The organism is Streptomyces sp. NPDC005566 (genome assembly GCF_040605575.1).
Classification (GTDB): domain Bacteria; phylum Actinomycetota; class Actinomycetes; order Streptomycetales; family Streptomycetaceae; genus Streptomyces.
Genome location: NZ_JBEXDB010000002.1, coordinates 1 through 57,671 on the forward strand (window position 1 = coordinate 1; position 57,671 = coordinate 57,671).

Consider the following 57,671-nt stretch of genomic DNA (forward strand, 5'->3'; position numbering starts at 1 on the left):
GTCCCGTTTCACCGGGGCCCTCCGGGCGCTTCCCTTCGTTCTTGCGTTTCCGACTCTATCAGACTCTTTCGTGTCCGATTCCCGGTCGAAGCGGGGCCGCTTTCCAGTTCTTCGCTTTCGCGCTTTCCCTTTCCGGCGATTCCGACTCTATCAGCCCTTTTCCTTTTCCTTGACCAGCTCCTGCAAACAAGCAGAATGAGGCTCAGGTTGAAAGTTCGGTACTGGGGAGTCGCCGCCGACCCCCGACTCAAAGTCGTGTTGGGGCCAGGCAGGAGTACGACAGTACAGGCCGCTGTGAGGCGAGGCAAATCGTTCGCGGTGTACCCCTAGGTCTGCCAACCGGTAGCTCTCGGGCGGAACCGTGACTTCATATGACTTACGCTGCTGATCAGTACGCCGTCCCCATCAGTCGGTACGGCGACAACAGACGAAGCTCCACCCCCTGGGAGGCTCCCCATGACCACAGTGACGTCCCCGCTTGTCGGCCGCGCCATCGGACTCACCGCGGTTCCCGACCCGGTCTTCTCCGGCGCCATGGTTGGTCCCGGTACCGCCATCGACCCCGTGCGCGAGCCCTCCGAGGCCGTCTCTCCGGTCGACGGCATCGTCGTTTCCCTGCACCCCCACGCCTTTGTCGTCGTGGACGCCGAGGGACACGGGGTGCTGACCCACCTCGGGATCGACACCGTACAGCTCAACGGCGAGGGCTTCGAGCTCCTCGTGAACAAGGGGGACACCGTGACCCGCGGTCAGGGCATCGTGCGGTGGGACCCGGCCGCCGTCGAGGCAGCCGGCAAGTCGGCGATCTGCCCGATCGTGGCGCTCGAGGCCACCGCCGATTCTCTTACCGAAGTGCGCGAGGACGGCGACGTGAAGGTCGGAGACGCACTGTTCGGCTGGCAGTAACACCATTGGTGCAGAAACTGTCAGTGGGCAATCACCGCGGTGGCACAGCCGCCGCACAACCGGAGACGGGTGAAATGGAGACAACGCTGCGAGGCGTCGGCGTCAGCCACGGTGTGGCGATCGGCGAAGTTCGGCACATGGGTACGGCGGTGCTGGAGCCGCCCGCCAAACAGATTCCTACGGAGGAGGCAGAGCGCGAGCAGGGGCGCGCCCGCCAGGCCGTGGAAGCTGTCGCGGCCGACCTGATCGCGCGAGGCAATCTGGCCGGCGGCGAGGCCCAGCACGTGCTCGAGGCCCAGGCCATGATGGCGCAGGACCCGGAGCTCATGGCCGATGTGGATCGCCGCATCGCAGTCGGCAGCACCGCGGAGCGTGGGGTCTACGACGCGTTCGCCTCGTACCGGGCTCTGCTGGCCAATGCCGGGGAGTATCTGGCCGGCCGCGTCGCGGACCTCGACGATGTGCGGAACCGGATCGTTGCGCGGTTGCTCGGCGTTCCGATGCCGGGTGTTCCTGACAGCGACGAGCCGTACGTACTGATTGCGCGCGACCTGGCCCCGGCCGACACCGCCCTGCTGGACCCGGCTCTGGTGCTCGGGTTCGTCACCGAGGAGGGCGGTCCGACGAGTCACAGTGCCATTCTGGCGCGCGCGCTCGGCGTTCCGGCCGTCGTCGCTCTCCCGGGAGCCGGGGAGATCGCCGAGGGCACCGTCGTCGCGGTGGACGGAAGTACCGGTGAGGTCTTCGTCGAGCCGAGCGACGAGAAGCGCACGGCGATGGAGAGCGCTGCGGCGGCCCGCAAGGCCGCGTTGTCCGCCACGACCGGTCCCGGTGCCACGTCCGACGGCCACAAGGTCCCGTTGCTCGCCAATGTCGGCGGTCCCGCCGACGTGCCGGCGGCGCTGGAGGCCGGCGCCGAAGGCGTCGGGCTGTTCCGTACCGAGTTCCTGTTCCTGGACGACAGCAAGCAGGCGCCCACCGAGGCGAAGCAGATCGCGGCCTACCGCGCCGTGCTGGAGGCGTTCCCCGAGGGGCGCGTTGTCGTGCGGGTGCTCGACGCCGGTGCGGACAAGCCGTTGGACTTCCTGACTCCGGCGGACGAGCCGAACCCGGCGCTCGGTGTCCGTGGGCTGCGCAGTCTGCTGGACCACCCCGATGTGCTGCGCACGCAGCTGACCGCCCTGTCCAAGGCGGTCGAGGGGCTGCCCGTCTACCTCGAGGTCATGGCCCCGATGGTGGCCGACCGTGCGGACGCGAAGGCGTTCGCGGACGCGTGCCGTGAGGCCGGACTGCAGGCGAAGTTCGGTGCGATGGTGGAGATTCCCTCCGCCGCACTGCGGGCTCGCTCGATCCTGCAGGAGGTGGAGTTCCTGTCGCTGGGTACCAACGACCTGGCGCAGTACACCTTCGCAGCCGACCGGCAGGTGGGCGCCGTCTCCCGGTTGCAGGACCCGTGGCAGCCGGCGCTCCTGGATCTGGTCGCTCTGTCGGCCGACGCGGCCCGGGCGGAGGGCAAGAGCTGTGGCGTCTGCGGAGAGGCTGCCGCGGATCCGCTGCTTGCCTGTGTGCTGACCGGTCTGGGTGTCACCTCGCTGTCCATGGGTGCCGCTTCCATTCCCTATGTGCGCGCCACGCTGGCGAAGTACACGCTCGCGCAGTGCGAGCGTGCCGCTTCCGCCGCTCGTGCGACGGACTCCGCCGAAGAGGCGCGGGTCGCGGCCCAGGCGGTGCTGTCGGGCGAGTGACGCCGCCCGACTTGCCTGGTCGGTTGTGAAGGGGGTTCCCGCCTGCAGGCGGGAACCCCCTTCGTTCTTTTCGTCAGTGGTGCTCCTCCGGCTCGTCGGCGCCGAGGTCGAAGCCTGCGCAGTACTCCACGTTCGACTCCGGCGAGACCGGTTCGCCCGTGTCGGCGTCGGTGCAGTAGGCGCTGAAGACCTCGCCCGCGGTGAGTGGGACGAGTCCGCCGCGGATCAGACGCCAGCCGTAGACCCGGTCCGGAGCATCCGTGGTGCTGGTGCGCAGCACCACACCTCCCCGCGCCTCGCGTGCGATGCCGACGGCGAGAACGGTGGCGAACTCCGCCCCTTCCGACGATGCGAGCTGCACCGGACCGTCGGCGCGCCTCGTCGTGTGGAGCACGGCGAGGAGTTGTTCGTCCTCCGTGGGTGTGCTGCAGACCGCGTGGTGGGTACCCGGACCTGCTGTCTCCAGCAGGCGCGTCAACAGGTGGGAGGCCCGGTCGAAGGCTGCCCTGCCGATGTCCTGCCCGCAGTCTGCGCAGTCGCCGAGGTCTGCCAGGAGCACGGTGGCGTACTCCCAGGTCGCCCGGCGGACGGCGCGCGACACGAGGAGCGGGATCAGGGCGTCGATGGGCTGGCCCGTATAGGCCACGGTTGCACCGGCTGCGGCGATTTCGGCGGTGAAGCGGCTGCGGTTCGTGCGGTCGTCCGGATCGAGGTCCGCGTCGGTGCAGAACTCGGCGTAGTCCTCCGGGTCGAAGAGGGCGACCGTGGTGTGCATTCCCTGCGCTGCGAGGGTTTTGAGCAGGCCTTCGACCTCCTGGAGATAGATGGAGTGATCGTCGAAGGTGAAGCTCCGGTAGTGACGCATCGCCGCGAAGTCCTCGGCGTCGACCAGGAGGCCGACGGTATTAGGTGCTTCGCGGCGTAGCGCGCGTCGCATGGATGTGCCGGAGCGGTGGTGGGTGCGTTTCGTCTGCTTGATGTGCGCCATGAGTCCCCCTGTGCGCTGTCGATCGATGCTCACTCAGCGTAATCAGGGGGACTGACAACGGTGCCCTCGGTGACCGGGTCAGCGGCGTTCGCGGGCGAGGTTCTCGTAGAAGTGGAGGAGTTCGAGGTTGTCGATCGAGCCGGGGTTGACCGCCTTGGACAGGGCCGTGCCTTGGAGGAGTCGCTTGACCGGAACCTCGATGCGTTTGCCGGTGAGGGTGTGCGGGATGCCGGGGACCTCGATGACCTCGTCCGGTACGTGGCGTGGGGAGAGGTTCTCGCGGATCGTCTGCTTGATGCTGTTGCGGAGGTCGTCGTCGAGCGCGGCACCTTCGGCGAGGTGGACGAAGAGCGGCATCCAGTAGCCCCCGTCCGGCTCCTCGATGCCGATGACGAGGGACTCGCGGATCTCGGGGAGCCGTTCGACGGCTTCGTAGATGTCTGCGGATCCCATCCGCACCCCCTGCCTGTTGAGGGTGGAGTCGGAGCGTCCGTGGATGATGACCGAGCCGTGGCCGGTGAGGGTGATCCAGTCGCCGTGACGCCAGACGCCGGGGTACATGTCGAAGTAACTGTCGTGGTAGCGGCTGCCGTCGGGGTCGTTCCAGAAGTGGATCGGCATGGAGGGCATGGGGCGGGTGACGACGAGCTCGCCGACCTCGCCGGTCAGCGGCTTCCCTGCGGGGTCCCAGGCCTGGAGGTCCGTGCCGAGGCAGGGGGCCTGCAGTTCGCCGATGTGGACCGGCAGGGTGGGGACCGCGCCCGCGAAGCAGCTGCAGACGTCCGTGCCGCCGCTGACGGAGGCGATCCACAGGTCCTCGGCCACCTCGTCGTGGAGCCACCGGAAACCGTCGGGCGGAAGCGGGGAACCGGTGGTGGCGACGCATTGGACGCGGCTGAGGTCGTGGTCGCGGCCCGGATGGATGCCGACCTTGGCGCAGGCCATGACGTAGGCCGCGGAGGTTCCGAAGAGGGTCGCTCCGGTCTGTTCGGCGACCCGCCACTGGGCACTGACGTCCGGGTATCCGGGGCTTCCGTCGTACAGCACGACCGTGGTGCCGGTGAGCAGGCCGGAGACGAGGAAGTTCCACATCATCCAGCCGGTGGAGGTGTACCAGAAGAAGCGGTCCTCGGGGCCGAGGTCGCAGTGCAGCCCGATCTGCTTGAGGTGTTCGACGAGGATGCCGCCCTGCGACTGGACGATCGCCTTGGGGAGTCCGGTTGTCCCGGAGGAGTACAGCACCCAGAGCGGGTGCTCGAAGGGGACCTGTTCGAAGACCGGTTCGACGTCAGCGGCGGTGAGCGCGGACCACTCGAGGGCTCCGTCGGGCGCGTCCGTGCCGAGGAGCGGGATGTGGACGACGGCGCGCAGGGTGGGGAGTTCGCGTCGGAGCTCCGCCACGGTCTCGGTGCGGTCGTGCTCCTTGCCGCCGTAGCGGTAGCCGTCGACGGTGAACAGGACGACGGGTTCGACCTGCTGGAAGCGGTCGAGGACGCTGCGGGCACCGAAGTCGGGGGCGCACGAGGTCCAGACTCCGCCGACGGCAGCCGTGGCGAGGAAGGCGACGACGGCCTGCGGAATGTTGGGGAGGTACCCGCTCACGCGGTCGCCGGGGGTGACGCCGAGTGCGCGCAGCTCGGCCGCGAGGGAGCCGACCTGGCTGCGGAGCGACGACCAGCTGGTGGGGATCTGCGTGTGGGTCTCGTCGACGTGGAGCAGTGCCGGGGCGTCTGCGCGCAGGGGGTCGTCGGCGGTACGCAGTGCGTGTTCGGCGTAATTGAGGGTGGCCCCGGGGAACCACTGGGCGCCGGGCATGGAACGGTCGCCGATGACCGTCTCGTACGGGGTGGAGAAGCGAACGTCGAACCAGTCGGTGACGGCCTGCCAGAAGGTGTCGAGCTCGTCGACCGACCAGCGGTGCAGTGCCTCGTAGCCGCCGTCGGCCGGCGCTCCGTACCGCTCTGCCGCCCAGCGCTGGAAGCGGGTGACGGCCGCGGCCTCGATGCGTTCGGGGTCGGGCTGCCAGAGGGGGGCTTCGCCGGCTTCTGAGGTCATGGGGTGGCTCCCTGGCCTTTCTCGGGTACGCGGGGTGTGCGTGCGTCGCGCGCACGGGCTGGGGTGTGCGCGTGAGCGGCATTCACGGACGATGCCATGTGATCGTCTTTCGCACCAGGGTCCCCCGGCCATGGTTGGCGGCCCGGCAGTGTGGTCCGGCCACAGGTGAACGGAAGCTGAACGGCCCCCGTTCGCCGTCGGCCGGGTGGCAGGGTGGCCTGCATGGATGGTCGTGACCTGGTGCGCTCGATGAGGATGGTCGGTTCTGTGCAGGGAATGCGCGCGGTGCGCTCCGCCTGGCGGCGACGGCGGGCGGACGCGCGGGCGTTGCCGCCGCGGGGGCCCGAGCGGGCTCGGGTTCCCGGTCTTCTGGTGGCGGCCGAGCCCGGACCGGGCGGGGGCGTCGTGAGATTCGCCCGTTCGGAGTTGCGCATCCGTGTGGCTGTCGGTGGTGCGGTGTTCTGGTCCTGGGACGGTGCGGAGTCGATGCCGTCCTACGCGCTGCCGGGAGCGGCGCCGGAACCGGATCCGCGGGCGGGTCTGGAGCCGGACAAGGACGGCGGCTGGCAGGTGGTGTCGGAGCGGCTGACGGTGGCGGTGTCGCGCCACGGGGCGGTGGAGCTGCGTACGCCGGGCGGTGTGGTGCTGCGCCGGGAGCTGCCGCCGCGGTGGTGGGAACCGGTGGGCGGGGGTGCGGCGCGTTGGGTCCAGCGCTCCGAGGTGCCGGCCGACGCGCGCTTCTTCGGACTCGGTGGGCGGGCGGGCGGTCCACGGCTGCGCGGGGGGACGTACCGGCTGTGGAACACCGATCCGGGCGGTCGGTTCGGTCCCGGGGACGATCCGTTGTACCTGACGATGCCGGTGCAGTTGGTGGTGTCGGACGCGGGGACGCATCTGGCCTTCCACGACAACACCTGGTCGGGCCGCGTGACGCTCCGGGAGGGTGAGGAGGGTGCCGGGTCCGGGCACGACCGGCCGGGTACCTGTGAGGTGCGGATGGAGGGCGGTCCGCTGCGCTGCTGGGTGGTGGCGGGTACGCCGTCGAGGGTGCTGCAGGGATGGACGGCACTGACCGGTGCGCCCGCGCTGCCGCCTTCGTGGGCCTTGGGTCCGCAGCACGCCAGGTGGGGGTTCGGCAGCGAGGACGAGGTGCGGCGGATGGTGGCGGGGTACCGGGAGCGGGGGCTCGCCCTGTCGGCGGTGCACCTGGACATCGATCACTACGACGCGCATCAGGTGTTCACGGTCGACCGTGAGCGGTTCCCCGATCTGCCGCGGCTGGCCAAGGAGTTGCGCGCGGACGGGGTGCGCCTGGTGTCGATCGTCGACCCGGCGGTGAAGGCGTCACCGGGCAACGGGGTTTTCGACAGCGGCCGGGAGGTGGGCACCGCTGGTGCGTTCGTCCGGGATCCGCAGGGTCGCGAGGTGCTCGGTGAGGTGTGGCCGGGTGAGTGCGTCTATCCGGACTTCACCGATCCGCAGGTGAGGCAGTGGTGGGGGACGCTGTACGAGGAGCGGCTCGCCCAGGGGTTCTCCGGGGTGTGGCACGACATGAACGAGCCGGTGGCGTTCACGGCTTTCGGGGACCCGTCGCTGCCGCGTTCGTCCCGGCACGCGCTGGAGGGCCGTGGTGGTGACCATCGCGAGGCGCACAACGTGTACGGCCTCACGATGGCGCAGGCCGGGTACGAGGGGCTGCGCCGGCTGCGGCCCGATGAGCGGCCGTTCCTGTTCTCCCGTTCCGGCTGGGCGGGGATGCAGCGTTACGGGGGCACCTGGTCCGGTGACGTGGCCACGGGGTGGCCCGGGCTGCGTGCCTCGCTGGCTCTGGTTCTGGGTCTCGGACTCTGCGGCGTGCCGTACTCGGGGCCGGATGTGGGCGGGTTCGACGGGTCGCCGTCGCCGGAGCTGTATCTGCGCTGGTTCCAGCTGGGCGCGTACCTGCCGTTGTTCCGCACCCACGCGGCCGTCGATGCGGGGCGGCGGGAGCCGTGGGAGTTCGGGCCCGAGGTGCTCGGTGGCGCGAGGGCCGTCCTGGAGGAACGGGAGCGGCTGCGCCCGTACTTCGTGACGCTGGCGGAGCTGGCCCGGCTGACGGGTGCGCCGTATGTGCGGCCGCTGTGGTGGGGGGACTCCGGGGACCGGGCGCTGCGGGAGTGTGAGGACGCGTTCCTGCTGGGCGATGCGCTGCTCGTGGCGCCGGTACTGGAGTGCGGGTCGGATCGCCGGGCGGTTCGGCTGCCGCGGGGCCGCTGGTACGACACGGCGACCGGAGAGGCGTACGAGGGGCCGGGACAGGTTCTGCTGGACGCGCCGCTGTCGCGGATTCCGGTTCTGGCGCGGGCCGGGGCGGTGCTGCCGGTGCGGGGTGCGGACGGAAGCACTGAGCTGGAGGTGTGGGCCCCGGCGGCGGGGCGCACGGGTGGCGGGCTGGTGGCCCGCGATGTGGGCGACGGGTGGACGCGGTCCGAGGTGGAGCGGTTCACGTCCCGGCTCGCGGGCGGGCGCGTCGTGGTCGAGCGCGACGGTGAGGAGGACCTGGTGACGTATCCGGTACGGGTGCGGGGGTTGCGGGCCCCCACGGGCCCGGGTCAGTTGTAGTCGCCGGCGAACCAGGAGCGTACGGCCTGGGTGTGCAGGGGGAAGGCGAGCTCCGCGGGGGTGTGCAGGATCTTGAAACCCGAGGTCTCGTCCGTCGGTACGGAAGGCGGGAGGTCCGCGGCGGGGCGGGGCGGGAGCAGGCCGAAGAGGAGCAGATGGCCGTCCGGAGAGCTCAGCGCGTCGGCGAGCCGTACGTCCGTCCCGTCGGCCTTGATCCCGGTTTCCTCGCGCAGTTCCCGTACCACCGCCTCGCGCCAGTCCTCGGTGTGGTCGATGTAGCCGCCGGGCAGGGCGATGCCGCCCAGTTGCGGCGGGATGGTGCGGGTGATGACGACGAGTCCGGTGCCGTGCGGGCCGGTGACCGGCAGGAGGGTGACGGCGACGGGCAGCGGGTTGCGGTAGGCGGTGGCGCCGCACGCGGGGCAGGTGCGTGGCCAGGCGGTGGGCACCGACGGGTCCGCGGAGTACGTGGCTCCGCAGGTGCTGCAGTGGGAGTCCTTCACGGGCGGACTGTATCCGATCGCTCTTCTCCTTCACCCCCGAGCTGATGGACGATGTGCCCATGACAGGAATTGCTCACGCCCTCCGCGCTTCGGCCGCCGCTGCCGCCGCCCTGCTCGCCGTGACCGCTGCCGCTCCGGTGGCCCGGGCCGAACCCGAACCCAAGGCTCCCCCGGAGTTCGTCGACCTGCGCTCCGTCGATCCCACGATCATCACAGAGATGCGGTACACCACCGCGCACACCTTCATGGGCGAGCGGGTGGAGGGTTACCGGCAGCCCGTCTGCATACTGACCCGGCCCGCGGCACGGGCACTGCGCACGGCTCAGCGGAGCCTCCTGCGCCAGGGCTATTCGCTCAAGGTGTACGACTGCTACCGGCCGCAGCGGGCGGTGGACCACTTCGTTCGCTGGGCGAAGGATCTCGACGACCAGACCATGAAGGGGGAGTTCTATCCGCTCGTCGACAAGACCCGCCTGTTCGAGGACGGTTACATCGCGGAGAAGTCCGGTCACAGCCGGGGCAGCACGGTCGACCTGACGCTGGTGAAGCTGCCCGCCCTGCCGACCAGGCCCTACGTGCCGGGCGAGCGACTGGCGCCGTGCTACGCGCCGGCGGACGAGCGATTCCCCGACAACTCGGTGGACATGGGCACGGGGTATGACTGTTTCGACACCTTGTCGCACACGGACGACCCGAGGGTGCAGGGGATCCAGCGTACGAACCGGCAGTTCCTGAAGACGACGCTCACCGGCCTCGGTTTCGTGAACCTGGCCGAGGAGTGGTGGCACTACACCTACAAGCCCGAGGTCTTCCCGGACACGTACTTCGACTTCCCGGTGAGCAGGCGGTCCGTCGCCGGCCACTGAGAGCGGCGCCGGCGCGAAGAACGGGCGACCGGGACCACCCCCGTGGGCTCCGGCCGCCCGTTCTCCTTATCGGACGCGGAACTGCCGTATCCGGTTGCCACCTGAGCCATTACGGTGCCCTTATGTCACAGCAGACGTTCAATTCGTACGAAGAGTTCTGGCCCTACTACGTCGCGATGCACTCCAGGGCGGCGACGAGGTGGGTCCATCTGACAGGAACGCTGACCGGTCTCGCCGTCACCGCTTACGGACTGGCGCGCGGCCGGAAGCGGTACGCCGCGGCGTTGCCCCTGATCGGGTACGGCACCGCCTGGCCGGCGCACTACCTCATAGAGAAGAACAATCCCGCCACGTTCGGGCACCCCGCGTGGTCGCTGCGCGGCGATGTGCAGATGATCCGCATGATGCTCGCCGGACGCGACGGGGAGCTGGCCGAGACAGCCGCCAAGTGGCTCGCCGAGAACCCCTGACCGGAGGGTGCGCACGGGGGGTTGACGGTCCGTCACGGCAGGTGAAGACTCCTCCCACGGCCACTGCCGGTCCGCACCGTACGCGCGGCCCGTACCCCGGTCGGCGGGGGTACGGGCCGCGTTCAGTGCTGTCGCCGGGCCGTCAGGTCGTGACAGGTTCCCGGAGCCGGTCGGCCCGAGCCATCGCGTGTTCGACGACGGCTACCAGCACGTCCCGTACCGATGCCCGGTCACGCGCGTCGCACAGGAGAACCGGCACCTCGGGGTCGAGGTCGAGTGCTGTTCGTACCGCTTCGTCGGGGAACTGCTCGGCCCCTTCGAAAAGGTTGACCGCGACGGTGAAGGGGATCCCGCGGCGCTCGAAGTAGTCGACCGCCGCGAAGCAGTCCTCCAGCCGGCGGGTGTCCGCGAGGACGACCGCCCCCAGCGCACCCTGGGCCAGTTCGTCCCACAGGAACCAGAACCGGTCCTGTCCGGGCGTCCCGAACAGATAGAGGACCAGGTCCTCGCGCAAGGTGATCCGCCCGAAGTCCATGGCCACCGTGGTGGTGTTCTTGCCCTCGACACCGGCGAGGTCGTCGACGGGGCGGCCCGCCTCGCTCAGCCTCTCCTCCGTACGCAGCGGTCTGATCTCGCTGACCGCCCCCACCAGGGTCGTCTTGCCCACGCCGAATCCGCCCGCCACCAGGATTTTCAGGGTAACGGGCTCGACGGGCCGCTTTCTGCGGCTAGAGCGCCCGAAGGCCATTGATCACCTCGCGAAGAATGTTCACGTCCGGCAGCTCGGCCGGCGGAACGGGGCGGGTGACATGCACCAGTTCGTCCTCGACGAGGTCGCCGACCAGGACCCGGACCACCCCGACGGGGAGGTCCAGTCCGGAGGCGAGCTCAGCGATGGACTGGGGCATGTCGCTGCACAGTTCAACGATCTCCACGTGTTCCGGGGAGAGCGTCTGGTCACGGCCCGGATCGTCGGCCGCGGGTTCGGGGACGACGATCGCGATCAGGTCGAGACGGTGACGGGACGCGCTGCTGGTACGCCCCCGGGTCATCGCGTAGGGACGGACGACCGGGCCTGCTTCGGCGTCGTACCAGCGCGAGGAGCCCGCATCGGTGGGTGATGATCCGGAGGCGGTGCCCCGGTCGGAGTCGGCGCTCATGCCGTCCGCTCACCCGCCGGCGGGGAGACCGGTCGTCCGGGGGGCGTTGGCCAGGTGGACCCCCACGCGCTTGACCATGAGTGTCATCTCGTACGCCACCTGCCCGACGTCCGAGTCCGAGTCGGAGAGGACGGCGAGACAGCTGCCGTCACCGGCCGCGGTGACGAAGAGGAAGGCGTCGTCGAGTTCGACGACGGTCTGCCGGACCCGGCCCGCGTCGAAGTGGCGTCCCACTCCCTTGGCGAGGCTGTGGAATCCGGAGGCCACGGCTGCCAGGTGTTCGCTGTCCTCGCGGGTCAGGTCCTTGGACGTGCCGGTGGCCAGGCCGTCGCTGGAGAGCACCAGCGCCTTACGGATGCTCGCGACGCGCTCGACCAGTTCGTCGAGCAGCCAGTTGAGTTCGCCGGAGCCCTGGCGTGAGGCGTTGTGTGCTGCGGCGTTCGGTGCGGTCATCGACCGTCCCCTCCCGGAGTGGTTCCTGGTGCTGTCTCGCCGTGGCCGGTCACGTCCTCGGCGTTCTGCCGACGGCCGCGCTGCCAGCCGCGTTGAAGCGAAGCCATGCGATTGCGTACTTCGTCCGCGTCACGTTCGAGGTCGTCGGCGGTGTCTGCGGGGGCGTGCCCGGAAGTCCGGCCCGCGGCGTCCTCCCGGAGCTGGGGGGCGAGGCTGGCCTGCCGGACCCTGCGCGGCAGGCCACCCACGGTGTCCGGTGCGGACGGCCGCGCGCTGGAGCTGCGCTGCGACGGGAAAGGCGTCGGCCGGCCGGCCCCGGAGAGGGTGCCCGCGTCGGGTGCGGCGTCCGGCGCGGCCGGGAAGTCGTCCGGGGCCGTGGAGTGGGAACGGTCCGGTTCGCCGACCCGGCGGCCGTGGTCGGTGACCAGGGTCGGCGGCTTGCGGCGCGGCAGCGGTACGGGCCCCGCGGGGCGCATCGGGCGGACGTCTCCGGCGCGTACGTCGGACGGGTCGAACGCCTGCTGGTGCTGTTCACGGTCGGTGTCCCGGCGCAGATCGCGGGCGCGGAAGATGCCGCCGCGCTCGCTCTCCGTGTCCTCGAGGTCGGAGACGCCGTCGAGGACGGGCGCGAGCGCCGGGTCGAGTGCCTGGTCGTCGGTGAACTCCAATGCCCCGACAGGGCTTTCGAGCTCCACGGGGCCGTCGAGCACGGACGGGTCGCTGAGGCCGGTGGGGACCGGGGAGAGCCCGGCCGGCCTGACCGTGGTGGTCACGTCCGCCAGTCCGTCCCTGCGGGCCTTGTCGCTGCCGGGCACGGTACTCCCCGGGCGGCCGCTGCCGATCGCCTTCTCGGCCCTGCGGTCGAGGCGGAAACCCGTGCCATGGGTGTCGGGTGCGTCGGTGAGCAGTTGGGCCGGGATGAAGACGATCGCGGTCGTCCCCCCGTACGGCGATGTCTGCAGCGACACCCGCACGTTCTGCCGCTGGGCGAGCCGGCTGACCACGAAGAGGCCGAGCCGGTCGGTGTCGGAGAGTTCGAAGTCGGGGGTTTCGGCGAGCCGCAGGTTGGCGTCGAGGAGGACTTCGGGCGCCATGCCGAGGCCACGGTCGTGGATCTCGAGCGTGAAGCCGTTGGCCACGCGTTCGCCGTGCACCTGGACGGCGGTGTGCGGGGGCGAGAACACGGTCGCGTTCTCGAGGAGTTCGGCGATCAGGTGGGTGAGGTCGGCCACGGCGGGGCCGCCCACACCGATACGGGCGAGGCGCCGCACCTCGATGCGTTCGTAGTCCTCGACCTCGGCGACCGCCGCCCGTACGACGTCCATCAACTGGATGGGCTTGCGCCACTGCCGGGAAGGGGCTGCCCCGGAGAGGATCACGAGCCCTTCCGCGTGGCGCCGCATGCGGGTGGTGAGGTGGTCGAGGCGGAAGAGGTCGGCAAGTTCGTCGCTGTTCTCGGTACGGCGCTCCATGGTGTCCAGGAGCGTCAGCTGGCGGTGCAGGAGCACCTGGTTGCGCCGTGCGAGATTGACGAAGACCTCGGAGACGCCGCGGCGCATGTCCGCCTGCTTGACCGCGGCCTCGACGGCGGCCCGCTGGAGCGTGTTGAGCGCCTGGCCGACCTGGCCGATCTCGTCCCGCTCGTACTGGAGGTGCGGGGCCTCGGTCTCGACATCGACGTGTTCGCCCGCGGCCAGCCGCCGCATCACACTGGGCAGGCGTACGCCGGACACCTCGTGGGCGTCCTTGCGCAGCCGGGAGAGGTCGCGGACGAGCTCGCGTCCGATGCGTACCGAGACGAAGACGGAGACGAGCAGGGCGACGAATCCGAGGACACCGGCGACGCCTGCCTGTATGAGGACCCGGTATCCGGCCGGTTCGGCGCGGTCCTGGAAGCGGTTGGCCATCTCCGTGCTGTCGTTGGCCAGGTGCTCGAGGACCGGTGGGGCCACTTCCTGCCAGCGCTCCGCATCAATGGCGCCGGGCTTCTTGAACGGTCCTGCCGCGATGAGTCGCTGCTCGGCCGTGCGCAGCGGTTCGGTGTCCGGACTTCCCCAGTACTGCTCCATGCGCCGGCTCTCGGACCCGGGCAGCAGTTCGAGGTTGACCTCGTACAGAAGGGTGCGGCTGGCGGCGAGGTCGGAGATGGCGCGCAGCTCGGGGGCGCCCAGGCGTCCCGCGATGAGACCCGAGGCGACCAGCGCGTCCTCGCGGGAGAGCATCTCGCGCGCCCGGGAGATTCCGACCAGCGCCCGGACCTGCTTGTCCATCGACACGTTCTCCATGGTGTGGAGTCCGTTGAGGAAGCGGTAGCACGGATCGACGAGGCCGTTGTAGAAGTCGAGAGCCCGGGTCCGGTCGATCGTGCGCTTCTCGACGGACGCACGCAGCGCGTCCAGGCCGTCGACCTCGCTGAGGATCGAGTCGAGCTGCGCCTCGGCGTCCTGACTCAGCGCGTCGCGGACGCCGTCCTGCTGCGCGCTCCTCCTGACGTCCGCCACGACCCGGTCGGTCACGGCACGTTGACGGCGCAGGATCGGCAGGGCGTCGGAAGCCCGGGGGTCGGCGAGGAAGACCAGCGTCTGACGGCGTTCGCCCTGGACGGCACGGACGGTGTCCTCCAGGGGGTGGCCGACCTTCTCCACGATGGCGCTCGCACCCATCAGTTCGCCGGCTTCGCGGCCGGTGACGTAGGTGGCGAAGACCCAGAGACCCGTGAGAGAGACGAGCGGCACCAGGAGCAACGCCACGATCTTCCTGCGGATGGACTTCCCGCGAAAGCGCATGGCCTCCCCCAGCTCGACCCCGCTCGGCGGGGGTGGTTGTGTCGGTGTCGTTCCGGTGTTCCGGCGGTGGTCCGCCGGAGGTACGTCGGTGTTCCGTCAACAAACGGCGCGAGCCTACTACTGACAAGCAGACAACTCGAAGGCGTGTCCGGACGATTTTCGGCCGCCCTCCTCTTCGTTGATCACGAGTTGTCCGGGTATTCCCCGAGATGAAATTCGCGAAAGCGACAGGGAAAGTCCACCGACCAGCCACGGAGCCACTTCCGGCAGTTGGCTGGAATCCTTCGTTCCGCGACCTTACGGGGCCGATTGAGGATGTTCGGCGGGAATCTTCGCGGCCGTGCGTTCGTCCAGTTGTACGGGGCAGGAGAACATTACGGGGCAGGTGCGGCAGAGCGGCAGGGTCCGCCCGCGTAGAACGGGCGCAAGCCGGGCAGCCACCCTGAAGTCGGACAGCGGTGGGGAGTTGAAGGTCCTTGGACACGGAAGAACGTCGGATCACGGTGTCGGCTGCGGAGGCGACCGGGCCGGCAAGGGTTCCGCGGCAGCAGCTGTGGGTCGAGGAACCCGCGCTGCGGCGGCGGATGCCTGATCCGGTGCGGACGGCCGCTGTGCGTGCCGTCCTCATAGCGTCGCTGACGATCATTCAGGCCATGGTGGCCTTCCTGTGCACCCTCTCCGGATCGTGGTTCGCCTTCCCGATGGTGCTCAGCAGTGTGGGGAGCACGGTCGTCGCGACATGGTCGGTGCTGGATGTGTGGGTGACCCGGCAGGTGTGGAACCAGCGCAACGGTGTGGTGTCCGTGCCGAGCAGCACCGCGCGTCGCATGCGGCGTGAGCGGCGCCGCGCCCGGCGGACGGCCAGGGCTCAGACGCGCAAGGCCACCCGGATACGACGCCGGGGCGCAGGCGGGCTCTCCAGGGCCTGACCACCTGTGCTCCGGCGCGCCGACCCGTGCGATCCAGGGCCTGTGCTCCGGCGCGCCGACCCGTGCGATCCGGTGACGCCCGGACGGTGGAGGGGCCCGGGGCGGGACAGCCCCTAGCGAAGGGTCGACTCCGACCTCATCTCCGGAACCGGTGCCCCGGCCGGGGCGTTCGGCGTCTGCTCGCTGCGCTTGAACATGCGGGTCGCTGTGATCTCTCCGTGGACGGTCTCCCCCGCCGGGTCCTGCTGCGGCAGCCCCGGCCTCAGGTGCTCCTCCACACTGATGTACTTCAGGCCCGCACGCAGGTCCGCGTCGTTGCGGAGCCGGATGACCAGCGGGAATTCGGCCAGCGCCGTGGTGTCGAACAAGCCGGTCGTGTACAGGAGCTGAACCCCCAGGGCGTCGGAGACGGCCCGCTGGAGTTCCAGCAGATAGGTGGCGTTGGCCCGACCGATGGGATTGTCGAGGAAGAGGGTGCCCGCGTGGCGATGGCGGTCGCGGCCCCGGTCGTTGCTGCGCAGGGCCGCCATCGTGCAGTACAGGGCGATCGCCGCGGTCAGCAGCTGACCACCTGAGAAGACATCGCCCATCTGCCCGACCGGGACCCGCTCGGCGCGCAGCACCGCGTCCGGCTTGAGGATCTCCACGGCGATGCCCTTGGGCCGCAGCGCCGCCTGGACTCCCCGCAGCAGCAGGGACATGCCGTCCCGGCGCAGGTCGGAGTTCTTCTTGAGCGCGGCGTGCGTGGCTTCGTCGATGACCTCTCCGAGCCGTTCGCTGAGGGTGGCCTGGTCGGGTTCCTCGAAGCGGATCCGGAGGAACTCCTGGCCGGACCACTCCCCGAGCCCCTCGGGAAGCTGGGAGAGACGCTGTGCGGAGCGAAGGGTCGTGAGGGCGGAGTCCACGAGACCGCGGAGCCGGTCGACGATGGAGTCGCGGTTGCGTTCCAGTTGGGCGAGCTCGTCGGTGAGCACCCGCAGCCGGGGGGCGAAGGCGGCGGCCCACTTCTCCGCGTGGTCGGGAAGGGCGACGGCCGGTAGCTCACGGATCTGCTGCCGGGCGGGCGTGCGGACCTGTTCGTAGCGGGTGGAGTTGGCATGCCGGACGAGCACGTCGCTCGCTTCCCGTACGGAACTCTCGGCCGCCGACAGGTCGGTGGCGCAACCGCGCAGTGAGCGCCGGGCCTCGGCGGCGGACTGTCTGGCCTCCTCGAGGGTGCCGGGGTACGGGCCGGGGGCGTCGCCCTCGTCGTCCGCGCCGTGGTCCCTGAGCAGGTCGCGCAGGAGCGCCGCCGTCTCGTCGAAGCCGCTCGCCGAGTCCTCCGCGCTGCGGTGGGCGCGCAGCAGTTCGGCATGGGCAGCTCGGGCGGTGTCCAGAGCCGCGGTGGCGGAGGCCAGTTCGGCCGTTGCCGTGCGGAACAGGCCCTGGGCCTGTTCCGCGTCGACCGGGGAAAGGTCCGCGGAGAGCTCGGTGTGGCGTGCCTCGTCGTCGGCCGGGGCGAGCCGTTCCGCCTCGCCCCGCAGCCTGCCGAGTTGCTCGCTGGCCGTGGATGCCCTGGTCTCCAGGATCTGGACGAGGGACTCGGCACGGGCGGCCGCTGCCTGCCGCGAGGGCCCGTCGGCGCCGTCGGTGCCTTCGAGGAGCTGGGCGGCACGGGTACGGACCTTGTTCGACAGGCGGTCGAGCTCTGCGACGGCGGCACTCTCGTCGCTCTCGGCGCGGGCCTGTTCGGCGCGCAGGTCGGCGCCGACGCCCACCTTCTCGTACAGCTGGGAGGCGGCCCGGTACGCCTCGCGCAGGGCGGGGAGCGAGGTGCGGGCGGTGCCGGCGGCCTGCTCGGGGAGGGTTTCGGGGGCGCCGGCGATCTCGGCGCGTTCGGCGCGCAGGGCGCGGGCGGTGCGCCGGGCGTCGTCCGCGGCGCGCTGGGCGGCCCTGCGGTCCTCGTCAGCGGCGCGCGCCCGCTCCAGGCAGACGGTGGCCCGCGCTTCGGATTCGGCTGCTTCGTCGGTCAGTTCACGGAGCCGTGCCTGCCAGGCCGACCGCTCGCGCAGACGGTGGGCCAGGCCGGCGAGCGCGTCGGCAGCACGGCGGGCGCGCTGGGCGGTCTCCTGCCGCTCGTCGCGGACACGCGCGGCGTCGGCCGCGGCTTCGTCGGCCTCGGCGCGGACGGTGCGGGCCTCGGTGCGTACGGCCTCGGCCGTCTCGGCGGCGGTGCGCGCGGTGCGGGCCGCTTCGCCGAGCTCGCCGAGCATGCCGGGCGGGCAGTCGGAGCGCCACGAGCCGATACGGGCGGCGAGGGAGCGGTCGGCGGTGAGCCGCGCCGCCAGGATCCTGATGTCCTCGTCGCGGGCTGCGGCCCGGGTCCTGAGTGCCTGCCGTTCCTCGTCCGCCGCGTGCTCGTCGTGCATGGCCGGGTTCGGCGGGACGAGGAAGACCTCGTCCGTGCCGCCCGCGCCGGGCGCCGGCACGGGTGCGAGAAGTGCCGCGGTGGTACCGACCGCAACGGCCGAGCGGGGCAGCAGGGCCGCTGTGCCGAGCACTTCCCGGGCGCGGGCGTGGGCGTCCGGGTCGGTGATGACGACGCCGTCGACGAGCTCGGGGCGGGCGGAGAGCACCGCTGCATGATCGGCGGGGTCGACGGCCTGGGCGAGGTAGCGCCAGCCGGGCAGGGCGGGAATGCCGTGTTCACCGAGGTACTCGACGGTGGCCAGGACGTCGGGGCCGGGCGGGAGCAGTCCTCCGTCGCCCAGCGCGCTCAGGATGCGCGCGTCGTCGGCTGCGGCGGTGCGCAGGTCGAAGAGCCTGCGCTCGGCGGAGGCGACGCCCTGGTCGAGGAGCTCGCGCAGTTCGTCGGCGCTGCTGTCGAACTCCTCGGCGCTGAGGGACTGCGCGTCCCGGGGTCCGTCGGCCCCGGGGGCGCCCTCCCCCTCCGGTTCTGCGGCGCCCCGGCGGGGGCGGGGCACGCCGGTGCCGCTCGTCGTCTGCAGTCCCAGCAGGTCGGCGAGGCGGGGGTCCGCCGCGATCGACTCGGCGGCCCTGCGCTCGGCCTCGTACGACTGTTCGGCGGCCTGTGCGCCGTCCGCGGCCCGGGCCGCGGCGAGTTCGGCGCGGCTCTCGGCCGCCGCCGCCTCCCTGGCGTGGTCGGCCGTGGCCCGGGCTGCCTCCCTGGCGGTGTCCCAGGCGGCGACGGCGGACTGTTCGGCATCGCTCGCGGCGAGCGCGGCGCGGGCCGGGTCGGCATCCGGGGCGGTGTTGTCGAGCCAGCCCGCCCGTACGGCTTCGGCCGTCTCCTGTTCGACCTCCGCGAGACGCTGGCGCAGGTGCCCGGCCTCACTGCGGGCGCGCTGCGCCTCCGTGGCGGCCGTGGTGGCATCGCGGTGAGCCGTCTCGCCGGTGGCCTGGAGGGTGGCGGAGCGCTCCTCCTCCTCGTTGGCGACGCTCTCGCCCGCCTCGGCTGCCGTGTGCAGGGCGCGCACCAGGTCGGCGGCAGCTGTGGCGCGTGCGGCGAGGGCCGGGGCGGCGTCCCGTTCCGCCTCCCGGATGGCCACGGCGACACGGGCGGAGCGGTCGGCGGCCGCGCGATGGCGCAGGACCGCCTCGGCTGCCTGCCAGGCGGCGTGCAGCGTACGCGCGTCGCCCAGCTCGCGGCGCTGGGCCGCCGCACCCTTCTCCGCTGCTGCCAGGGCCAGTGAGGCGTGCCGGTAGGCCAGCTCCGCCGCGATCAGATCCCGGTTGTCGCGGGTGGCTTCCGCCGCTGTGACGGTGTGGGCGGCTGCGGTGACCTGCTCGGCGAGCTCCGTGGTGCGGCCCCGCTCCTCGGCGGCGCGGGTGGACAGCCTGCGGGCGAGGGTGCGGGTGCGGCGCTCGGCACCGGCGTGGATGTCGCGGCTGCGGGCCCTGGTCGCGGTGGCCTCGACGATCCGGCCCAGCAGGTCGACGGATCCTGCGGTGAAGTCGCGCTCGGCGGTGAGTTCGGCGCGGCGGCCCAGCTTGTTGCCGAAGCCGCTGACAAGGTCGGCGAGCCCGTCCGTGTCGCGGGTGTCGGTGACGGCCCGCAGCAGCAGGTCGATGAAGTCGGAGTCCTTCTTGACGGCGAACAGACCGGCTGCCTCGCCCTCGTCCGAGTTCATCTCGCGCTGGTAGCGGAAGAGTTCGGGGTCGAGTCCGAGATCACCGAGGTGCTCGTTCCACCGGTCGTGGATCTCCTCCCAGTGCACATCGAGGTGCTGGTAGAACTTTCCCGCGTCCGTGAGGGCGTCCCGGAAGCCCTTCATGGTGCGGCGCCTGCCCCGGGCGCCCGAGACGCCTTCGGCGGGGCGGCCCACGGAGGTGGCCTCGGCGACGGGGAGGCTGTCGAGGCTCAGTCCCGGCCCTGGGCGGAAGGAGTACCAGGCCTCGGCGAACTTGCGCGGGTCGTTGGACACCTGGCGCCCGCGCCACTCGCTGACCTTGCCGACGACCACGCATTCGCCGGTGAGCGTGTGCTGCCACTCCAGGGCGACATGCCCGCAGTCGTCGGCGAGCAGGAACTTGCGCAGCACACCCGAGCTCGCGCCGCCCAGGGTGTTGCGGTGCCCCGGCAGCATGACCGAGAAGATCAGCTTGAGCAGGACGGACTTTCCGCCGCCGTTCTCCAGGAAGAGCACGCCTGCGGGTGCGGGGCGGCGCGGCGGGCCCACCGGCTCGTCCTCGAAGAACTCCGCCTGGGCCGGCGCGGGGGTGGGCACGGGCTGACCGACACCTCGCAGGTCGAGCACGGTGTCGGCGTAGCGCGCACCGGCAGGCCCGATGGAGTAGAGGCGGACCCGGGACAACTCGTACATGGCGGCGGACTCTCGTCGTTCAGGCAGCGGGAGGGGCAACGGAAGAGGCTGGGCCCGACGGGTGCCGGGCGCGGCGGGTGGGGCGTGGCCGGGTCAGGAGTGGAAGGGCAGACCCGCGTCGGCGACCAGTTCGGGATTGTCGGCGTCGGGCGGGGGCAGGAGGGTCGCCGAGCCGTCCGTGACCGGGACGACGCCGAGCTCCAGCAGCTCGGTCATGGCCGCGTTGCCCGCCATGTCGCGTACCTGCAGCTGATAGCGGGCGGTGGTGCGGTACGTGCCGCCCGCGTCGTCCCCGGTGCGCTGGAGGAAGCCCGAGTCGGTGAGGAAGGCGACGGCCTTGCCGATGATGCCCGTGGTGGATCCTGCGAGCCGCCGTGCGTCCTTCGTCGCTCCGGTGGCGCTGCGGCGGGCGTAGACCCGCCACCCGGATTCCAGCCCCGGGGCGTCGGATGCCGGGTCGGTGTTGTCGCCCCGTTCCTCGGCCAGCTCCTCCAGGCGGTGGCAGGCCTGGCGGACGAAGGCGTCGACCCCGTTGACCGTGATGCGGCCGATGTAGGCGTCGTCCGCGAGGTCCTCGGGCCGGGGAAAGGCCATGGCGGCGACGGCGAGGTGAGCGAGGCCGTGGAGGAAGCGGTCTGCGGCATCGGAGGACGCGCGCCGGGCGTAGTCCCCCATGCGCACGGCGAACACCGAGTCCTCGTCGGCGGTCACGGCCATGCCCGCCCGGGTGGAGACCTCCAGGACGACGAGTCCGAGCCCGGTGGCGACCGCGTCGGCGAGCCGGGCGAAGGCCGGCTCCTCCCGGTAGCGGCGCAGTAGTTCCGCGTACTCGGCGTCGCGTGCGGGCATCAGCTTGGGCTGAAGTCCGAAGGAGACGAGCCGTGCGGCGTCGGCCGCGTCGGCAGGGGTGACGGCGGCGGGAGCGGCGGGCGGTGCGGTGTCGGCCGTGTGCGTGGTGGAGGGGTCGCCCCACCCGTCGGTGTACTCGGCGTGCTGCTCGCTCACTGCTGTGGCTCCTCGGTGCGGGTACTGCGCTCACGTTCCGGCAGGGTGGTGCGGGTCCTCGCCCGCCGGCCCGGTCCGGGGACCTTCGTTCCTGGTGTCCTCGCCCCGGGGGCTTTCGTTCCGGGGGCCCTCATGAGGCTTCCTTCCGGTCGGCGGCCATGCCGGCGGCATCGAGGAGCGCCATGCCCACTATCAGGTCCGCACCGCCGAATTCCGGGTCGTCGAGCCGGGTGCCGTCGTCGACGGCGAACAGCAGCCGCCGCTCGCCCTGGCGGTAGGCGGTGCCGACCGGCGGACTCGCCGCATGGACCGACAGCAGGGCGACCAGGTAGGGCAGGTCCGGGTCACGGAGGCGGGCCTCGGCGAGGAGCCCGGAGAGCCGGCGGGGGGCGTCGTGCTCGAGGTCGAGCAGCTCCATGGCGCTCGCGAGCTGCTCCTCGCTGAACCGGCTGTCGTCAGGGGTGGCGATGAGGTCGGGTTCGGGCATTTCCACGCCCAGGTGCTCACGCTCCACCGGTGGTGTGAACAGCATGTCGACGAGATCGCCGATGCGGACCGAGGTGGGGGTGCGCAGTCCGGTCCCGTGCGTGAAGAACGCGTCGGTGGCCCTGGTGGCCTGTTCGACGGGGAGCGGCAGAAGGGGGACGACGAGCTGTCCGTACAGGTCGAGTCCCACCCGGGCCGTGGGGGCGGCGAAGGCCTGGCGGTCCTGCTCGGCGCGGAAGAGCGGTCCGGCCTCCAGGAGCCTGGACTGCAGCTGGGTGTGGCGGCGGATGCAGTCCTTCACGATGTCGACGAGTTCCGCGGCGCGCCGCTTGTGTTCGGGGTCCTCCGCCTCGTCCCTGGCCTTGCGGATGTTGGTGAGAATCGCGTTCTCGTGGCGGTAGCGGTCGGCGACGTGGTCCAGCGCTTCGGTGATCATGTCCGGAACGGCGTTGAGCCAGTCGACGGCCCGGACGTTGCGCCGGGTCGCCTCCAGTGTCCTGCGGAGTGTCTGCGCGTACTGCACGGTGCGGTAGCGGGCCTGCTCGGCGGCGAGCTGCGCGTCGGCCAGGCGGCCCCGGCTGATGAGGACCTCCAGCTTCACCTCGGCGGCGATCTGGGCGCTGGTGACGTCCGTGTCCAGGGCACCGACCAGTACGTTGACCGCTTCGTCGGTGGCACGGAGGTAGAGGCTGCCGCCGTGGCCCGGGACCTCTTCGATGAGCTTGAAGTCGTAGTCCCTGCGGACGTAGACGCCGTCGGGGCCGAAGGTGCCGTACACCGCGCGGAAGCCACGGTCCACACTGCCGACGTTGATCAGGTTCTCCAGCACCCAGCGGGCGACCCGCTCGTGCTCGGCGACGGCGCGGCCGGGTGCCTGGGCACCGACCCGCGGAAGGAGTCTGGCCACTATCTGGTCGTGGTCGGCGCCCGTGTCGAAGTCCATGTTCAGGGTGACCAGGTCGATCGCGGCGAGGGCGACCTCCGCCATCGCGTAGACCGTGTACTCGCCGGCGAGATTCGCCTTGCGCACATCGAGGTCGTGCAGCGGAGCGGTGCAGGCCAGCGCGCGCAGCCGACGCGAGAGCCCCTCGTCGGCGGCGGGGCCCGCGGCGGGCCGCGGTCCGGCGCTGAGCTGGGGCGCAGCGGTGTCGGTGTAGGCAGGCGAAGTCACGCTGAACAGATTAGGTCCTCACACCGACAACGGTCGAAACGGCGCAGAAGCGACCGGTTGCCCTGGCCCGTAGCCGCCTCCGCCCGGTGTGCGCAGGACCAGCACGTCCCCGGTGTCCAGCTCGGCGGTGTCGCAGCCGTCCAGCGGTGTGACGGTCGTGCCGTCGGCCCGTTCGACGTGCTGGGTGCCCAGTGCCCCCGGCCCGCCTCCCGCCATTCCGTACGGGGCCACGCGGCGGTGTCCGGACAGCAGGGCCACGGTCACGGGCTCGAGGAAGCGGATTCTGCGTTCCACCCCGGAACCCCCGTGCCACCGGCCCTCGCCGCCGCTGCCCTCCCGTACGCCGAAGCTCTCCAGCAGCACGGGGTAGCGCCACTCGAGGATCTCGGGGTCGGTGAGCCGGGAGTTGGTCATGTGGGTCTGTACGGCGTCGGTGCCGTCGAAGCCGTCACCCGCGCCCGACCCGCTGGCGACCGTCTCGTAGTACTGGACGCGGTCGTTGCCGAAGGTGAGGTTGTTCATCGTGCCCGACCCCTCGGCCTGGACGCCCAGTGCCGCGTAGAGGGCACCGGTCACGGCCTGGGAGGTCTCCACGTTGCCCGCGACGGTCGCCGCCGGGTGGACCGGCGCCAGCATGGACCCCTCCGGGACGCGTACCTCCAGGGGTTCGAGGCAGCCGGCGTTGAGGGGGATGTCGTCCTCGATCAGGGTCCTGAAGACGTACAGGACGGCGGCCATGACCACGGACGTCGGGGCGTTGAAGTTTCCGGGCTGCTGCGGGGAGGTGCCGGTGAAGTCGAGGACGGCGGTGCGGGCCTCGCGGTCCACCGTCACGGCCACCTCGATGACGGCACCGTTGTCGGTCTCGTAGCGGCAGGAGCCGTCGTGCAGCCCGGCGACGATCCGGCGCACGGACTCCTCCGCGTTGTCCTGGACATGGCCCATGTACGCCGAGACGACGTCGTGCCCGAACTGGTGGGTCATGCGGCGCAGTTCCGCGATGCCCTTCTCGTTGGCCGCGATCTGGGCACGCAGGTCGGCGAGGTTGGTGTCCGGGTCCCGAGAGGGGTAGGCGGCGGTCGTGAGCAGCTCCCGGGTCTCCGCCTCCCGGAGCCTTCCGTCGCGCACGAGCAGCCAGTTGTCGAACAGGACGCCCTCCTCGTGGATCGTACGGCTGAAGGCGGGCATGGACCCGGGGGTGATGCCGCCGATCTCGGCGTGGTGTCCGCGTGACGCCACCAGGAAGCGCAGCCGGGGCTCCGGGCCGTCCTCCTCGTCGAACACGGGCGTCACGACGGTGACGTCGGGCAGGTGCGTACCGCCGTGGTACGGATCGTTGATGGCGTACACGTCACCGGGGCGCAAGGAGTTCCGGTTGCGCCGCAGTACCTCCTTGATGGACTCCCCCATCGAGCCCAGGTGCACCGGGATGTGCGGTGCGTTGGCCACGAGGTTGCCGTCCTCGTCGAACAGCGCGCACGAGAAGTCCAGACGCTCCTTGATGTTGACGGAGTGGGCGGTGTTCTCCAGCCTTACGCCCATCTGTTCGGCGATCGACATGAAGAGGTTGTTGAACACCTCCAGCATCACCGGGTCCACCCGGGTGCCGACGGCAGTCCTCTCGGGCCTGGGGCGTGACCGGGTCAGTACGAGGTGCCCGGCCGCGTCCGCCGTGGCCTGCCAGCCCGGGTCGACGACGGTGGTGGAGTCGTCCTCGGCGACGATGGCCGGACCGGTCACGGTGTCCGACAGGTGCAGGTCGGCCCGGCGGTACAGCGCGGTGTCCTGCCATCGGCCTTCGGTGAACATCCTCACGTTCTCGAGCGGTTGCAGCGCGTGCTCGCGAGCGGCCGAGGAGAGACGGTGGGGGACGTGCGGTCCGGCTGCCGCGGTCGCCTCCACCGAGACGGCCTCGACGACCAGGGGCTTGTCCATGGTGAATCCGTAGCGGGTCCGGTGGGCGGCTGTGAACTCCTCCGTCATGGCGGGCACCGTGCCGAGGGCGACGGGCAGGCTCGCGTCCGTGCCGGAGTAGCGCAGGAGGACCCGCGCCCGGGTGCCGATGGCCCGGTCGGGGATGGCTTCCGCCCGGAGCTCGGCGCGGGTGCGCTCGGCAAGCTCTTCGCAGATGTCGTCCACCCCGGCCCCGGTCTCCTCGTCCAGTTCGGCTTCGACCGACTGTTCGCGCATCGCGGTGGCATCGGCCAGACCGATGCCGTATGCGGAGAGGACCCCGGCGAGCGGCGGCACGAGGACGGTGTCGATCCCCAGGGCGTCGGCGACGGCGCAGGCGTGCTGGCCGCCGGCTCCGCCGAACGTCGTGAGCGCGTACCGGGTGATGTCGTGGCCCCGCTGGACGGAGATCTTCTTGACGGCGTTCGCCATGTTCAGTACGGCGATCTCCAGGAAGCCCGAGGCGGCCTCCGCCGCGCTCCGGGGCCGCCCCGTGACGGATGCGGCCCTCTCGGCGAGCGCGTCGAAGCGCTCACGCACAACGGTCTCGTCGAGCGGCTGGTCGCCGGCCGGTCCGAAGACGGCCGGGAAGTACGCTCCCTGGACCCGGCCGAGCATCACGTTGGCGTCGGTGACGGTGAGCGGCCCGCCCCTGCGGTAGCAGGCGGGGCCGGGGTCGGCGCCCGCGGAGTCGGGGCCGACCCGGTAGCGCCGCCCGTCGAAGTGCAGCACCGATCCGCCGCCCGCGGCGACGGTGTTGATGCTCATCATGGGTGCGCGCATCCGCACCCCTGCCACCTGGGTGCCGAACTCCCGCTCGAACTCGCCCGCGTAGTGCGAGACGTCGGTGGAGGTGCCTCCCATGTCGAATCCGATGACCCGGTCGTGTCCCGCCTGCTCGGACGTGCGGACCATGCCGACGACGCCGCCGGCGGGGCCGGAGAGCACGGCGTCCTTGCCCCGGAAGTGCTCGGCCTCACGCAGTCCGCCGTTGGACTGCATGAACATGAGGCGGATCCCCCTCAGTTCGCCGGCGACCTCGTCGACGTACCGGCGCAGGATCGGCGAGAGGTAGGCGTCGACGACGGTGGTGTCGCCCCGTGGCACCAGCTTGATCAGCGGGCTGACTTCGTGCGAGCAGCTGATCTGGGTGAAGCCCGCTTCCCGGGCTGCCGCCGCGACGGCGGTCTCGTGGTCCGGGTGGCGATAGCCGTGCATGAGTACGACCGCCGCGCTCAGGATTCCGTCGTCCCGGGCCGCCTTCAGCTGCTCGGCCACCGCGGGGCGGTCGAGGGGTCTCACGATCCTGCCCCCGGCGTCGATCCGCTCGGGGACCTCGATCACCCGGTCGTACACGGCCTCGGGAAGCACGATGTGCCGGTCGAAGAGGCGCGGCCGGTTCTGGTACGCGATCCGCAGGGCGTCCCGGAAGCCTTCCGTGATGACCAGGACGGTCGGCTCGCCCCGGCGTTCCAGGAGCGCGTTCGTGGCGACGGTGGTGCCCATCTTGACGCCCGCGACCCGGTCGGCGGGAACCGGGTCGCGGGGGCCGAGACCGAGCAGCTGCCTGATTCCGGCCACGGCCGCGTCGCGGTAGCGGTCCGGATCGTGCGAGAGGAGTTTGCGGGAGACGAGCCGTCCGTCGGGGTCACGTCCCACCACGTCGGTGAAGGTGCCTCCACGGTCGATCCAGAACTCCCAGCGTCCGGTCATCCCTCCATTCTGGCGCGGGGGACGACCACACGCAGGGACGGCGCGTGCGTGATGTCGGCGGAGACTGCGGAGGACGTTGTTCCGGCTGCTGCCTGGGCGATGACGAGCGGTTCGTGGCCGCGGGCTGCGAGATGCCGTGCGGTCTGCAGGGTGCGGTGGGTCACACCGTTGACGTCGGGCGGGAAGGGCTTGTTGACGATGACGACACCCATACCCGTGTTGTCGCCGCGCCGGGCGTGGCTCCGCCGACTTGGATCTTTCCGCCCGGGGAACGTCCTACGAGCTTGTGCGCCGCGTGCCCCCGGCACGCGGCATCCCGGGTTCGGCGCGGTACCCCGCGCCCCGGGTCAGACCGCGGGAGCGTCCGGTCCGATCCGGCTGCGTACCGCCGTCTGTACCTCGGCTTCCTCGGCCGGGTCGGCGGCCAGCCGCCGCAGGCGTTCGGCGACCCTGATGTCCCCGGTCTCCGCGTGGAGTGCGGCGAGTTCCCGGGTCGTCTCCTCGCAGTCCCAGAGGCATTCGACCGCGAAGCCGGTGGCGAAGGAGGGGTCGGTGGCGGCCAGGGCGCGGGCTGCCCGTCCTCGTAGGTGCGAGGAGGACGTCTCCCGGTAGACGTGGCGCAGTACCGGGGCGGCGCAGGCGATGCCGAGGCGGCCCGTACCGTCGACGAGGGTCCACAGGCGCTGGGCATCGGGGCCGTCTCCCCGGACGGCCTCGCGCAGCGCGGCGAGGACGAGCGGGGCGTCCTCGCCGCCGCCGCGGCAGGCGAGCACTCCGGCCGCCGACGATCCGAGGGCGTCGGGCCGGTGCGCCCAGCGCCGGGCACGGTTCACCGCCGCGTCGCCGCACATGCGCTCGAACGCGGCCACGGCGGCTTCGGCGACGACGGATGAGGGGCTGAGGGCTGCCTGCTCGATCAGGTCGAGCACGGCCGGGTCCTGGGCCTCGACGAGGTAGTGCAGGGCCGCACAGCGTGCGCCGTCGGAGCCGCTGCGGGCGGCCTCGACGATCAGCGGCCGGTCCTCGGGGCCCGCGACGGCGGAGAGGCAGCGGGCTGCGGGCACGTGGAGCACGCTGCCGCGCTCCAGCCCCTCCTGGGCCCAGTCGAAGACGGCCTGGACACTCCAGCCGGGGCGGGGGCCGCCGGGCCGCATCTGCCGCTGCCACCGGTCGAACGAGCCCTGTTCGGTCGCGGCCCGGACGCGGGCTCCGACGGCTTCGCGGGGGTCGTCGGCCCACAGCCGCCAGGGCCGCGGCTCGAAGGCGTCCCGTACGGCGGCGGCCAGCTCGGCGGTACCTTCCGGGGTGGCGGGGAACCGGCCGAGTACGGGTGCGGCGAGTGAGCGCAGTCCGGCGTCGTCGTCGCGCAGGGCGAGCTCGTCGAGTGCCCAGGCCCAGTTGGCGCCGGTGGCCGCGTAGCGCCGGAGCAGCGCGAGGGCGTCGTCGCGTCCGTAGGAGGCGAGGTGGCCGAGTACGGAGAGCGCCAGGCCCGTGCGTGAGTCCTCGGTGTCGAGCTGGTCCTCGGGGTCCCACAGGTGCCGCTCGATCTCCTCGATGCCGCCGTCGAGATCGAGGTACAGGCGTGCGTAGTAGAGGGAGCGGTTCTCGACCTGCCAGTCGTGACGCGGATCGCTCAGGACACAGTGGTTGAGGGCCGCGAGAGCCTCGGGGCGTGGTGCGGCGAGTGCGTGGAGCGTGCCGTCGCCGCGGCCCCTCTGCAACAGGCCGAGCAGGGTGCCGCTCGGCGCTATGAATGGATCGAACATAGGGGAAAGCCTCACATCAAGCTGTCGACGCAACCGGGACTGTGCTGTTCCAAGTGCCTGGGAGGCACTAGGCCGCGCAGCAACATGATCGGCCGACCGCCGTCTTCTGCCTGGTGCTCATCTTCCTCTGCCTCTCGTCGGTGGTCCTGAGCGGACCCGCGACGTCATGATGACCCAGCCATTTCGCCGACGCGACCACATTTACGACGCACCGGTCAGCCGGCGGTCCGGGCGGTGTCTCAGCGAGCACCGAAGAGTTCCAGCAGGTCGCCCTTGCCGAACATGCGTGCGGTGTCCACCGCGGACGGCGTCCCGGCGGCCGGATCGGCTCCCGCGGCGAGCAGTGCGTCGATCACGGTGCGCTCCCCCTTGAAGACCGCTCCGGCGAGCGGGGTCTGCCCCCGGTCGTTGGCGCGGTCCGGGTCGGCGCCACGGCCGGCGAGGGCCGTGACGGCCGCGGCGTGCCCGTGGTACGCGGCGAGCATCAGCAAGGAGTCGCCCCGGTCGTTGGTGAGGTTCGCGGGGACACCGGCATCGACGTAGGCGGCGAGCGAGTCGGCCTCCCCCTGGCGAGCGAGAGCGAAGACCTTGGTGGCCAGCTCGACCACCTCGGGATCGGGGGTTTCGCTCATCGGACGGACCGCCTTCCATAGCCGTTGGTCGCCGTTGCCGACCTGGTGGGGGAGTACGGCGGGGGGCCGTACGAGTGAATCGACAGGGTACTGCTCCGGTGCCGACATGAGCGTGCCCGGATGCGGCAAAAGATCACAACGAGTGGCGACCTTTTCGGCGCGATCTCCGGACCGTCCCGCTCGGACAACCACTTTTCGCCCGCCGATCGAGTGAAAACCTTACCCTTTCACCCAATTGCACCTTTTATCGTATAGATACATCTTGTGATCCTGGAAGTACTCATGGTGACTGTCCCCTTCAACCAGGAGAACTGCTCATGATCCTCTCCATCTCGGGCGTGGTACTGCTCGGCATCATCGTCTTCCTGTTCTTCAAGAAGGACGGGCTCAAGGCATCCCACGCCCTCATCTGCGCCCTGTTCGGCTTCTACCTGGCCGGCACCGCCATCGCGCCCAGCATCACAGCAGGCGGCGCGAGCCTCGCCAGCATGCTGGGCGGGATCAAGTTCTGACGCTCCCCTCCCGCTCCCACCTCTTCAGGAGACCGACGTGGCCCGGCGACCACTCCCCCGCATTCTGAGCAGCGGCAGCGCTTCGATCACTCGCAGTCGCGAGTTCGCGCGCACGGCCGCCGACAACGCCACCGACGTCCTCCATCCGCTGATCACGGTCACCCGTGGTCTGCGGCTGCTGGCCGGAGCAGGACGGCAGAAGTGGGCCGCGACGCCCAAGGACAGGCGCGGGCAAGGCCTGTTCCTCGTCGCGGCCTGCGTCCTGGTGGTGGCGCTCATTCCGTACGGGCCCCTGCTGGCCCTGATCTCGGTGATGGGCGCCGCCGCGTGGAAGGGACGGGACCGCAATCCGGTGAAGACCGGTCCCGACGACACGGAGACGGCACGGCTGCAGGCGCTGTACGAAGCGCTGGTGCCCCACTTCTCGGTGGCCGACGACCCCAGTCCGCTGTACGCCCACGGCGGCGACTGGGAGAAGGCCTTCGCGTCCTCGTTCGCGTTCGACGGCAACGGCCGCCTCACCCGTCTCCAGGTGAGCTACCCGGCGTACTTCACGGACGGCGAAGCGGCTTCCCGGACCCGCATCGAGCAGGTCCTCCACGCCAAGTCGGGCCGGGGCCGCGAGTACCACTTCGTCTGGGACGAGGAGAACAACCACCTCCTCATGACCGTGCTCGAAGCGCTGCCCACCACCATCGCCGCCCAGCGCTTCGTCACCGGCCCCGGTGAGACGGTGCTGGGCTTCACCGACGCCGACGCGGTGCGGCGCACCGTGCCGGTGGTGGACGGCGAGACGACCCGGGACGCGTCTCCGGTGGTCTGGCGGACCGGGGCCCGTTCCACGGAACCGCATCTGCTCGTTGTCGGGCATCCCGGCAGCGGCACGACGACGCTCCTGCGGTCCATCGCGCTGCAGGCCCTCCAGCACGGTGACGTCCTCGTCGTCGAAGGCAGCGGAACCGGCGAGTACGGCTGCCTGGCAGGGCGCCCCGGAGTCCTCGCCGTCGAGTGCGGTCTGGCCGGGTCCCTGGCAACCCTCGAATGGGCCGCGCACGAAACGGAGCGGCGGCTCATCGCGGCGAACCGGGCGCGCCAGGCCGGCCACCCCGAACCCGAGGACATCAAGCGCCCTCTCTGGATCCTGCTGGACCGCCCGAGCGCGCTCGGGCACCTGGCGGCGGCCGACGGCAGGCCCGATCCGCAGGAGCTGCTCCAGGTACCGCTGCGACACGGCCGTGCGGCCGGCGTGACGGTCGTCGTGGCGGACCAGTTCGACAGCGTGGACGCACTCACCGAGACCGTACGGACCCACACCCGGGCCCGCGCCGTCCTCGGCCCCGCCACGCACGAGCAGGTCGAGTCCGTGCTCGGCGCCCAGCCCCACACCACCCCGACCGCGGACGTGCCGCCGGGCCGCGGGTACGCACGACTGGGCACCGGCCCGGTCCTGCGGCTCCAGGTCCCGGCGACACCCGACCCGTTCGACGGCGCGACGAGCGAGGCGCACCGGCAGGCCGTGCTCGACCTGCTGCCGGGTGGGCAGACTCCGGTGGAGCAGGCCCCACCGGCTGCGGAAGTCGCCGAGCCGGTCCCCGTACCGGCACACCCGGATCCGCTGATCACGGCGCCGGCTGCTGCCGAGGGGTGAAGCCGACGGCCTCAGGCCACGAACGTCCGCGGCGCCTCGGCTCCCGCGCTCGCGCCGGACCTGACGAGTTCCGCAGCGGCGGCGAGTCTCAGCGCCGCCTCGTCCGCCACCGGGCCGCCCACCGTGAACGGCAGCCGCACATAGCCCTCGAACGCCCCGTCGACCCCGAACCGGGGCCCCGAAGGCACCCGCACGCCGACGCGCTCACCGGCCACGGCCAGCCGTGATCCGGAGAGCCCGCCCGTGCGCACCCAGAGGGTGAGCCCGCCTCGAGGTACCTCGAACTGCCACTCCGGGAGTTCCCGGCGCAGTGCGCGCACCAGGTCGTCCCTGTTCACCCGCGCCTGGTCACGCCGGACCTCCACCGCCTGCTCCCAGCCGCCTGTGCGCATCAGCCAGTTGATGGCGAGCTGTTCCAGCACCGGAGTACCCATGTCCGCGTACGCACGGGCCGCCACCAGGCTGCGGATGACGTCCGGGGCCGCCCGGACCCAGCCGATCCGCATTCCGGCCCAGAAGGCCTTGCTCGCCGATCCGACGGTGAGGACGGTGCTGCCCGCCGGGTCGAAGGCGCAGACCCGGCGGGGCATCTCCACATCGGCGTCCAGGAAAAGCTCGTTCATGGTCTCGTCGACCACGAGCACCGTGCCCGCGGAGCGGGCCGCATCGACCAGAGCGCGCCGTTGCTGCTCGTCGGCCAGCGCCCCGGTGGGGTTGTGGAAGTCCGCGACGACATAGGCCAGCCGGGGCGCGGAGTCCCGCAGGACCTGACGCCAGCGGTTCATGTCCCAGCCGCCGAGCCCCTCCTCCATGGCCACGGGTACCAGCCGGGCCCCGGCTTCCCGCATCAGCTGCAGGATGTTGGCGTAACTCGGGGACTCCACCGCGATGCGCTCGCCGCGCCCGGCGAAGAGGTGGCAGATCGCGTCGATGGCACCCATCGCCCCGGTGGTGACCATGATCTGTTCCGGCATGGTGGGGATGCCGGATCCGGTGTAGCGGTCGGCGATCATCTGCCGCAGCGCGGGCAGGCCGGCCGGGTAGTCGCCGTGGGTGTGCGCGTAGGGCGGAAGCTCCTCCAGGGCGCCCTGGACGGCCCGGGTCAGCCAGGGCTCCGGGGCCGGCAGTGAGGCGCAGCCCAGATCGATCATCGAGCCGAGTGACTCCGGGGGCAGTGGTTCGAGGCCGCGGGCGGGCAGCGGGTTGCCCGCCGGGACCGCGGTCCAGCTGCCGGCCCCGCGGCGGGACTCCAGGAACCCCTCGGCACGCAGTGCCTCGTACGCCGCGGCTACGGTGGTCCGGCTGAGCGAGAGGGCGAGGGCCAGCTCCCGCTCGGCGGGCAACCGGGCGGCGACCGGGACTCTGCCTTCGAGGACGAGCAGGCGCACACCGTCGGCCAGGGCACGGTAGGCGGGCGGCTTGCGGGTGCCCTGCCCGGCGGGCCGGGGCTGCTGTGCCCGGAGCTGCCGGGCGAGCTGCGCGGCGCCCACCGTCGAAGTCCACTGAGCCATGAAAAATCAGTCCACCTTCCTCGGATTGGCCGTAGTTGGCAGCCAATCCCCCGCCACAGAGTGACATGAAGCAGTCCAACACCACCACACAGGGGGCACCACTTGTCCGAACCCACCGCCCGGAGCGGGACCCGTCTCACCCGACGGCTGATCCACCTCTATGCGGGCCTGGCCCTGTACGGGGCGAGTTCGGCGCTCCTGGTCCGCGCCGGGCTCGGGCTCGAACCGTGGGGCGTGCTGCATCAGGGCCTCGCCGAGCGGACGGGCATCTCCATCGGTGTCGTCTCGATCATCGTCGGCGCGGTCGTGCTGCTCCTGTGGATCCCGATCAGACAGCGCCCCGGGCTCGGCACCGTCTCCAACGTCTTCGCCGTGGGCATCGCGATGGACTCCACCCTCGCCCTCCTGCCGGATGCGCACGGGCTCGGGGCGCAGATCCCGCTGATGGCCGCGGGCATCGTCCTCAACGGCGCCGCCACCGGGCTGTACATCTCGGCGCGATTCGGCCCCGGGCCGCGCGACGGGCTGATGACCGGCCTGAACCGGCTCACCGGGCGCTCCATCAGGCTGGTGCGTACCGCGATCGAGGTGGCCGTCGTGGTGACCGGATTCCTCCTCGGGGGCTCGCTCGGCGCAGGCACCGTGCTGTACGCCCTGGCCATCGGCCCGCTGGCCCAGTTCTTCCTGCGCGTCTTCGACCTCACGGCGCCGGACGAGGGCACCGGGGATGTTGCCGGCCGGACACCGCAGGAGGCGATACTGCCGCAGTGACAACAGCGACTTCGGGACGCCACCCCTATCTGGACCACCCTGCGCCGATTCCGTTCGCCCACCGCGGCGGGGCGGCGGACGGGATGGAGAACACGGCATCGGCCTTCCGCCGGGCGGCCGCAGCGGGCTACCGCTACTTCGAGACGGATGTCCACACCACCGCGGACGGCCGTCTGGTGGCCTTCCACGACTCCACCCTGGACCGCGTCACGGACGTACGGGGCCGGATAGCCGAGCTCCCCTGGAGCGAGGTGAGCCGGGCGAGGGTGGCCGGAAGTGAGCCGCTGCCGCTCTTCGAGGAGCTGCTGGAGGAGTTCCCCGATGCCCGCTGGAACGTGGACATCAAGGCGGAGCCGGCCCTCGTGCCGCTCATCGAGCTGATCCGCAGGACCGACGCCTGGGACCGGGTGTGCGTGGGGTCGTTCTCGGAGTCGAGGGTGGCCAGGGCGCACCGTCTCGCGGGTCCGCGCCTGGCCACCTCCTACGGTGTGCGCGGCGTGCTGGGACTGCGGCTGCGTTCGTACGGCATTCCGGCAGCGCTCCGCGCCGGGGCCGTGTGCGCGCAGGTCCCGGAGAGCCAGAACGGCATCCGGGTGGTGGACCGGAGCTTCGTCCGTACGGCCCACGCGCGCGGACTGCAGGTGCATGTCTGGACGGTCAACGAACCGGAACGGATGGCGGCGCTCCTGGACCTCGGCGTGGATGGCATCATGACCGATCACATCGAGACGCTGCGCACGGTGCTGAGCGAGCGGGGGGCCTGGGCCTGACGCCGGGCACGGCCGCGTCCGCACTGCATCAGCGAGGGGGCGCGGCGTGAGCACCGGAACCGCAGAATCGACCGGTCCGGCGGAACGGCCTCCCGGGGCCGCGGACCGCCTCAGGGAACAACGCGGCTGGTATTTCTACGACTTCGCCTGTTCCGTCTACTCCACCAGCGTCCTCACGGTCTTCCTCGGCCCGTACCTGACGTCGATAGCCAAGGCCGCCGCCGATGCGGACGGCTTCGTGCATCCGCTGGGCATACCCGTGCGGGCCGGCTCGCTCTTCGCGTATGCCGTCTCGGTGTCGGTCGTGGTGGCGGTGCTGGTGATGCCGATGGCGGGCGCCGCCGCGGACCGTACGGGGCGCAAGAAGCCGCTGCTCGCGGCCGCGGCATACGTGGGTGCCACGGCGACCGCCTGCATGTTCTTCCTGGACGGCGAACGCTATCTGCTGGGTGCGTTCCTGCTCATCGTGGCGAACGCGTCGATCTCGGTGTCGATGGTGCTCTACAACGCCTATCTGCCGCAGATCGCGGCTCCGGAGGAACGCGACGCGGTCTCCTCGCGCGGCTGGGCCTTCGGGTACACCTCGGGTGCCCTCGTCCTCGTCCTGAACCTCGTCCTCTACACGGGCCATGATTCCTTCGGCCTGTCGGAGTCCGACGCGGTCCGGATCTGTCTCGCCTCGGCCGGTGTGTGGTGGGGCGCCTTCACCCTCGTTCCCCTGCGAAGGCTGCGTGACCGACGGGTGGCTCCCGGCGGCGAGGGTGCGGTCGGATCCGGCTGGCGGCAGCTGATGGCGACGCTGCGCGACATGCGCCGCCATCCGCTGACGCTGTCCTTCCTGCTCGCCTACCTCGTCTACAACGACGGGATCCAGACGGTGATCTCCCAGGCCTCGGTGTACGGCTCCGAGGAGCTGGGCCTCGATCAGACGACCCTGATCACCGCGGTACTCCTCGTGCAGGTGCTCGCGGTGGCCGGGGCGCTCGGGATGGGCCGGCTCGCCCGGGTGTACGGCGCGAAGCGCACGATTCTCGCCTCACTGGTCGTCTGGACGCTGATCCTCGCCTGCGCCTATCTGCTGCCTGCCGACGCGCCGGTGTTCTTCTATTCGCTGGCGGCCGCGATCGGCCTCGTCCTGGGCGGCAGTCAAGCGCTCTCGCGCTCGCTGTTCTCGCACCTCGTGCCACGCGGGAAGGAGGCGGAATACTTCTCGGCGTACGAGATGAGCGACCGGGGACTCAGCTGGCTGGGCCCCCTGGTCTTCGGTCTCGGCTATCAGCTGACCGGCAGCTACCGGGACGCGATCCTGTCCCTGGTGATCTTCTTCGCGCTCGGTTCCGTGCTGCTCGCGCGGGTGCCTGTGCGGGCGGCTGTGGCCGCCGCGGGCAATCCCGTGCCGGACCGGATTTAGACGTTGAAGCGAAAGGCCGGTAGTGTACGCCTTTGGCCTGCCCGGAGGACCGTTACTGCGAGCGGTAGAAGCCAAACCGTTGGGTGACAACTTCCACCAGAGGTGACAAACCGGGCACCGATGGGTACTCAACCCAGATACAGCAGCGGCACGACGGGCGACGCATGACCGGAAACGGGAATCTTTACCGCCGACCGGACGTTGACCGGATGACGACGACAGCGACATTTGTCCTGTGGGCGACAAGCCCGGGAGGCACGATTCATGAGTGAGCGAGCTCTCCGCGGCACGCGACTTGTGGTTACCAGCTACGAGACGGACCGCGGCATCGATCTGGCCCCGCGCCAGGCGGTGGAGTACGCATGCCCGAACGGACATCGATTTGAGATGCCGTTCTCGGTAGAGGCGGACATTCCGCCGGAGTGGGAGTGCAAGGCGTGCGGCGCCACGGCACTCCTGGTGGACGGGGATGGCCCCGAGGAGAAGAAGGGCAAGCCTGCGCGTACGCACTGGGACATGCTCATGGAGCGGCGCACCCGCGAGGAGCTTGAGGAAGTGCTGGCCGAGAGGCTGGCGGTTCTGCGCTCCGGCGCCATGAACATTGCCGTGCACCCGCGGGACAGCAGGAAGTCTGCCTGACCGCACATCACCGCACAGATTCAGGAGCCGCGGGCCGCGACACAGAACATGTGTCACGGCCCGCGGCTCTTTGCGTGCCCGCACCCGTAGGGGCGTGTGCGCGCTGCCCGTGCTCCCAGGACCTTGTGGGCCCTGCCGCAGTTCTGTGGGCCGTACGGCTTCAGGAGCCGTACGGCCCACCGCGTTTCAGGGGGACAGCGGCGGCCGGTGCGCTCCGGGGCCCTCGTCGGGGCGGGAGTGCGTCTGCGTGCCGTCCTCACGGATGACTTCGCCCTGGACGACCTTTCCGTCCGGCCGGTGCATACGGGCCTGTTGGAAGGCGTCCGACAGGCTGCCCGGCCCGGCCGCCCGCATCCGGCGCTCCAGGGAGCGCTCCACGTAGCGGCCCGCCATCGAGCGGACCGGAGGCAGCAGGAGCAGCAGGCCCGCCGCGTCCGAGATCAGGCCGGGGAGCATCAGGAGCAGGCCGGCCAGCATCAGGAAGCCGTTGCCCTTGCTGCCCGACGGGGCAGCCGCCGGGGCCGCCGTCGCGCCCGGCTGCCCGGGCATCTGCTGGAAGGTCTCGGTGAGGTTGCGCATGGCCCGCCGCCCCGCCCGCTTGATCACCACGGCCCCGAGGACGGCGCCGGCGACCAGGATCAGCAGCACGGTGAAACCGCTCGCCGCTTCGGCCACCACGGTCAGCAGCCAGATCTCCAGCACCAGCCAGGCCGCGAGACCCAGGGGCAGGAAGGTACGGGCGCGTGAGCGCCGTGGACGGTTCGGAGGCGGTGTGCCGGTCGTCATGCACCCAGTGTGCCTGTACGGGCGTGCAAGCGGGATAAGGGGGTGATCATGGTGCCACGCCGGCCGCCGACCGCCGGCCGGGAGGTCAGGAGGGCTTGCGGCCGAGGACCTTGCTCGCCCGGGTGGTGATTCCCCATCCGGTGACCCGCCACAGCGCCTCGACCAGGATGTCGCGGCTCATCTTGGAGTCGCCGATCTCCCGCTCCATGAACGTGATCGGCACCTCGACCACGTGGTAGCCCGCCTCGACCGCCCGGCGGGCCAGGTCGACCTGGAAGCAGTAGCCCTGCGAGGCGACCTCTTCGAGGCCGAGGCCGTCCAGGGTCGGGGTGCGGAAGGCGCGGTAGCCGCCGGTGACGTCACGGACCGAGAGACCGAGGAGCATCCGGGAGTAGAGGCTCCCCCCGCGGGAGATCATCTCGCGGTGCCTGGGCCAGTTGACCACCCGGCCGCCGGGTACCCAGCGCGAGCCGAGGACGAGATCGGCGCCCTTCAGCGCGGTCAGGAGGCGGGGAAGTTCCTCGGGCTGATGGGAGCCGTCCGCGTCCATCTCGACCAGAACGCCGTAGCCGTTCTCCGAGCCCCAGCCGAAGCCCGCCAGATAGGCGGCCCCGAGCCCTTCCTTGCCCTTGCGGTGCAGGACGTGCACGTGGTCGTCGCCCGCCGCGAGCTCGTCGGCGACCTTGCCGGTTCCGTCGGGGCTGTTGTCGTCGGCGACCAGGATGTCCGCTTCCGGAACGGCGGCGCGCACCCTGGCGACGATCAGCTTGATGTTCTCGGCCTCGTTGTAGGTCGGAATGATCACCAAGACTCTGCCGAGCGGGCCGAACTGCCTCTGACCGCCGTCGTTCACTACTGCCCCTTAAAGTCCGTACGCAGGTGCACACCATATCCAGCGCGCCGCGGCCGGACTCCGACGCGGTCACGAGGTGACGCGTGAGGCGCGCCCGCGGTAGCCGGACAGAAGGATGGAACTGCGGACAGAACTGCGGATCGGGGCCCGGCGTCCTTCGGGCCGACCTGGGACCCGCTGGCTGCGGGTCGACCGAATGCCGTTGTCTACTGAACCTCCGGGCCCCACCCGGGTCGCACCCGCCGTCCGGCCGAAACCTTCCCTCGCCCCCGAGGCGCGGGCGCTGAACCTGGCTGTCAGTGGTGGTGCGCCGGTGCGGCACACCGCCCCATGACCCAGCGGCGTTCGACGACTGCGTGGAGGTTTGACCGGGCGGACGTCCAGTGGTGGACCCGGCCGAACCTACCGGCCCGTGGGCGCTCTCTGTCAACAGTCGTTTGACCTGCGACTTTTACCTAAAACGCCTGGTCAGTGACGAGGGTCCGCAGGTCGCGGCAGAGTGCGCGCAACTTCGATCGGCGGTACGAAATGTACCGACGTCACTCGTTCGGCCGTACGTAGACAGTTTGTCCGAAGACCACGGTGCGCAGGCATACGGGCAGCTCACCCCCGGGAGTGAGATCCGGCAGGCCAGGGGTGCCGGAACGGGGGTCGGTCGACCAACGGGAGACCCTGTCGTCGGGGGCCTGTACCACCAGCTCACCAGTACGCCAGACGGCGTAGTCGGCGGGCGCGCCGGGGACGAGGACCCCCGCGTCGTCGCGGCCGACCGCCCGCCAGCCGCCGCGGGTGTGTGCCGTGAAGCCCGCTCGTACGGAGATGCGGTGCTCCGGCGTCCGGTGGAAGGCCGCGGCGCGCACGGTCCCCCACGGGTCCAGCGGGGTGACCGGGCTGTCCGAGCCGAAGGCGAGGGGCACACCGGCACGCAGGAGGGCCGCGTACGGGTTGAGCGTGCCGGCCCGCTCGGCACCCAGCCGCCCGGCGTACATGCCGTCCGGACCGCCCCAGGCGGCGTCGAAAGCGGGCTGGACGGATGCGGTGAGCCCCAGCTCGGCGAAGGCGGCGATGGTCTCGGGGGTGAGCATCTCGGCGTGTTCCACCCGGTGCCTGGCGGCGCGGATCCGGGCGAGTCCGAGAGTCTCGGACGCGGCCCGTACGCCCGCCACGACCGCGGAGACCGCGGCGTCACCGATGGCGTGGAACCCCGCCTGCAGTCCCGCCTCGGTGCAGGCCGTGACGTGTGCGGCGATCTGCGCCGCGTCCAGATGGGCGGTGCCGGTGTGCGGCGCGTCGGCGTACGGCTCGTGGAGGAACGCGGTGTGCGAGCCCAGGGACCCGTCGACGAAGAGGTCCCCTGCCGCGCCGGCGGCTCCGAGGTCGCGGATCCGGGCGGCGCCCTTCGCGTCCTCGATCCGCTCGGCCCAGTATCCGAAGACCCGGGGGCCCGACTGTTCGGCGGCGATCTTCAGCAGACCGGTGAAGTCCTCCTCGTCCGAGATGTCGGGGCCGGCGCACTCGTGCACCGTCCCGATGCCGAGCGAGGCTGCCTGCGCGAGCGCGGCACGCTGGGCATCGGCCCGCTGCTGCGGCGTGACGGCGCCGTGGGCCGCGGCGCGCACCGCGTGGTGGGCGGCGCCGGCCAGAGGAGCGTCGGGGTGGTAGCCGGTGAGCGCGGTGACACCCGGGACGAGGTCCAGGAGCGCCGTGGTGACCACTGCGGAGTGCACATCGACGCGGGGCAGGTAGACCGGCCGGCCGTCGGCCGCCGCGTCGAGTTCCGCGCGCGAAGGGGGCCGCTGTTCGGGCCAGCGCGTCGCGTCCCAGCCATGGCCGAGGACAACCCGCTCCCCCGGGTGGCTGTTCACGTACGCACGCACGAGACCGAGGGCCTCGGTGAGCGTGCGCGCGCCCGAGAGGTCCAGCCCCGTGAGGGCGAGTCCGGTCGACGTGGTGTGGACGTGCGAGTCGGTGAACGCCGGGGTGACCAGGGCCCCTTCCAGGTCGATCACCTCGTCGACGCCGCTCGCGAAGGCGTCGGCGGCCCCCTCGGACCCCACCCAGGCGACATGCCCGCGTTCGACGACCATCGCGGTCGCGAACGGGTCGGCGGGACTGTGGACGTCTCCACCGCGCAGCAGCACGGTGCGGTGGTCGCTCTGAAGGGCGGTGCTCTCGGTCATGGGACCAGTCTCGCGCCTGCCCGGACCGCTTCTGTCCGCACCCCCCTCGACGGAGGGCAGCACCCCCTGGGCGGAGGACGGAATCCCCGCACCGGCGGGCACCGCACCGTCCCGGGCGGGGGGCCGGGGCACGCGCGCCTCAGATACGCGGAGGGCGGGCTTCGTACGGCGTGGAGAGTGCGACGGTCGTACGGGTGGAGACACCGGCCAGCGAGCGGATCCGGGTCAGCAGGTGCTCCAGCTCCAGGGGGGTGGCGACCCGCACCTTGAGGATGTAGTTCTCGTCGCCCGCGACGCTGTGGCAGGCCTCGAGCTCCGGGACACCGGCGAGACGTTCGGCGATGTCGTCGGGCGCGCTCGGATCGAACGGCTTCACCGAGATGAACGCGGTGAGGGGCAGGCCGACGGCTTCGGGATCGACGACCGCGGCATAGCCCCGGATCACCCCGCGCTGCTCCAGCCTGCGGACACGCTGATGAACGGCCGAGGTGGACAGGCCCGTGGCCTTGCCCAGGTCGGTGTAGCTCATCCGCCCGTCCTTGACGAGCAACTGCACGATCTGACGGTCCAGCTCCTCCATGCGGATCAACCTATGGCCCCAGGTCCCTCCAAGCACAGTCGTGGAGCCTGTGGAACTGCACGTTCGGGGGGCATGTGACGAATGCCACAGGTTTACGGGTGGGTAGCCGACGGCCTCGCGGTTACCGCCCACCCCCGACGGGAAGTGCTTGCTTTGGTCGAGGCCGTGGCGCCTTGCCGGCCCACCCGAGGGGGGAACAACCCATGCAGAGCCTGAAGCTCACCGGACGTATCGAACCGGATCCCGTTGATTCCGACGAGGACACCGCTCCCGACGCGTACGACACATTCGAGATGTACCGGGTGATCTGCCCGGACTGCTCCCAGCCGATCGCCCTGCTGGCGGACGAGGACGTCCTGCCCGAGCACGCGCTGTGCCCCTCCCCGTGGAACCCCTTCGTCCTCACCGTGTGCGCGGGCACGAGCCGCGCCGCCGCGGACGCGCGTCCGGCCGATGAGTCCCTCGATGCCCAGGAGCAGGAGACAGCGCTGCTGCTGACACTCCCCCAGGGGCTCGACTGGCGGATGCAGCCCTTCTCGCATGCCGGCGGTCCCGGCTCGCGCCCCCTGCAGGTACCGCAGATGCGGCGTCACGCCGCCTGACGTTCCCTGCGTCGTACACCCGTGCTGCACCACGACGGCGGGCCGTCGTGGTGCAGCAGTTCCACCGGCCGGTTCCGGCCCCTGTACGGCCCGGCCACCATCAGGGGCGCCCATGCACCCTGCGCGGCCCGTGCACCCGAGGAACGGGCGCACGAATCGCCCGGACAGTGACCCGGCACCCTGCACGGGCGTTGTCCCTGCATGAGCATGCTGCACTCGACAGCCGGACCGGTTCGCCGCCGCCTGACCGCTCCGACGCCCGAAGAATCGGTTCCTCAGCCCGGTCCGGCGCCCCGGGAGGCGGCACAGCCGCACACGACCGACCCGCCCATCTACCGGGCGATGCTGCGCCATTGGGAGAGTACGGGCCGGACCCTGCCGGGCCGCCAGGACCAGGAGTGGAACCGGATCATGACGACGCCGGTGTGGTCGGACCGGCCCGTCCGGATCAGCGCGTCTCGGGACCCGCGAGATGGCGGGCGATGACCATGCGCTGGATCTGATTGGTGCCCTCGACGATCTGCAGCACCTTGGCCTCACGCATCAGGCGCTCGACGGGGAAGTCGAGGGTGTAGCCGTAGCCACCGAGCACCTGGACCGCGTCGGTGGTCACCCTCATGGCCGCGTCGGTGCAGAACAGCTTCGCCATCGCCGCCTGCCGGGAGAACGGCAGGCCCGCGTCGCGGAGGCGCGCCGCCTCCAGATAGAGGGCCCGTCCGGCCTCGATCTGGGTGGCCATGTCGGCGAGCATGAAGCGCAGGCCCTGGAAGTCCGCGATGGGACGGCCGAACTGACGTCGTCCCGTCGCGTATCCGACGGCCTCGTCCAGGGCCGCCTGGGCGACCCCGATGGCGCAGGCGGCGATCCCGAGCCGTCCCGAGTCGAGCGCGGACAGGGCGATGGCGAAGCCCTGCCCCTCGTCGCCGATACGGCGGTCACCGGAGATCCGTACACCGTCGAAGTGCAGCTGGGCAGTCGGCGAGCCCTTCATGCCCATCTTCTTCTCGGGTACGGCCGCGTTGAGCCCCTCCGCGTCCCCCGGGACGAGGAACGCGGTGATCCCGCGGGCGCCGTCCACCCCGGTCCTTGCCAGCACCGTGTAGAAGTCGGCGATGCCGCCGTGCGTGATCCAGGCCTTGGTGCCGGTGAGCACCCAGTCGTCGCCGTCCCGTACCGCCTTCGTGCGCAGCGAGGCGGCGTCGGAGCCCGAGGCGGGCTCGGAGAGGCAGTAGGCGCCCAGCAGACCGCCCGAGAGCATCGCCGGGAGGTGGGTGGCCTGCTGCTCCTTGGTGCCGTATCCGGCGAGCGCGTGGCAGGCCAGGGAGTGGACGCTGACGCCGAGCCCGACGGTGAGCCTGGCCGCGGCCAGCTCTTCCAGCACCTGGAGGTACACCTCGTACGGCTGGTCACCGCCGCCGTGTGCGGAGTCGTACGGCAGTCCGAGCAGTCCGGACTCGGAGAGCAGGGTGAAGACCGCGCGCGGGAAGTGGCCCGCCTCCTCCTCCTCCGCCGCCCTGGGAGTGATCTCCTTGGACACGATGTCGCGGACGAGCTCGATGAGCTGCCGGGACTCCTCGGTGGGCAGGCGGCGTTCCACCGGCTGCGGGGCACTGTCGGACATGACGGCGCTCTCCTCCCTGTCGGGCGTTGCGGCGGTCGCGCGCGCGGGGTGTGAGCGGCGCCGCCGGGTGGTCCCGGGCGATGCCCGGAAATCTATGACTCCCCAGCCGATCCTGCCTGCTCGGATCACGAGAGGCGCTGGCCGGCGGCTGTGGCGCGTTGAGTATGCCCGATCGGAGCGCTTGCGTCACCGGGTACCCGGTGACCTTGATCAGGGAAATTGGTCCGAACCATTGACCCAACTGGTCTAGTCCATCTACGGTTCCCCCCATTGCTTATCGCGTCCATGCCAAAGCATGGATCCGGTCGGCACCCCCACACACAGAAGCCCTCCCCCACGAGGAGCCACAATGACCGGACTTCACCGTCCACGCGCCCGTTTCCGGGCGCTCGCAGCGACCGTCTGCACCGCCGCGCTCGGAGCCGCCCTTCTCGGCGTCGCCGGGACGTCGTCCGCGGGTGCGGCCCCCACCGCCGCCGCACCGACAGCCGCCGAGGCGGCCCCCGCCGCCGGCGGCGACAAGGTGGTCGGATACTTCACCAACTGGGGCGTCTACGAGCGCAATTACCACGTCAAGAACATCGAGACGTCCGGCTCGGCCGACAAGCTCACGCACATCAACTACGCCTTCGGCAACGTCCAGGGCGGCAAGTGCACCATCGGCGACAGCTACGCCGACTACGAGAAGGCGTACACCGCCGACCAGTCCGTCGACGGTGTCGCGGACACCTGGGACCAGGAACTGCGCGGCAATTTCAACCAGTTGCGCAAGCTGAAGAAGCTGCACCCGGACCTGAAGATCATCTGGTCCTTCGGCGGCTGGACCTGGTCCGGCGGCTTCGGTGAGGCCGCGCAGAATCCGGCCGCCTTCGCCGAGTCCTGCTACAACCTGGTGGAGGACCCCCGGTGGGCCGATGTCTTCGACGGCATCGACATCGACTGGGAGTACCCGAACGCCTGCGGCCTGAGCTGCGACACCAGCGGGCGTGACGCCTACGGCGGCCTTCTGTCGGCGCTGCGCACCAAGTTCGGCACCGGCAACCTGATCACCTCGGCGATCACGGCCGACGGCTCGGACGGCGGAAAGATCGACGCCGCGGACTACGCCGGTGCGGCGAAGTACCTCGACTGGTACAACCCGATGACGTACGACTTCTTCGGTGCGTTCGCGGCCAAGGGGCCGACCGCCCCGCACTCCCCGCTGACCTCCTACCCGGGCATCCCGACGGAGGGCTTCAACAGCGACGCGGCCATCTCCAAGCTCAAGGGCCTGGGCATCCCGTCGGAGAAGCTGCTGCTGGGCATCGGCTTCTACGGCCGCGGCTGGACGGGCGTCACGCAGTCGGAGCCCGGCGGCACGGCCACCGGAGCTGCCCCGGGGACGTACGAGGCGGGCATGGAGGACTACAAGGTCCTGAAGAACAGCTGCCCGGCCACGGGCACGGTCGCCGGCACCGCGTACGCCCACTGCGGCACCGACTGGTGGAGCTACGACACCCCGGCCACCATCGCCACGAAGATGGACTACAAGAACCAGCAGGGCCTGGGAGGCACCTTCTTCTGGGAGCTCAGCGGTGACACCACGAACGGCGAGCTGATCAAGGCGATCAACTAGCCGCGACGGGGTACACGCACGACAGGGCGGGCGAGGGGCGAGGTGCCGGGCGGGCGCCTCGCCCCTCTCTTACGCGCCCCCACGCCGGGATCGTCCCTTGTCACATGAGTCCGGCCTGGGTGACGAACATGGCCAGCACGACCACGAGCGTCCAGCCCAGGATGTGCTCCAGCACCTTCGGCCCGTCCTCGGGGCCGCCGGTGCGGGCACGGCGGGCGTGGGTCGTGTTCTCGGCTGCGCTCGCGGTCATGGCATCTCGCTCGGTCGTTCGGCAGTGGTCGTCCCCCGTGACCGACCACAGTGCCGGAGGGGCCGGCTCACGGGTAGAGACCCGGATCACTCCCGCCGCGGTCCGCAGGCCCTGCGTGCTGCGCCACCCGCCCCGGATCCCCTCTGCCGTAAGGGATCCGGGGCGGGGGCGGGCGCGGGGGGAGCGTGTCGGCTGTGCGGGACACCACACGGCACCTCAGTGCCGGAGCAGGCCCCTGAGCGCGGTGTTGAGCTCGAGGACGTTCACCCGGGGCTCGCCCACGAAGCCGAGGAGCCGGCCCGTGGTGTGTGCGGCGACGAGTTCCTCGACGTTCCTCACGTCGAGCTTGTTCACCTCGGCGACGCGGTGGACCTGGAGCTTCGCGTACGCGGGTGAGATGTCCGGGTCCAGGCCGGAGCCGGACGAGGTGACGGCGTCGGCAGGCACATCCGCGGGCCTCACCTCGTAGGAGGCGGTGGAGTTGGCCGCGACCACGGCCTTCTTCGCCTCGGTGACCCAGGCGATCAGCTCCTTGTTGTCGCCGGAGCGGTTGGTGGCGCCCGAGAGGATCAGGGAGTACTGCGTGTTGACGCTGTTGCTGCCCAGGCCGTTGGAGGGGCGCGGCTGGAACCACTTCAGGTCCGGCCGTGGGGCCTCCTCGGCATCGTCGGGGTCCTGCTTCGGCAGGTTGTACGTCTGGCCGATGAGGGAGGAGCCGACGACGCTGCCGCTGCCGTCCTTGATCTCGGAGCCGTTCGCCCGGTCGTGGAACAGGGCCTGGGCGACGCCGGTGACGGCGAGCGGGTAGATCACCCCGCACACCAGGGTGAGGACGAGCAGGGCACGCAGTCCGGCCCCGAACAGGCGCACGGTGTTGCCTACGGAGGTGTTGGTCATGGCGAATCAGCCGATTCCGGGGATGAGGGAGATGAGCAGGTCGATGATCTTGATGCCGACGAACGGGGCGACAAGCCCGCCGAGCCCGTAGACGCCGAGGTTGCGCCGCAGCATCCTGTCGGCGCTCATGGGCCGGTACCGGACGCCCTTCAGCGCGAGCGGCACCAGCGCGATGATGATCAGGGCGTTGAAGATGACGGCGGACAGGATCGCGGACTCCGGCGAGGCCAGACCCATGACGTTGAGCGTGTCGAGTCCCGGGTACACGACGGCGAACATGGCCGGGATGATCGCGAAGTACTTCGCGACGTCGTTGGCGATGGAGAACGTCGTCAGTGCGCCGCGCGTGATCAGGAGCTGCTTGCCGATCCCGACGATCTCGATCAGCTTGGTGGGATCGGAGTCCAGGTCCACCATGTTCCCGGCCTCCTTGGCGGCCGAGGTACCGGTGTTCATCGCCACGCCCACATCCGCCTGGGCGAGCGCGGGCGCGTCGTTCGTGCCGTCGCCGGTCATCGCGACGAGCTTCCCGCCCGCCTGTTCCCGCCTGATGAGCGCCATCTTGTCCTCGGGCGTCGCCTCGGCAAGGAAGTCGTCGACTCCCGCCTCCTCGGCGATGGCCTTGGCGGTCAGCGGGTTGTCACCCGTGATCATGACCGTCCTGATGCCCATCCGGCGCAGCTCGTCGAACCGCTCCCGCATGCCGTCCTTCACCACGTCCTTGAGGTGGACGACCCCGAGGACCCGCACGCCTTCCCGGTCCTCCACAGCCACCAGCAGCGGTGTGCCACCGGCCTGGGAAATCCGGTCCGTGAGCGCCTGCGCGTCCTCGGAGACGGTCCCGCCCCGCTCCTTCACCCAGGCGACGACCGAACCGGTCGCGCCCTTGCGGGTCCTCCTGCCGGGCATGTCCACGCCCGACATCCGGGTCCGGGCGGTGAAGGCGACCCATTCGGCGCCCGTCAGCTCGCCCCGGTGGCGTTCGCGCAGCCCGTACGCCTCCTTCGCCAGGACGACGATCGAGCGGCCCTCGGAGGTCTCGTCGGCGAGCGAGGACAGCTGGGCGGCGTCCGCGAGCTCTTCCTCCGTCACGCCCCCGACCGGCACGAACTCGGCCGCCTGCCGGTTGCCCAGGGTGATCGTGCCGGTCTTGTCGAGCAGCAGCGTCGACACATCGCCCGCCGCCTCGACCGCGCGCCCCGACATGGCGAGCACATTGCGCTGGACCAGCCGGTCCATACCCGCGATGCCGATGGCGGAGAGCAACGCACCGATGGTGGTGGGGATCAGGCAGACCAGCAGAGCGACGAGCACGATCATCGACTGCTCGGCACCGGCGTACACGGCGAAGGGCTGGAGGGTCACGACGGCGAGGAGGAAGGCGACGGTGAGGGACGCCAGGAGAATGTTCAGAGCTATTTCGTTGGGTGTCTTCCGGCGGGCCGCACCCTCCACGAGGCTGATCATCCGGTCGATGAAGGTCTCCCCCGGCTTCGTCGTGATCTTGATGACGACGCGGTCGGAGAGCACCTTCGTCCCACCGGTCACCGCGCTGCGGTCTCCGCCGGACTCCCGGATGACGGGGGCCGACTCGCCCGTGATCGCGGACTCGTCGACCGATGCGACGCCTTCCACGACGTCACCGTCACCGGGGATGACGTCGCCTGCCTCGCAGACCACCAGGTCCCCGATGCGCAGCTCCGTCCCGGCGACCCGCTCCTCACTCCCGCCGGTGACACGGCGGGCGACGGTGTCGGTCTTCGCCTTGCGGAGCGTGTCGGCCTGGGCCTTGCCCCGGCCCTCGGCCACGGCCTCCGCCAGGTTGGCGAAGACCGTCGTCAGCCAGAGCCAGCCGGCGACGGCCCAGCCGAACACGTCGGCCGGGTCCAGCGCCGCCAGCACGGTGGTGAAGACCGAGCCGGTCAGGACGACGAACATGACGGGCGACTTGATCATGACGCGCGGGTCGAGTTTGCGGACGGCGGCCGGAAGGGCCTTCAGCAGCAGCTCGGGGGTGAAGAGGGCGCTGCCGACGCGGCCGGCAGCCGGGCGGTGACCCGGCGGCGTGGTTCCGTGCGGAGCGCGGGCAGGGGTGACGGTGCTCATGAGGCGAGCCCTTCGGCGAGCGGACCCAGTGCGAGGGCGGGGAAGTAGGTCAGACCGGTGATGATGAGGATCGCGCCGACCAACAGCCCTGCGTAGAGGGGTTTGTCGGTGCGCAGCGTGCCCGCTGTCCCGGGTACGGGTTTCTGCCCGGCCAGGGAGCCCGCGAGTGCCAGGACGAGGACGATCGGCAGGAAGCGGCCGAGCAGCATCGCGATGCCGATGGTGCTGTTGAACCACTGGGTGTCGGCGTTCAGGCCCGCGAAGGCGGAACCGTTGTTGTTGGCGCCGGAGGTGTAGGCGTAGAGGATCTCGGAGAAGCCGTGCGCCCCGGTGTTGGTCATCGAGTTGCCCGGGGTCGGCAGGGCCATCGCCACGCCGGTGAATCCGAGCACGAGCGCGGGCGTGATCAGGATGTAGCAGGCCGCGAGTTTGATCTCGCGGGTGCCGATCTTCTTGCCGAGGTACTCCGGCGTCCGGCCGACCATCAGTCCGGCGATGAACACCGCGATGATCGCCATGACCAGCATGCCGTAGAGACCGGAGCCGACCCCGCCGGGTGCGATCTCACCGATCTGCATGCCGACCATCGTGATGCCGCCGCCGAGGCCGGTGTACGAGGAGTGGAAGGAGTTCACCGCGCCGGTCGACGTCAGCGTCGTGGCCACGGCGAAGAGTGACGAACCGGCCACCCCGAAACGGGTCTCCTTGCCCTCCATCGCACCACCCGCGATCTCGAACGCCGGTCCGTGGTGGGCGAATTCGGTCCACATCATCAAAGCCGTGAACCCGATCCAGATGGTGGCCATCGCGCCGAGGATCGCGTACCCCTGCCTGAGCGATCCGACCATCCGGCCGAAGGTGCGGGTCAGCGCGAACGGAATCAGGAGGATGAGGAAGATCTCGAAGAGGTTCGACAGGCCGTCGGGGTTCTCGAAGGGGTGGGCCGAGTTGGCGTTGAAGTAACCGCCGCCGTTGGTGCCCAGCTCCTTGATGGCCTCCTGGGACGCGACAGCTCCGCCGTTCCACTCCTGTGTTCCGCCCGTGAACTGGCCGACCTCGTGGATGCCGGAGAAGTTCTGGACGGCCCCGCAGGCGACCAGTACGAGGGCGCCGATCACCGAGACCGGCAGCAGGATGCGTACGGTGCCGCGCACCAGGTCGGCCCAGAAGTTGCCGAGCTCACCGGTGCGGGACCGGGCGAAACCTCTGACCAGGGCCACGGCCACCGCCATGCCGACAGCGGCCGAGAGGAAGTTCTGCACCGCGAGGCCGCCGGTCTGCACGACGTGGCCCATGGCCTGCTCGCCGTAGTACGACTGCCAGTTGGTGTTCGCCACGAAGGAAGCGGCCGTGTTGAAGGCCTGATCCGGGTCGATCGACGAGAATCCGAGCGAACCCGGAAGTATTCCCTGCACCCGCTGCATCAGGTAAAGGAAGAGAACACTCACCGCCGAGAACGCGAGAACACCGCGCAGATAGGCGGGCCAGCGCATTTCGGTGGTCGGGTCGGCACCGATGGCCTTGTATATCCACTTCTCCGGCTTGTAGTGCTTTTCGGAGGAGTAGACGCCGGCCATGTAATCGCCCAAGGGACGGCAGGCCAGCACAAGCGCGGCGATCAGTGCGAGCAGCTGGAGCACACCAGCGGTCTGGGAACTCATCACTCAGAACCTCTCCGGGTACAGGAGGGCGAGCACGAGGTATCCCAGCAGGGCGACGGCCACGACGAGGCCGGTAACGTTCTCGGCTGTCACAGCTTTGCCACCCCTCGGGCGATGAGGGCCACCAGCGCGAACACCGCGACCGTGGTGACGACGAAGGCCGTATCGGCCATCGTGAGCTCCTGAATGAAGAGATGAAATGAATCGACCGTTCGGCCAAGGAGAGCAAACCTCGACTTCGGTCCGGAAATGAACCGCCTTGACGGGGTCCATACGGCTGCGGGGAATCCTTTGACGCCGATCTGACGCGGCCGCCCGTCACCCGCCGCCGGGCACCGCACACGGCGGCCCGAGCGTGGTCCCGGACCTCTTGGCGCATCTCGTACGGTGACGCATCGGCCGCGTATCGGGCGCGCATCGGCCGCGTATCGGGCGCGTGAAGAAATAGCGGGTGCCTATATGAATCGCGTCAAGAATGCCGTGTCCGGCGCGTGGGACCGCGACACATCATGCGCAGTTGCACTCCGGGGACACGGGCACCCGGGCTCCCGGACAGCTGCGCCGGAAAGCGGGCCCCGAGTCGTTCGAACCGACTCCGGGCCCGCTTCGGTGCAACGCCGACCTGTACGGAACCGGCCGACCCGCAGTCCAGGAGACCGCCGCCCGGCTCACCGGTCGACGGGGTGGCCCTCGTCCCGGGCACGGCGCGTTTCCGTCCTTCCGCTCACGGCCGAGGCGCCCTGCGATCCGGCAGGGGCATCAGGTGATGCTCCACTGCTGCGCACGGTTGTTGTTGCAGGTCCATTGACGGACCTCGGCGCCCGGCGCGGTACCCCAGTTGTAGTTGTCGAGGCACAGCCCGCTGTGCCGGTTGACGAGCGTGGAATACCCCTCCCCTGTCGGAACCAGCCGCCACTGCTGCACTGTCGCGCCACTGCACGTCCACTGCTGGACGAGCGATCCGGGCGCGGTCGCGAAGTCCTTGTTGTCCAGGCAGAGCCCGCTGTGCCCGTTACGGATCCGGTAGTACCCGTCCTCCGAAGGCGTCAGGGACCAGTCCTGAACCGCGGCGCCGTTGCACGTCCACTGCCGCACCTCCGCTCCTGGCGTGGTCGCCCAGTTGTAGTCGTCCAGGCACAGACCGCTGTGCCGGTTACGGAGGACCACCGGTGCGGGAGCGGCGCCGGCCTCGCCCGACGGGCCCTGGAGAACTGTCGACGTCGAGACGGGGGTACCCAGGTTCGGAGTGCCGTCAGCGTTCCATGAGATCTTCTGTACCCGCGTCGTGCGGGTGGTGCCGCAGCCCTGGTTCGCCGAGGAGTTCGCGTGGTAGGCGATCCAGGTCTCGCTGCCGTCGGGCGACGTGAAGAACGAATGGTGCCCGGGCCCGAACACTCCTGCCGCGTCGTTGCGCTGGAAGATCGGCTGGGGCGCCTTGGCCCAGGACGCGGCGGCGAGGGGGTCGCCACCGCTGTACTCCAGCATGCCCAGCTTGTAGTTGGGGCCGTTGCAGTGGCTGGCCGAGTACGTCAGGAATGTGCGGCCATCGCGTTGCAGGGCGAACGACCCCTCGTTGACGGCTCCGTCCTGCCGTTCCCACGCGAGAGTCGGAGCGGATATCCGCGTGCCGTGGGCGCCGGCCGTCCACGGGTTCGACAGGGGTGCGATGTAGAGCGACTGCAGACCGTCCTGGGGGGAGAACGCGGAGTAGGTCATGTAGAGGGCGCCGTTGAGCCTGAGCACGCTCGCGTCGATCGCCCATCCGTTGTCCGGCATGAGATTGATGATGCCTCGGTCCGTGTACGGCCCGAGCGGGTCGGTTCCGGCGCTCTCCAGTGCGTGCGTCCGCCGAGGGCCACCGGACTGCTCGACCGAGTAGTACAGGTACCAGCGGTCGCCGATCATCTCCAGGTGGGGTGCCCACATCGCCGTTCCGGCCGTGCGGAAGACCACCTGTTCCGGCGCGTTGCGGAGACCTGCGACGGTCGTCGACCGACGCATGACGATGTCGGAGGACCATGTCGTCGCGACGTAGTAGTAGAAGCCGCCGTGGTGGACCAGCGTCGGGTCCGCGCTGTTCGGAACATCGACCACAGGGTTGGTGAAGGATGGGCCGGGTGCCGCCTGAGCACGGCCCGCGCCGGGCAGGCTCATGCCAATCGCAGTGATGAACGCGAGAGCGAGGAGAATTCCTCGCCCTACGGCTCTTCTTTCATGAACGAACAGCACATCTGCTCCTCGGGAAATATGAAGGGGGCGGGCGATGGACTGCGCTGCGCAGCCTTGAGGCCGCTCGCCACAGGACGGGGACGTGCGCCTCCCTGTGTGTTCGTGGCGGGACGTCTGCCCGGTGATGCCGGTGACCGCTCGGCAAACCCTCTGACGGAAGCGGCATCACTGCTGGTAGAACGTGGCGTCCTGGTCGGCGGTCGTCGTACCGACGTTCTGGACGTACAACAGGAAGTTGAAGTGCCGGACGTACTGGCCCGGAAGCCGGTATGCCTCGTAGGAGACGCCACTGGCCGCATCCGCCAGACCGGGCCGCTGGTAGAACGTCGCCGCGTCGGCGAAGGCTGCGGTGCCGTCGTTCTTCTCCACCCAGACCTCCCCGTTCCTCGCGCGCAGGTAGTAGCCCGGGAAGTTGGCGGACTCCAGCGAGACCGTTGCGCTGCCGGTGAGCCCACTCACGGTGCGGAACTGCGAGTCAGCGAGATTGCTGACGTTCGACTCGAGCTTTCCCCGGAATTCCCAGTGCCGGATGAAGCGGTCCGGGAAGTTGAAGGACGACAGACGCTTGGGGGTGGCACCATCGGCGACCGGGATGCCGAAATCGGGTGTGCCGTCGGCCTTCCAGTAGACCTTCTGGACTCGCGTCCTGCGGTTGGGGTCGTTGAGCGGATCGCCGGCGATGTCTTTGTAATTGCGGTCGTGGTAGACGAGGACGTCGCTCCTGTTGTCCTCCGAGGTCGTGAAGGAGTTGTGACCCGGGCCGTACTGGCCGGTGGCCGCGTTGGTGGCGAAGACGGGAGTGGCACTCTTCGACCATGCGGCGGGATCGAGCAGATTTCCGGTGGCCGAGGCGGTGAGCATGCCGAGGCAGTAGTTGCTGTCGGTCGCGGACGCGGAGTACGTCATGAAGACCTTGCCACCGTGCTGGATCAGAGCCGGACCCTCGTTGACCCGATAGCCGACGGTCTCCCAGCTGTACGTGGGCGCGCTCAGCCGTACCGGAGTGCCGCCGATGGTCCACGGGTTGACCATCCTGGCGATGTAGAGGTTGGAGTTGCTGTTGATCCCCGGGTCCTGCTGCGCCCAGCTGAGGTACCGGGAGCCGTTCACCACGAAGGTGGTCGCATCCAGCGCGAAGCTGTCCATCGGCGTCTTGATCTGGCCCTTTTCGATCCATCCACCGGTCAGCGGGTTCGCGGCCGAACTCTCGAGGACATGCATCCTGATCTTCCACACGTCGTCGGCGCGTCCTGCAGCGAAGTAGACGTACCACTTGCCGTCGATGAAGTGGATTTCCGGCGCCCAGATGTGTGCGCCCATCTCTCCGGTCGCGTGCTTCGTCCAGATCACCGTTTCGGGCGCTGTGGAGAGTGCCTGGATGGTCGTGGCCCGGCGCAGGACGATGCGGTCGTACTCGGGGACGGTCGCGGTGAAGTAGTAGAACCCGTCGGTGTGCTTGAAGATGTGCGGATCCGCCCGCTGATTCACCAAGGGGTTGGAATACGGGACGGCCGGCGAGTCCGGTGCGGCGGCTTGGGCGGGAGAGGGCAGCAGCAGGGTTGCCACCATGGCAACCCCGACCGCGAGAGCGCTGAAGATTTTACGGAACCCCACTCTGTCCTCCTCATGTGGCGACAGTGAGGCCGACGGCCGTCACTGGTAACCGTGCATTGGGTTGGGCTGGGCTGGGCTGGGCTGGGCTGAATGGACTTCCAGGCCTTCGCGTGTCACCGCACCCCGACATCCCTTCGCCCTCGCGTACCGACTGCGCATGCGTGGCCCGAAGCTCCACGGCCACCGACCGGGGCCGCGGAAATCACTCGGTGACATCTGGCATCGCGCCTGCCGTGCCGTGGGCTCTGACAAGCAGCAGCGCCTGCGGTGCGACTCAGGAGGTCCATCGCGTGGCGAGATTGTTAACGCTAACAGCCAGGGCGTCAAGGGTTGTGTCAAAGTTCGACTCCGCCTCGGCGGCCGATTGGCCCAGCCGGCCGGATGGAGCTCCGGCCTCACGCCGACACGCGAGGCGGATGACCTCAGGGCCACCCATCGCGTCTTCGACGCCTCATATCACCGCATCTATGGATCAATCGACCGGTGGGATTCGGATTCCGATCGCAGAGTCAGGCATCCCACCGCTCTTCGATGCCTTACACCTCCAGCCCTGGATGCCGGCCCACTGGAAGTGTGATGAGCCCCGCAAGGCCCGGCGGGTCAAGAATGGATAACCCGTCACCGAGGCCTTGAAGTCTCGATGTGTGAACGCTAACAATGATCAGCCTCTGGCCACTCCCGTCACGCCTCCCCTCGGCCACGGAGCCCTCCCACGGGGCGCCCGCCGGGACCCATCCACCCCCGGAGCACTGCCTTCACCGTGCTCCGGGGCCCACACGCAGTTGCGAGAGGACCCAACGACCATGAAGCGCAGAGCCCTTCTCGCCGCCGTCGTTCTGGCCGGCTCGATACTCACGGCCTGCTCCACCGAGCCGTCGTCCGGCGAGGACCCGGACGGCGAACTGGTTCTGGGATTCGCTCAGGTCGGCTCGGAAAGCGGCTGGCGCACCGCGAACAGCAAGTCCGTTCAGGAGGCGGCGAAGAAGGCCGGAATCACCCTCGAGTTCTCCGATGCACAGCAGAAACAAGAGAACCAGATCGAGGCGATCCGCGGTTTCATCCGGCAGAAGGTCGACGTCATCGCCTTTTCCCCTGTCGTGGAGTCAGGCTGGGGTGCGGTATTGAACGAGGCGAAGGCCGCCAAGATTCCGGTCATCCTCACGGACCGTGCGGTCGACCCCGAGAATTCCCCTCTCTACACGTCCTTCCTCGGCTCGGATTTTGTCGAGGAGGGTGAGGAGGCGGGAGTCTGGCTGATCAAGGAGTACGCGGACCGCAGTGGCACGGTAGACATCGTCGAGCTCCAGGGCACCACGGGGTCCGCTCCGGCGAACGACCGCAAGGCGGGTTTCGCCGAGGCCATCAAGCTGGACGCCAAGTTCAGGATCGTTGCTTCACGGTCGGGCGACTTCACCCGCGCCAAGGGCAAGGAGGTCATGCAGGCCATTCTGAATGCGCACAAGAGCCCTGATGTCCTGTACGCGCACAACGACGACATGGCTCTGGGCGCGATTGAAGCCATTGAGGAAGCAGGCATGGAACCGGGGACCGACATCAAGATCATCTCGGTCGACGGCACAAAGGATGCCTTCGTGGCCATGAAGGCCAAGAAGATCAATGTCATCGTGGAGTGCAATCCGCTGCTCGGTGACCAACTGATGCGGCTGGTCAGGCAGGTGGCAGCCGGAAGGAAGGTTCCCCGTCGCGTCGAGACGGTTGAGGACGTCTACACCCAGGAGGAGGCCGAGGAGGCTCTGCCGAGCCGCCAGTACTGATGGGCGGCCGACAGCCGCGTCGCACAGTCGGCGATCGGTCACTCCGCCCCGTCGCCCCGTCGCCCTCAACGTATCGGCGGACGAAGCTGACCGAGGCAGCACGGGTCGCGCTGCCTACGGAACCTCCCCGAGCCGCCACACACACCTCCTGCCGCCTGCTCCGCGTTCAACGGGCGCGCGTATGAGCGGCGTTGCCGTAGTAGGCGTCCGGTCCGTGCTTCCGCGTGAAGTGCCTGTCCAGGAGATGCTGCGGCGGGGCCGACGCGGCCTCGAGTGCCGGCTGGAGCGCCAGCGTGTGCAGGGCCATTTCGGCTACGGCTTCGCAGATGATGGCGTTCTCGAGCGAAGCCGTGGCGGTGGCCCCCCACGTGAAAGGGCCGTGACGCGAAACGAGCGCCCCGGGGACGTCTTCAGCACGCCGGGGGTCGCCTTCCAGCAGCGCGACGATCACCTGGCCGGTGTTGTACTCGTAGTCCTTACTGCACTGTTCAGCGGTGAGATCCGCTGTCACGGGGATGGCCCCGTTGAACGTGTCCGCATGTGTCGTACCCAGCACGGGTACGGGACGCCGGGCCTGGGCGAAGGCGACCGCGTGGGTCGAATGAGTGTGGGTGACTCCCCCCACCGAGGGAAAGGCCAGGTAGAGGCAGCGGTGGGTCTCTGTGTCGGTGGACGGCTTGAGGCTCCCTTCCACGACACCGCCGTCCTCCAGAGCGACGACCACGAGATCTTCCTCGGTGAGATCGGCGTAGGAGACGCCGGACGGCTTGATGACGAACACACCTGCGTCACGGTCCACTCCACTCACGTTCCCCCAGGTGAGCGTGGCGAGTCCCGCCTCCGGGATCCGCAGGTTGGCCGCCAGCACCTCGCGGCGGAGCTTCTTGATGGGGGTCTCGCTCACTACGTTCTCACCGGGCCTTCTGGGATCGGCAGCAGTTCTCCGGAAGCGGAGCCGTCGGAGCCTGCGGCCACGTCGAGTGTGTCGGGCATGGGTGCGTGTCGGCCGCGAGGGCAGCGGCTCTATGCCAATCAGATTGTGAGCGCTAACATCACCACACTCAAGACCCCGGGTGCACCAACTTCCCTGTCGCCCTGCACCAGGCAGGGGGCAGAATGTGTGCGCGCACAAGAGGGGCGGGTCATCGACCACGCCCCGGCGTGGCCCCGGGCGGTACCTTGGACATGCTGTTCGCTCGAGGAAGGAAGAGGATTGACCCAGCTCCCAGATGTGGCGAGAGCCCCCACGATGGCGGACGTCGCTCGCGCGGCGGACGTGTCCCATCAGACGGTCTCGCGCGTCCTCAGTGGTCACCCGAACGTGAGCGCCAAGACGCGCGCCGCGGTGACACAGGTGATCGAGCAGCTGGGTTATCGCCGCAACTCGGCGGCTCGCGCCCTCGCCACCCGCCGCACCCACACGCTCGGTGTCATCGCGGTGAACACCACCCTGCACGGGCCCGCAAGCACCCTGTCGGGTGTCCAGGAGGCGGCTCGGGAGCGTGGCTACCTCGCTTCGGCCGTCACCCTGCGCATGGCCAATCAGGCCGCGCTCACGGAGGCCATGCAGCACCTCACGACGTGGGGGGTGGAGGGTGTCATCGCCATCACCCCCCAGCGTGACGCCGTGAAGGCCTTGGCCGCGCTCGACACCCCATGCCCTGTCGTCACCGTGGAAGGCGGCCACACCCTCGATCTGCCCGGGGTGTCGCTGGACCAGAATCTGGGCGCCCGGATGATCACGGAGCATCTCCTCGCCACCGGGCACTCCACGGTGTGGCACGTCGCGGGGCCTCAGGACTGGCTGGAGAGCGAAGCGCGGACCGCGGGGTGGGAGAGCGCCCTGCGCGACGCCGGCGCCACGGTCCCGCCGCCACTTCGAGGCGACTGGAGCCCCATGTCGGGGTACAGGGCCGGCCAGCAGCTCGCGGGCCACGTCCTGGCCTCACCCGGACGTGGGGACGGTCTGACCGCCGTGTTCGTCGCGAACGACCAGATGGCGCTCGGGGTACTGCGCGCCTTTCGGGAAGCCGGCGTGCAGACGCCCACGGACGTCGCGGTCGCCGGCTTCGACGACATTCCCGAGGCGGAGTTCTTCCCGCCCCCGCTCACGACGATCCGTCAGGACTTCACCTCACTGGGCCGAAGCAGCATCGCGCTGCTCCTGGACCACATCGAGGGCCGGACCACCGAGTCGACCCACCTCACCGTCGCGCCGGAGCTCATCGTGCGGGCGAGCACCGCGCGCCGGAACACTCCACGCGCGGAATGACACCCATTGACTCGAACCTCCCTGTTCCGAGAGCGCGGTCGGCCGCCTCAGCGGAAACGCACCACGGTGCCCGGCTCTCACGGTGCGTCACGCCCCGGGTCTGAGCAGTACCTTGCCGACAGCCGGGCCGGCCGATTCGGAGAGCTGTAGGGCGTGCCGATAGGCATCCAGGCCGAAGGTGTGCGTGATCAGAGGGCGGGTGGAGAGCAGTCCCGAGGTGAAGGCCCGTACGGCACGGACCCACGCCGCTGATGTCGCTCCGAGGACGCACTGCACGTTCAGTTGCCGCTTCATGAGTTCCGCAGGGTCGAGCAGGTCCGGGCCCAGGCCCGTACTCGTACCGATGAGACGACCGCC

General features: G+C 70.3%; 44 protein-coding genes and 1 pseudogene (1 of these 45 running past the window's edge). 16 read left to right on the forward strand and 29 right to left on the reverse strand.

What is annotated here, in order from left to right; translation table 11 throughout:
* Nucleotides 1-456 precede the first annotated feature (456 nt).
* Both ABZS61_RS02900 and ptsP read left to right on the forward strand, forming a co-directional pair.
* On the forward strand, nt 457-906 hold the full coding sequence (locus ABZS61_RS02900) for a PTS glucose transporter subunit IIA (RefSeq protein WP_356415172.1): 450 nt from the start codon (nt 457-459) through the stop codon (nt 904-906).
* 74 nt (nt 907-980) lie between these two features.
* Nucleotides 981-2,651 carry a phosphoenolpyruvate--protein phosphotransferase gene (gene ptsP, locus ABZS61_RS02905; RefSeq protein WP_356415175.1) on the forward strand — a complete coding sequence of 557 codons (1,671 nt, stop codon included), beginning with the start codon at nt 981-983 and terminating at the stop codon, nt 2,649-2,651.
* Nucleotides 2,652-2,724: 73 nt separating this feature from the next.
* Here ptsP and ABZS61_RS02910 read toward each other — a convergent pair whose 3' ends face one another.
* Nucleotides 2,725-3,639, reverse strand: a complete 915-nt coding sequence (locus tag ABZS61_RS02910) for a hypothetical protein (protein ID WP_356415178.1) — start codon at nt 3,637-3,639, stop codon at nt 2,725-2,727.
* Nucleotides 3,640-3,717: 78 nt separating this feature from the next.
* Complete coding sequence (locus tag ABZS61_RS02915; protein ID WP_356415181.1) at nt 3,718-5,694, reverse strand: acetoacetate--CoA ligase; 1,977 nt, start codon at nt 5,692-5,694, stop codon at nt 3,718-3,720.
* Nucleotides 5,695-5,916: 222 nt separating this feature from the next.
* On the opposite strand from ABZS61_RS02915, the gene ABZS61_RS02920 reads away from it, so the two are divergent.
* The gene (locus ABZS61_RS02920; RefSeq protein WP_356415184.1) at nt 5,917-8,295 is read left to right on the forward strand and encodes a TIM-barrel domain-containing protein; all 2,379 of its coding nucleotides are present in this window, start codon (nt 5,917-5,919) and stop codon (nt 8,293-8,295) included.
* Here the strand turns inward: ABZS61_RS02920 and ABZS61_RS02925 are convergent.
* Nucleotides 8,286-8,798, reverse strand: a complete 513-nt coding sequence (locus ABZS61_RS02925) for an NUDIX domain-containing protein (protein WP_356415187.1) — start codon at nt 8,796-8,798, stop codon at nt 8,286-8,288. The two genes, ABZS61_RS02920 and ABZS61_RS02925, sit on opposite strands and share 10 nt — an antisense overlap.
* Nucleotides 8,799-8,857: 59 nt before the next feature.
* Between ABZS61_RS02925 and ABZS61_RS02930 the strand changes: the two genes are divergently transcribed.
* Both ABZS61_RS02930 and ABZS61_RS02935 read left to right on the forward strand, forming a co-directional pair.
* On the forward strand, nt 8,858-9,664 hold the full coding sequence (locus ABZS61_RS02930) for a M15 family metallopeptidase (protein ID WP_356415190.1): 807 nt from the start codon (nt 8,858-8,860) through the stop codon (nt 9,662-9,664).
* A gap of 122 nt (nt 9,665-9,786) precedes the next feature.
* Entirely contained in the window at nt 9,787-10,134 is a 348-nt protein-coding gene (locus tag ABZS61_RS02935; protein ID WP_356415193.1) for a DUF962 domain-containing protein, read from the forward strand.
* 142 nt (nt 10,135-10,276) lie between these two features.
* Here ABZS61_RS02935 and ABZS61_RS02940 read toward each other — a convergent pair whose 3' ends face one another.
* The 4 genes from ABZS61_RS02940 to ABZS61_RS02955 are packed head-to-tail and all read right to left on the reverse strand — an operon-like array spanning nt 10,277 to nt 14,533.
* Nucleotides 10,277-10,882: an ATP/GTP-binding protein gene (locus tag ABZS61_RS02940; protein WP_356415196.1), complete on the reverse strand. Its 606-nt coding sequence runs from the start codon at nt 10,880-10,882 to the stop codon at nt 10,277-10,279.
* Complete coding sequence (locus tag ABZS61_RS02945) at nt 10,863-11,294, reverse strand: DUF742 domain-containing protein (protein WP_356415199.1); 432 nt, start codon at nt 11,292-11,294, stop codon at nt 10,863-10,865. Before ABZS61_RS02945 ends, ABZS61_RS02940 begins: the two co-directional genes overlap by 20 nt.
* Before the next feature lie 9 nt (nt 11,295-11,303).
* Entirely contained in the window at nt 11,304-11,747 is a 444-nt protein-coding gene (locus tag ABZS61_RS02950; protein ID WP_329213100.1) for a roadblock/LC7 domain-containing protein, read from the reverse strand.
* A complete protein-coding gene (locus tag ABZS61_RS02955) occupies nt 11,744-14,533 on the reverse strand; it encodes a nitrate- and nitrite sensing domain-containing protein (RefSeq protein ID WP_356415203.1) in 2,790 nt (929 codons plus the stop codon). Before ABZS61_RS02955 ends, ABZS61_RS02950 begins: the two co-directional genes overlap by 4 nt.
* Before the next feature lie 497 nt (nt 14,534-15,030).
* Between ABZS61_RS02955 and ABZS61_RS02960 the strand changes: the two genes are divergently transcribed.
* A complete protein-coding gene (locus ABZS61_RS02960) occupies nt 15,031-15,462 on the forward strand; it encodes a hypothetical protein (RefSeq protein WP_356416374.1) in 432 nt (143 codons plus the stop codon).
* Nucleotides 15,463-15,575: 113 nt separating this feature from the next.
* Here ABZS61_RS02960 and ABZS61_RS02965 read toward each other — a convergent pair whose 3' ends face one another.
* The 7 genes and pseudogenes from ABZS61_RS02965 to ABZS61_RS02995 all read right to left on the reverse strand — a co-directional run bounded on the left by ABZS61_RS02965 (nt 15,576) and on the right by ABZS61_RS02995 (nt 29,011).
* On the reverse strand, nt 15,576-20,285 hold the full coding sequence (locus ABZS61_RS02965) for a hypothetical protein (RefSeq protein WP_356415206.1): 4,710 nt from the start codon (nt 20,283-20,285) through the stop codon (nt 15,576-15,578).
* Between the two features lie 93 nt (nt 20,286-20,378).
* Nucleotides 20,379-21,290: a hypothetical protein gene (locus ABZS61_RS02970; RefSeq protein ID WP_356415209.1), complete on the reverse strand. Its 912-nt coding sequence runs from the start codon at nt 21,288-21,290 to the stop codon at nt 20,379-20,381.
* A gap of 130 nt (nt 21,291-21,420) precedes the next feature.
* Nucleotides 21,421-22,947 (reverse strand): hypothetical protein, encoded by a 1,527-nt coding sequence (locus ABZS61_RS02975; RefSeq protein WP_356415212.1) that lies wholly within the window; start codon nt 22,945-22,947, stop codon nt 21,421-21,423.
* Nucleotides 22,948-22,965: 18 nt separating this feature from the next.
* Nucleotides 22,966-26,613 (reverse strand): hydantoinase B/oxoprolinase family protein, encoded by a 3,648-nt coding sequence (locus ABZS61_RS02980; protein WP_356415215.1) that lies wholly within the window; start codon nt 26,611-26,613, stop codon nt 22,966-22,968.
* A gap of 80 nt (nt 26,614-26,693) precedes the next feature.
* Nucleotides 26,694-26,825: pseudogene (locus ABZS61_RS02985) on the reverse strand (glycosyl transferase); the annotation flags it as partial.
* A 135-nt stretch (nt 26,826-26,960) separates the two neighbouring features.
* Entirely contained in the window at nt 26,961-28,379 is a 1,419-nt protein-coding gene (locus tag ABZS61_RS02990) for a HEAT repeat domain-containing protein (protein ID WP_356415218.1), read from the reverse strand.
* Between the two features lie 239 nt (nt 28,380-28,618).
* Entirely contained in the window at nt 28,619-29,011 is a 393-nt protein-coding gene (locus tag ABZS61_RS02995) for an ankyrin repeat domain-containing protein (protein WP_356415221.1), read from the reverse strand.
* A 317-nt stretch (nt 29,012-29,328) separates the two neighbouring features.
* Here ABZS61_RS02995 and ABZS61_RS03000 point away from each other — a divergent pair, with 317 nt between their 5' ends.
* Nucleotides 29,329-29,523, forward strand: a complete 195-nt coding sequence (locus tag ABZS61_RS03000; protein WP_014044751.1) for a hypothetical protein — start codon at nt 29,329-29,331, stop codon at nt 29,521-29,523.
* 37 nt (nt 29,524-29,560) lie between these two features.
* A complete protein-coding gene (locus tag ABZS61_RS03005) occupies nt 29,561-31,171 on the forward strand; it encodes an ATP-binding protein (protein WP_356415224.1) in 1,611 nt (536 codons plus the stop codon).
* An 11-nt stretch (nt 31,172-31,182) separates the two neighbouring features.
* Here ABZS61_RS03005 and ABZS61_RS03010 read toward each other — a convergent pair whose 3' ends face one another.
* Nucleotides 31,183-32,682, reverse strand: a complete 1,500-nt coding sequence (locus ABZS61_RS03010) for a PLP-dependent aminotransferase family protein (RefSeq protein ID WP_356415227.1) — start codon at nt 32,680-32,682, stop codon at nt 31,183-31,185.
* A gap of 102 nt (nt 32,683-32,784) precedes the next feature.
* Here ABZS61_RS03010 and ABZS61_RS03015 point away from each other — a divergent pair, with 102 nt between their 5' ends.
* The 4 genes from ABZS61_RS03015 to ABZS61_RS03030 all read left to right on the forward strand — a co-directional run bounded on the left by ABZS61_RS03015 (nt 32,785) and on the right by ABZS61_RS03030 (nt 36,273).
* The gene (locus tag ABZS61_RS03015; RefSeq protein WP_356415230.1) at nt 32,785-33,453 is read left to right on the forward strand and encodes a hypothetical protein; all 669 of its coding nucleotides are present in this window, start codon (nt 32,785-32,787) and stop codon (nt 33,451-33,453) included.
* Nucleotides 33,450-34,223, forward strand: coding sequence for a glycerophosphodiester phosphodiesterase family protein (locus ABZS61_RS03020; protein WP_356415233.1), 774 nt, complete (start codon nt 33,450-33,452; stop codon nt 34,221-34,223). The genes ABZS61_RS03015 and ABZS61_RS03020 overlap by 4 nt, the downstream gene beginning before the upstream one ends.
* A gap of 46 nt (nt 34,224-34,269) precedes the next feature.
* Nucleotides 34,270-35,634 (forward strand): MFS transporter, encoded by a 1,365-nt coding sequence (locus tag ABZS61_RS03025; RefSeq protein ID WP_356415236.1) that lies wholly within the window; start codon nt 34,270-34,272, stop codon nt 35,632-35,634.
* Between the two features lie 264 nt (nt 35,635-35,898).
* The gene (locus tag ABZS61_RS03030) at nt 35,899-36,273 is read left to right on the forward strand and encodes an RNA polymerase-binding protein RbpA (protein WP_329213065.1); all 375 of its coding nucleotides are present in this window, start codon (nt 35,899-35,901) and stop codon (nt 36,271-36,273) included.
* A 186-nt stretch (nt 36,274-36,459) separates the two neighbouring features.
* On the opposite strand, the gene fxsA is transcribed toward ABZS61_RS03030, so the two are convergent.
* The 4 genes from fxsA to ABZS61_RS03050 all read right to left on the reverse strand — a co-directional run bounded on the left by fxsA (nt 36,460) and on the right by ABZS61_RS03050 (nt 40,672).
* Nucleotides 36,460-37,059, reverse strand: a complete 600-nt coding sequence (gene fxsA, locus ABZS61_RS03035; protein WP_356415240.1) for an FxsA family membrane protein — start codon at nt 37,057-37,059, stop codon at nt 36,460-36,462.
* 85 nt (nt 37,060-37,144) lie between these two features.
* The gene (locus ABZS61_RS03040) at nt 37,145-37,912 is read right to left on the reverse strand and encodes a polyprenol monophosphomannose synthase (protein ID WP_356415243.1); all 768 of its coding nucleotides are present in this window, start codon (nt 37,910-37,912) and stop codon (nt 37,145-37,147) included.
* A 539-nt stretch (nt 37,913-38,451) separates the two neighbouring features.
* Nucleotides 38,452-40,092 (reverse strand): amidohydrolase, encoded by a 1,641-nt coding sequence (locus ABZS61_RS03045; protein ID WP_356415246.1) that lies wholly within the window; start codon nt 40,090-40,092, stop codon nt 38,452-38,454.
* 139 nt (nt 40,093-40,231) lie between these two features.
* Nucleotides 40,232-40,672: an Lrp/AsnC family transcriptional regulator gene (locus ABZS61_RS03050; protein WP_356415249.1), complete on the reverse strand. Its 441-nt coding sequence runs from the start codon at nt 40,670-40,672 to the stop codon at nt 40,232-40,234.
* Nucleotides 40,673-40,875: 203 nt separating this feature from the next.
* On the opposite strand from ABZS61_RS03050, the gene ABZS61_RS03055 reads away from it, so the two are divergent.
* Nucleotides 40,876-41,274, forward strand: a complete 399-nt coding sequence (locus ABZS61_RS03055) for a hypothetical protein (protein ID WP_356415252.1) — start codon at nt 40,876-40,878, stop codon at nt 41,272-41,274.
* Nucleotides 41,275-41,722: 448 nt separating this feature from the next.
* Here ABZS61_RS03055 and ABZS61_RS03060 read toward each other — a convergent pair whose 3' ends face one another.
* Nucleotides 41,723-42,895, reverse strand: coding sequence for an acyl-CoA dehydrogenase family protein (locus ABZS61_RS03060; RefSeq protein WP_356415255.1), 1,173 nt, complete (start codon nt 42,893-42,895; stop codon nt 41,723-41,725).
* A gap of 349 nt (nt 42,896-43,244) precedes the next feature.
* Here ABZS61_RS03060 and ABZS61_RS03065 point away from each other — a divergent pair, with 349 nt between their 5' ends.
* Nucleotides 43,245-44,510: a glycoside hydrolase family 18 protein gene (locus ABZS61_RS03065; RefSeq protein ID WP_356415258.1), complete on the forward strand. Its 1,266-nt coding sequence runs from the start codon at nt 43,245-43,247 to the stop codon at nt 44,508-44,510.
* Between the two features lie 100 nt (nt 44,511-44,610).
* On the opposite strand, the gene ABZS61_RS03070 is transcribed toward ABZS61_RS03065, so the two are convergent.
* The 7 genes from ABZS61_RS03070 to ABZS61_RS03100 form a co-directional block, all read right to left on the reverse strand.
* Nucleotides 44,611-44,760 (reverse strand): SCO1431 family membrane protein, encoded by a 150-nt coding sequence (locus ABZS61_RS03070; protein WP_356415260.1) that lies wholly within the window; start codon nt 44,758-44,760, stop codon nt 44,611-44,613.
* 216 nt (nt 44,761-44,976) lie between these two features.
* On the reverse strand, nt 44,977-45,657 hold the full coding sequence (locus ABZS61_RS03075) for a potassium-transporting ATPase subunit C (RefSeq protein WP_356415263.1): 681 nt from the start codon (nt 45,655-45,657) through the stop codon (nt 44,977-44,979).
* A gap of 6 nt (nt 45,658-45,663) precedes the next feature.
* The gene (kdpB, locus tag ABZS61_RS03080) at nt 45,664-47,763 is read right to left on the reverse strand and encodes a potassium-transporting ATPase subunit KdpB (RefSeq protein ID WP_356415266.1); all 2,100 of its coding nucleotides are present in this window, start codon (nt 47,761-47,763) and stop codon (nt 45,664-45,666) included.
* The gene (kdpA, locus tag ABZS61_RS03085; RefSeq protein ID WP_356415269.1) at nt 47,760-49,424 is read right to left on the reverse strand and encodes a potassium-transporting ATPase subunit KdpA; all 1,665 of its coding nucleotides are present in this window, start codon (nt 49,422-49,424) and stop codon (nt 47,760-47,762) included. The genes kdpB and kdpA overlap by 4 nt, the downstream gene beginning before the upstream one ends.
* A 3-nt stretch (nt 49,425-49,427) precedes the next feature.
* Nucleotides 49,428-49,517 carry a K(+)-transporting ATPase subunit F gene (gene kdpF, locus ABZS61_RS03090; protein WP_148021375.1) on the reverse strand — a complete coding sequence of 30 codons (90 nt, stop codon included), beginning with the start codon at nt 49,515-49,517 and terminating at the stop codon, nt 49,428-49,430.
* 666 nt (nt 49,518-50,183) lie between these two features.
* A complete protein-coding gene (locus tag ABZS61_RS03095; protein WP_356415273.1) occupies nt 50,184-51,578 on the reverse strand; it encodes a family 43 glycosylhydrolase in 1,395 nt (464 codons plus the stop codon).
* A gap of 240 nt (nt 51,579-51,818) precedes the next feature.
* On the reverse strand, nt 51,819-53,222 hold the full coding sequence (locus ABZS61_RS03100) for a family 43 glycosylhydrolase (protein ID WP_356416377.1): 1,404 nt from the start codon (nt 53,220-53,222) through the stop codon (nt 51,819-51,821).
* Nucleotides 53,223-54,070: 848 nt separating this feature from the next.
* Between ABZS61_RS03100 and ABZS61_RS03105 the strand changes: the two genes are divergently transcribed.
* Nucleotides 54,071-55,042, forward strand: coding sequence for an ABC transporter substrate-binding protein (locus ABZS61_RS03105; protein ID WP_356415276.1), 972 nt, complete (start codon nt 54,071-54,073; stop codon nt 55,040-55,042).
* A gap of 166 nt (nt 55,043-55,208) precedes the next feature.
* On the opposite strand, the gene araD is transcribed toward ABZS61_RS03105, so the two are convergent.
* Entirely contained in the window at nt 55,209-55,946 is a 738-nt protein-coding gene (gene araD / locus ABZS61_RS03110) for an L-ribulose-5-phosphate 4-epimerase AraD (protein WP_356415278.1), read from the reverse strand.
* 309 nt (nt 55,947-56,255) lie between these two features.
* Here araD and ABZS61_RS03115 point away from each other — a divergent pair, with 309 nt between their 5' ends.
* Complete coding sequence (locus ABZS61_RS03115) at nt 56,256-57,314, forward strand: LacI family DNA-binding transcriptional regulator (RefSeq protein ID WP_356415281.1); 1,059 nt, start codon at nt 56,256-56,258, stop codon at nt 57,312-57,314.
* 87 nt (nt 57,315-57,401) lie between these two features.
* On the opposite strand, the gene ABZS61_RS03120 is transcribed toward ABZS61_RS03115, so the two are convergent.
* On the reverse strand, nt 57,402-57,671 hold the end of the coding sequence (locus ABZS61_RS03120) for an alcohol dehydrogenase catalytic domain-containing protein (protein ID WP_356415283.1). It continues 738 nt past the right edge of the window; 270 of the gene's 1,008 nt are visible here — the last part of the coding sequence; the start codon falls outside the window, past its right edge; it ends in the stop codon at nt 57,402-57,404.

What these genes read in the sequence shown, in the direction of transcription:
- ABZS61_RS02955 (WP_356415203.1), bottom strand. Translation starts at nt 14,533, where the DNA reads ATGCGCTTTCGCGGGAAGTCCATCCGCAGGAAGATCGTGGCGTTGCTC.
- ABZS61_RS03045 (WP_356415246.1), bottom strand. Translation starts at nt 40,092, where the DNA reads ATGACCGAGAGCACCGCCCTTCAGAGCGACCACCGCACCGTGCTGCTG.
- kdpB (WP_356415266.1), bottom strand. Translation starts at nt 47,763, where the DNA reads ATGAGCACCGTCACCCCTGCCCGCGCTCCGCACGGAACCACGCCGCCG.
- ABZS61_RS03000 (WP_014044751.1), top strand. Translation starts at nt 29,329, where the DNA reads ATGATCCTCTCCATCTCGGGCGTGGTACTGCTCGGCATCATCGTCTTC.
- ABZS61_RS03100 (WP_356416377.1), bottom strand. Translation starts at nt 53,222, where the DNA reads ATGGTGGCAACCCTGCTGCTGCCCTCTCCCGCCCAAGCCGCCGCACCG.
- ABZS61_RS02910 (WP_356415178.1), bottom strand. Translation starts at nt 3,639, where the DNA reads ATGGCGCACATCAAGCAGACGAAACGCACCCACCACCGCTCCGGCACA.
- ABZS61_RS03075 (WP_356415263.1), bottom strand. Translation starts at nt 45,657, where the DNA reads ATGACCAACACCTCCGTAGGCAACACCGTGCGCCTGTTCGGGGCCGGA.
- ABZS61_RS03105 (WP_356415276.1), top strand. Translation starts at nt 54,071, where the DNA reads ATGAAGCGCAGAGCCCTTCTCGCCGCCGTCGTTCTGGCCGGCTCGATA.
- ABZS61_RS02915 (WP_356415181.1), bottom strand. Translation starts at nt 5,694, where the DNA reads ATGACCTCAGAAGCCGGCGAAGCCCCCCTCTGGCAGCCCGACCCCGAA.
- ABZS61_RS03070 (WP_356415260.1), bottom strand. Translation starts at nt 44,760, where the DNA reads ATGACCGCGAGCGCAGCCGAGAACACGACCCACGCCCGCCGTGCCCGC.
- ABZS61_RS02990 (WP_356415218.1), bottom strand. Translation starts at nt 28,379, where the DNA reads ATGTTCGATCCATTCATAGCGCCGAGCGGCACCCTGCTCGGCCTGTTG.
- ABZS61_RS03030 (WP_329213065.1), top strand. Translation starts at nt 35,899, where the DNA reads ATGAGTGAGCGAGCTCTCCGCGGCACGCGACTTGTGGTTACCAGCTAC.
- ABZS61_RS02920 (WP_356415184.1), top strand. Translation starts at nt 5,917, where the DNA reads ATGGATGGTCGTGACCTGGTGCGCTCGATGAGGATGGTCGGTTCTGTG.
- ABZS61_RS02940 (WP_356415196.1), bottom strand. Translation starts at nt 10,882, where the DNA reads ATGGCCTTCGGGCGCTCTAGCCGCAGAAAGCGGCCCGTCGAGCCCGTT.
- ptsP (WP_356415175.1), top strand. Translation starts at nt 981, where the DNA reads ATGGAGACAACGCTGCGAGGCGTCGGCGTCAGCCACGGTGTGGCGATC.
- ABZS61_RS03050 (WP_356415249.1), bottom strand. Translation starts at nt 40,672, where the DNA reads ATGGAGGAGCTGGACCGTCAGATCGTGCAGTTGCTCGTCAAGGACGGG.
- ABZS61_RS02950 (WP_329213100.1), bottom strand. Translation starts at nt 11,747, where the DNA reads ATGACCGCACCGAACGCCGCAGCACACAACGCCTCACGCCAGGGCTCC.
- ABZS61_RS03055 (WP_356415252.1), top strand. Translation starts at nt 40,876, where the DNA reads ATGCAGAGCCTGAAGCTCACCGGACGTATCGAACCGGATCCCGTTGAT.
- ABZS61_RS02965 (WP_356415206.1), bottom strand. Translation starts at nt 20,285, where the DNA reads ATGTACGAGTTGTCCCGGGTCCGCCTCTACTCCATCGGGCCTGCCGGT.
- ABZS61_RS02980 (WP_356415215.1), bottom strand. Translation starts at nt 26,613, where the DNA reads ATGACCGGACGCTGGGAGTTCTGGATCGACCGTGGAGGCACCTTCACC.
- kdpA (WP_356415269.1), bottom strand. Translation starts at nt 49,424, where the DNA reads ATGAGTTCCCAGACCGCTGGTGTGCTCCAGCTGCTCGCACTGATCGCC.
- ABZS61_RS03060 (WP_356415255.1), bottom strand. Translation starts at nt 42,895, where the DNA reads ATGTCCGACAGTGCCCCGCAGCCGGTGGAACGCCGCCTGCCCACCGAG.
- ABZS61_RS02900 (WP_356415172.1), top strand. Translation starts at nt 457, where the DNA reads ATGACCACAGTGACGTCCCCGCTTGTCGGCCGCGCCATCGGACTCACC.
- ABZS61_RS03010 (WP_356415227.1), bottom strand. Translation starts at nt 32,682, where the DNA reads ATGGCTCAGTGGACTTCGACGGTGGGCGCCGCGCAGCTCGCCCGGCAG.
- ABZS61_RS02945 (WP_356415199.1), bottom strand. Translation starts at nt 11,294, where the DNA reads ATGAGCGCCGACTCCGACCGGGGCACCGCCTCCGGATCATCACCCACC.
- ABZS61_RS03065 (WP_356415258.1), top strand. Translation starts at nt 43,245, where the DNA reads ATGACCGGACTTCACCGTCCACGCGCCCGTTTCCGGGCGCTCGCAGCG.
- ABZS61_RS03095 (WP_356415273.1), bottom strand. Translation starts at nt 51,578, where the DNA reads ATGAGCCTGCCCGGCGCGGGCCGTGCTCAGGCGGCACCCGGCCCATCC.
- ABZS61_RS02935 (WP_356415193.1), top strand. Translation starts at nt 9,787, where the DNA reads ATGTCACAGCAGACGTTCAATTCGTACGAAGAGTTCTGGCCCTACTAC.
- ABZS61_RS02995 (WP_356415221.1), bottom strand. Translation starts at nt 29,011, where the DNA reads ATGAGCGAAACCCCCGATCCCGAGGTGGTCGAGCTGGCCACCAAGGTC.
- ABZS61_RS02930 (WP_356415190.1), top strand. Translation starts at nt 8,858, where the DNA reads ATGACAGGAATTGCTCACGCCCTCCGCGCTTCGGCCGCCGCTGCCGCC.
- fxsA (WP_356415240.1), bottom strand. Translation starts at nt 37,059, where the DNA reads ATGACGACCGGCACACCGCCTCCGAACCGTCCACGGCGCTCACGCGCC.